Here is a 56,486-nt window from a genome sequence, read left to right as displayed (position 1 = left end):
GGCGATGCCGTCCCGATCGTCGACGGCCGGGCCGAAGGCGTGGCTGAGGCCCATGCAACCGAGACCGATCGCCGAGACCTCCGGACCGCCGGTACCGAGTTGGCGCGTGATCACAATGCGCTCCTTACGAGAAGTAGGTGGGCAGGCGTGGGGTGTAGGGGTCTTCGAGGGCGGCCACCTCGTCGTCGGTGAGCCGCAGATCGAGCGCGGCCACCGCGTCGGCAAGGTGATGCGCCTTCGTCGCACCGACGATCGGGGCGGACACCACCGGGTTGCGCAGCACCCACGCCAACGCCACCTGCGCCATCGACACCCCACGACGCTCGGCGATCGCCTGCACCGCGTCGACGATCGCCCGGTCACTGTCCAGGAACAACGGACGACCGAACATGTCCACGGTCGGGTTCGACTCCCCCCGCGTGGTGCCCCGCCCACCCCACGGACGGGTCACCAGACCCGCCGCCAACGGCGACCACGGCAGACTCCCCACCCCCTGATCGGCGAGCAGGCCGAACATCTCCCGCTCCTCCTCCCGCTGCACCAGGTTGTACTGATCCTGCATCGACACGAACCGCGTCCACCCGTGGGCGTCGGCGGCGTGCTGCATCTTCGCCAACCGCCACGCCCACATCGACGACGCACCCAGGTAACGGGCCTTGCCCGCCTTCACCACGTCGTGCAACGCCTCCATGGTCTCCTCGACCGGCGTGTCCGGGTCGAACCGGTGGATCTGCAACAGGTCCACGTAGTCGGTGCCCAGCCGGGCCAGGCTCGCGTCGACCTGCTCCAGCACCGCCCGGCGGGACAGGCCACCGCCACCGGGGCCACCGTGCATCGGCCAGAAGATCTTCGTCGCCAGCACCACGTCATCGCGGCTCGTGTACTTCCTGACCGCCCGCCCGACGATCTCCTCCGACGTACCCCGGCCGTAGACGTTGGCCGTGTCCCAGAACGTGATCCCCAACTCGACCGCCTGCCGGAACAGCGGCCCGGCGGCGTCGTCGTCGAGGGTCCAGTCCCGGCCGGTGCCGGGAGCGCCGAAACTCATACAGCCCAACACGATCCTGCTGATCTTCAGACCGGAGCTGCCCAGACGCGTGTATTCCACGATGCTTCCTTATGGTTGGTCGGCCCGGACGGCGTCCAGACCTTCGGGGGACGCGGCCCAGCTGGCGAGCAACCGGAGGCCGTCCTCGGCGGCGCTGCCCGGCGCGGCGCTGTACGCCACGAGCACCTGGTCGGTGTCGCCGGACAACGGCAGCACCTCGGCCGCCAGCTCGATGTCCCCGATCACGGGGTGCCGGAACCGCTTGACGACATTCCGGTGGACGTAGACGTCGTGCGCGCCCCACCAGACGCGGAACTGGTCGCTGCGGGTGGCCAGCTCTCCGATCAGGTTGGACAGCTCCCGGTCGTGCGGGTTGCGGCCCGCCTCCACGCGCAACGCACCCACCGAGTCCCGCGCCACCCGGTCCCAGTCCGCGTAGAAGTAGGGCGCCCGGGCGTCGAGGAAGACGAACCGGGCGGTGTTCGCCGGCGCGAACCCCGCGGCGAAGATCGGTGCGTACAGCGCGCGGCCGAGCGGGTTGGTCGCCAGGATGTCGAACCGGTTGTTGCGGACGAACGCCGGGACCATGGTCATCCCGGCGAGCAGGTGCCGCACGGCGGGCCGAACCGCGGCCGGTGCGGGCGACCGCTTCGCGCGGGTCGACGGCGACGCGTTGGCGGTACCCGCAAGAGCGCGCAGGTGGGCCCGCTCGGTGTCGTCGAGCCGCAGCGCCCGCGAGACCGCGTCGAGCACGCTCTCCGAGACGCCGCGCAGGTTTCCACGCTCCAGCCGGGTGTAGTACTCGACGCTGACCCCGGCCAGCGCCGCGACCTCGCCCCGGCGCAGCCCGGCCACCCGCCGGTCGCCGTAGGCCGGGATGCCGGCCTGCCCCGGGCTGATCCGGGCCCGGCGCGAGGTCAGGAACTCGCGGATCTCACTGCGGTTGTCCACCACCCCACCGTAGACACGCCCGCGGGCGGCTGGGGGTCACTGTCATTACCCGTCAGCACCGTCATTGGGCCACCTTGAACAGCTCGTTCAGTTGCTTGTTGAGCTTGGTCAGCGACGACACCGGCTCGCTGCCGATGTAGATGGCGTCCATCCGCGGGTTCATCAGCGCGACGATGTCGGCGGCGTTCGTCGTGACGGGGAACAGGAACGTGGTGCCGTCCTTCACCTGGTCGGTGAACGGGGTGACGTCGAGATTGCGCTTGGTCTTGTTGAACGCGACCGCGAGTTCCGTTCCGGACGGCCGGGCCGGGAACACCACGCCGGACTCGCCGATGATGTTCTGGCACCGCTCACCCGACATGAACCTGACCCACTTCGCCGCGTTGTCCGGTTGCTTGGAGAACTTCGTCACCGAGTCGGCGAGGCCGTTGAACATGGAGGCGCGCTTGCCGGTGGGGCCGATCGGCGTCGGCGCGATGCCGATCTCGAGCTTCTTGCCGGCGCCGTCGGTGAGGTTGCTGAACGTCGAGATCATCCACGAACCGCTCAGGCCCATCGCCGAGATCCCGGACTGGATCTGCTTGTCGGTGCCGACGGAGTTGGCGCCGCCGATCTCGGCGTAGGTGGGCATGAATCCCTTGCGTACCAACCCGAAGTACCAGCTCAGCGTCTCCTGGAACGGGCGCTGGTCGAGGTTGAACGTCGTTCCCCACGGGTTCCGGTCGGTCGCCTGCCAGCCGGCGCTGCCGGTGAACGCCGACCACTGCGTCTGCCCCCAGCCGGCGCCGCCGGAGCCCTCGGCCGCCAGGCCGTGCAGCTTCACCCGGTTCCTGTCGAACCCGGGTTGGTCGCCGCGCACGCCCTTCTCGTCGATCGTCAGGTGCGCGACCAGTTTCTCGAACGTGCCGCCGTCGCGCGGGTTCCAGGTGAGGTCCCGCAACGTCGCCGGGTCGACGCCGGCGGCGCGCAGGGCGGCGGCGTCGTAGAACAGGGCGATGGTGTCCCAGTCCTTCGGCGCGCCGTACCGCTTGCCGTCCTTGCCCTTCCACAGTTCCGCCAGCCCCTGCTGGTAGTCGCCGTCGCTGATGTCGCTGGTGGGCCCGAGGTCGTCGAGCGGTCGCAGCACCTTCAGGTCGACGTACTGCGCGAACTTCGACAGGTGGTCGGTGAACACGTCGGGCGCGGTGTCGGCGATGAAGCCGGCGGTGAGCTTGGACCAGTAGTCGTTCCACCCCACCTGGCTGATGTGCACCCGCAGGCCGGGATTCTCCTGCGCGAACGCGTCGGCGCACTTCTGGTAGCCGGGCTGCTGCGCCGAGTCCCACAGCCAGTACTCGATCGCGCCGTCCTCACCGCCCGGTCCGCTACCGCATCCGGTGAGCAGGCCGAGCCCGAGGATCGCGGCGGCCGTCAGCTGCTTGATCATGCCCGCCGCCCCTCACTTGATCCCGCTGAAGCCGATGGAGTTGACGATCCGTCTGGCGAACGCCATGAACAGCACCAGCATCGGCAGCGCGGCGACGAGCGTGGCGGCCATCAGCCCGGCCCAGTCGGGCCCGGTCTGCGGGGTCTGCGACTTGAAGACGCCCAGCGCCACGGTGAGCACCCGCGAGCTGTCGGTGTAGCTGACCATCAGCGGCCAGAAGTAGTCGTTCCAGGAGGTGATGTAGGTGAGGATCGCCAGGGTCGCCAGCGGTGCCGACGACATCGGCACGATGAGCGTGAAGAAGACCCGCACCTTCGACGAGCCGTCGACGAGCGCCGCCTCCTCGACCTCGCGCGAGATACCGAGGAAGAACTGCCGGAGGAAGAAGACGGCGAACGGTGTCATGAGCATGGTCGGCAACGCGATGCCCAGCAGCGAGTCGATGAGCCCGAGTTGCTTGATGAGCACGAAGTTCGGCAGCAGCGTGAAGATCGCCGGGATCATCAGGCCGGCGAGGAAGAACCGGAACACCGTCTCGCGGTGCCGCCACTTCAGCCGCGCGAACGCGTACGCCGCCATGGCCGAAAAGAACACCTGCCCGACGGTGATGAGCGTAGAGACGATGATGGAATTGAACAGGTAACGCCAGAAGTTGATGGGCTGTCCGGCGCCGCCGGCGTCGATCGCCTCCTGCCCGGTCTGCACGCCGAACACCCGCTCGAATCCACCCATCGAGGGCTGCACGGGCAGGAGGCTGTCGGAGTTGGCGTAGATTGCGTTGTTGCTCGACAACGCGGTGCGCAGCACCCAGTAGAACGGGAACAGGCTCGCGAGGATCACGGCGATCATGAAGGCCCACGCCAACGCGCGTCCGATATTGAGGTTCTTCATGTCGCCTCCTCAGTCCAGATCGGACGTGTCGGCCCGGGCGACCCGGTACTGGACGAACGTGATGACGACGAGCACGAGCAGCAGCGCCACCGACATCGCCGAGGCGTAGCCGAACTGGAAGCGCCCGAACGCGACGTCGTAGATGTAGTACTGCAGCACCCGCGACGAGTCGACCGGCCCGCCGCGCGTGGCGATCGCGACGGTGTCGAACACCTGGAACGACCCGACCACCGTGATGATGAGCACCAACGCCAGAATGGGGCGCAGCAACGGGACCGTGATGCTACGGAACATCCGCACCTCGCTGGCGCCGTCGATGCGGCCCGCCTCGTAGACGGTCTCCGGAATCGTCTGCAGGCCGGCGAAGATGAGCAGCGCGGTGTATCCGACGTGCCGCCACACGTTGATGACGGCGATCGTCGGGATGACCCACGTATCCGAGGACAGGAACGGGATCCGGTCGAAGCCGAGCGCCGCGATGACGTTGTTGCCGATGCCGAGCTGGTAGTCGAGGATCCACAGGAACACCATCGCCGCCACCACGTTCGACACAAGGTACGGCGTGAGCACGATGCCGCGCAGCCAGGTGCGCTTCGTCAGCCGCTGCATCATCACCGCGATCACGAGCGCCAGCGCGGTCTGCAGGCCGATGTTGATGACGACGTAGTACAGCGTCACCTTCAACGCGTTCCAGAACACCGGGTCCTGCACCATGCGGACGTAGTTGTCGAGCCCGGTGAACTCCGGCGGGGTCAACAGGTTGAACTTCGTGAAGCTCAGGTAGATGCCGCGCAGCGTCGGCCACACCATGAAGACGAGGAAGCCGACCAGGGCGGGCAGGATGAACGCGATCGCGAGGCGGGTGTCGTCCTTGGGTTTGCGGGACCGGTGTGCCGGGGGCACGGGCAACACCTTGGCGCGCTCGGTAGCGGTGACCATGGTTCCCCCTAAGGTCACTTATTTTCAAGCAGATTGAAAATAACCCGAGGGAACCGGTAAGACAAGGCGCTGCGTAGTCTTGTCGCGTGGTCCTGTCCGCCGCGGAACTGGCCGTCACCCGGTACCTCCTGGTTCACGGGCCGGCGACGCGCGCCGTGCTCGGCGACCATCTCCAACTGTCGTACGCGTCGATGTCGCGGTTGGCCCGGTCCCTGCTCGGTGGCGGCATCATCGCCGAGGACCTCGAACCGGAACCGGGCGTCGGCCGGCCCCGTCAGATCCTGTCGGCGGTGTCCGGCGCCCGGCACGTCGTCGGCTGCAAGCTCACCGGTGACACCGCCTACGGCGTCGTCTGCGACATGTTCGGCGAGATCCGGGCGACCGCGCGGGCCGCGTTACCGGCGCGCGACAGCGACGGCGCGGTCCCGGTCGCCGCGGCCGCGAAGACCGTCGCGCAACTCGCCGGCAAGCTCGCCCGCAAGGTGCCGTCGCTCGACGGGATCGCCGTGTCCGTCGGCGGCATCGTCACCGACCGGACGATCGTGCGGGAGGGCACGTTCCTCGGCTGGCACGACACCGACTTCGCCGCACCGCTGCGGCGGCGCACCGGACTGCCCGTGGTCGTCACCAACGACGTCACCGCGCTCGCCCGCGAGGAACTGTGGTTCGGGGCCGGCCGCACCCACGCGACGTTCGGTCTGATCACCATCGGCGCCGGCATCGGCTTCGGCGTGGTGCGCGAGGGCGTCGTCGTCGAGGAACTCATCGACAACGGCCACCTGCTGGCCCACGCGCCGCTCGACGGCCGCGGCCCGCGGTGCGGCATCGGTCATGCCGGGTGCGTGGCCGCCTACCTGAACCGCGAAGACCTCGAACACCGGCTCTCCCGGCCGGTCACCTTCACCACGCTGCTCGACGCGCGCGCCGCCGGCGACCGGGCCGCCGCCCGCGCGCTCGACGACGCGGGCCGGGCACTGGGCCACCTCGCCGCGACGTTCGCCGGCGCCCTGCAGACCACCCGCATCGTGCTCGCCGGCGAGGACGTGGCCGCGATCGCCAACTCCGACACCATGAACACCGCTGTCGCCGACCGGCTCCGCCCGGGCCCCGGCGAGTCTCAGCGGTGCGCCCTCGACATCACCACCGCCCCGCTGAGCTTCAACGACTGGGCCCGCGGCGCCGCCGTGGTCGGCATCCAGCACATCCTCGGCGCGCTCTGATACTGCAACCGGGTGCGCCCGTTCCCGCGGCGGCTCTGCCGGAGTGACTGACGTCGTCAGGTCGGCCGCTCAAGATCACCGTCCGAGGAACAAACCTGAAGTCCTACTGCGGGTTTCTTCCTGAAACGGCGATCTTGGCGACCGCGGACCCGCACGCCGCCCACGTCGTCCTCCGCCGCGGCGATCGACGAAGGGTCGACCGCGGGTGTGGCTGGAGTCTAGGTCCAGAGCGCGGCGACCGCGGCGTTGGTGAACGCGAGCACGCCGATCGCGGCGAACTGCGTCCGGTTGCCGGCGCCGCCGCGGCGGGTCGTCACCGAGTAGACGCCGAACAGGGCGGCGATCAGCACGGCGATGCCCAGCTTCACCGCGAGTTTGGCGTGGTTCAGTTCGATGTCGTCGGGGAACGGGATCGCCAGCAGCAGGCCGCTGCCGATCGCGGCGCCGAGCCCGATCCGCATGATCACGCTGAGCTCGTAGCGGCCCGCGACGAACTGCGCGAGGAAGCCGCCGAGCAGCATCGCGAAACCGACGAGGTGCACCAGCACCAGAATGGACCGCAGCAGGGTCATCACGTCTCCTCAGGTCACGTCATCTGCATGACGCGCCGCACCGGGCAAACGTGACCGGATTCAGGACCGCAGATACAAGAGGACGGCGAGGACCCGCCGGGACTGGCTGCTGGCCGTCGGGATGCCCAGTTTGTCGAAGACGGTCGACACGTACTTCTCCACCGCCCGCAGCGTGATGACGAGCCGGTCGGCGATGCCCTGGTTGGAGTGGCCGCTGGCCATCAGTTCGAGCACCTGCCGCTCGCGCGGGGTGAGGCGGCCGAGCGGGTCGTCGACGCGTCGCTTCGACAGCAGCGTCGACACGATCGACGGGTCGATGGCCGAACCGCCGCGCGCCACCCGGCGCACCGCCGTGAGGAACTCGTCGACGTCGCTGATGCGGTCCTTGAGCAGATAGCCGACGCCGTCGGCGGAGTCGGCCAGCAGCTTCATCGCCAGCCCCAGCTCCAGGTACTGCGAGAGGACCAGCACCGCCACCGACGGATGGCGCTGCCGGATCTCGACGGCGGCCCGCAGCCCCTCGTCCTGATGGGTCGGTGGCAGCCGGATGTCCAGGATCGCGACGTCGGGGAGCTCGACCGCCATTTCGCGGCGCAGTTCGTCGGCGCTCTCGCACCGGGCGATCACCTGGAACCCGCCGTCGGTCAGCAGTCGGGCCAGCCCCTCGCGGAGCAGCACACTGTCCTCGGCGATCGCCACCCGCATCACGGCTTCTCCTCGACGTCACAAGGGATCTCGGCGCGGACCCGGGTGCCCCGGCCGCGCGGCGTCCACACCCGCAGTTGGCCGCCGAGCGCCTCCACCCGGTCGGCCAGGCCGCGGAGACCCGTGCCGCGTTCGGTGTCGGCGCCGCCGACGCCGTCGTCGACGACCTCCACCACCAGCCGCCCGTCGCCGCGGTCGACGTCGACCGAGCACCGGGTGGCCTGTGCGTGCTTGCCGATGTTGGCGAGACTCTCGCAGACCACGTAGTACGCGGCGACCTCGACCGTCTCGGCGAGGCGGCCGTCGAGCCGCACCGTCAGCCGCACCGGGACGGCCGCCCGCGCGGCCAACGACTCCAGGGCCACGGCCAACCCGTGGCCGCTGAGCACGGCCGGGTGCAGACCGCGGGCGACGTCGCGCAGCTCGTCCAGCGACAGCGCGATCTCGCGTTTCGCCTGGGTCAGCGCGGCCCGCGCGGCGGGATCGGATCCGAGCTGCCGCTCCAGCACACCGAGGTCGAGCGACAACGCGATGAGCCGCTGCTGCGCCCCGTCGTGGAGGTCGCGTTCGAGGCGCTGCCGTTCCCGCTGGCCGGCCTCCAGCACGCGGGCGCGGGAGCCGCGCAGCTCCTCCAACCGGGCGTGCAGGTCCGACCGCAACCGGCCGTTCTCCAGCGCGATGGCCGCTCCCGCGCTGACCGCGTCGAGCAGGTCGCGCTCGTCGGAGAGGGACGGGTCGTGCACGAGCGCCGCGACCGGTTTGCCGTCGCGCTCGATGACGGTCGCGGCCCGGCCCCCGTCATCGGCGCCGTCGCCGTTCGGGAGCGTCACCGGGCGGCCGGCCTCGTCGGCCCAGGACGCGTACTGCGGAAGCCAGTACACCAGCGACAGCGACGGGTCGCGCAGCGCGCGGGCGAGTGCCGCCCGCAGATCGGTGGGGTCGTCCCGCAGTCGCACGAACAGCTCCGCCCCACCCACCCGGCCGAGATGGGCGTCGAGCACCCCGATCAGGAACGCCACCGGTGCCAGGCCGAGCACCAGCAGGCTGAGCTGCTGCACGACCGGGAACCCCGGTCCCGGGGCCAACCCCATCAACAGCAGGGCCGCGATCATGATCAGGCCGAGCGCGAACACGTCCAGGATCAGCGTCGCGGTGCGGCGCCGCGGCCGGCCGCCGGCCAGCCGACGCCGCACGATCACCACGAGACCCGCCAGCGCCGACCCGCTGAGGACGACGAGGATCCCCGCGTGCACCGCGTCGCCGACCGCGGGCAGGTCGACGACCGCGAACGCGTTGTCGGACCCGAACGACCCCAACGCCATGACCGCCACCTGACCGACGATCGTCACCACATACCCCGTCGCCACGAGGACGCGGTCGAGGCGACCGGTGAGCCGCCCGTCCGGAAACGCCAGGAAGACGTGCAGGAACAGGACCAACGGCAGCAGGTCCAGGACCTGCCCCACGGAGTGGACGACCACGTTGTCGGCGCGGCCGAGGGTGGTCAGCGCCATGCCGAACCCGGCCGCGACCATCAGCATGCCCAGCCGGCTGCCCGGTCGTCGCCACCACGCGAGCAGTCCACAGAGGACATAGATCGAGATCATCCAGGCGAACAGCAGCGCCGGCCCCCACGGCGCGTCGACGCGCCCGCTGGTGAACGCGAGCCACACCGAACCGAAGACGGCGAAGAGCGTGCAGACCGCGATCGACCCGGCCGTCGCCCGGCTCAGCGATGCGTACCCATCGGCGATCATGACTCTCCCAGCGTCCTGCACACGGTACCGCCGGGAAGAAGCACTCTCCACTATGCGGGCAGCGGTTGGCCGGGGCAGTACCGCGGCGTCGCGGGCAGGACGCCGTGCGCCAGGAACGCCGTGACGGTGTCGTTGCCGCACCGCGAGTCGGTGATCAGGTAGGCGCCGTGGCCGCCCTGGTCGATGCTGACCATCGCGGCGGCGGAACCGAGTGCCCGCAGCAGGCCGAGCGCGCCGATCCACGGCGTCGCCGGGTCGCGCAGGTTCTGCACGATGAGCACGTTGCGGCGACCGCCCGGGGTCACCCGCACGGGCGGCTCCGGCGGCGGGTACGGCCAGAACGCGCAGACGCCGACGTTGGCCGGTTGCCCGGCGGTCGCCGGGAACAACCGACGGTCTACCGCCACGTTGCGGCGGTAGACGTCGACGTCGCGGGGCCAGGCGACGTCGTTGCAGCCGATCGCGGCCATGATCGAACTCTGGTTGTCGGCCGGCACCTCCGGCCAGGCGGCGAGGTGTGGCTGAGCCGGCGGCGCGGCGAGGCGAGGCGCAGCCGGCCCCGCGCCGGCGGTGCCCGCCAGGTACTGCCACGTCGCCGCCAGGGTGGGGAAGTTGCTGTCGCGGTAGAGCTGGAAGTGGGTGTACCCGCGGAGCACGTTGCCGTTGACCACGGTGCCGTCCGGCAGGGTGACCGGGGTGACGTCGAAACGTGCGGCGAGGGCGTCGAACGTCGCCCGGACCGCAGCGGCCGTGGCGCCGAGGCCGTAGGTGGCGTCACGCGCCGCCGCCCAGCCGGTGAAGTCGGGCAGCCGCAGTTCCACGGCGGGTCCGAGCAGCAGCTTCTGCGCGTACCCGTACCGGGCGGGGTCGATGGCGCTGTCGAGCACGAACCGGTCGGCCCGGTCCGGGTACCTGGCCCGGTAGACCGTGCCGAGATAGGTGCCGTAGGAGTAGCCGAGGTAGGAGATCCGCCGCTCCCCCAGGGCCCCGCGGATGCGGTCCAGGTCCCGCGCGGTGTTGGCGGTGCTGATGTGCGGCAGCACGTCGCCGACGTGGACGGCGCATCCGGCGGCGGCCGCGCGCACCGCCGCGGCGGTGCGGTCGATGGATCCGTCGGGGTCCGGATAGTCGAACACGTCGGGCGGGATGTCGGTGGGGATGTGGCAGCTGATGGGTGCGCTGGACCCGACGCCGCGCGGGTCGAAGCCGATGAGGTCGTACCGGTCGAGGATCTCCGGCGACATCAGCGGTGCGTACATCGAGGGCAGCTCCAGGCTGATGTCACCGGGTCCGCCGGGGTTCAGCACGAGGACACCGCGACGCAGGCCCGGTTTCGCGGTGCGGATCGACGAGACGACGACGCCGATGCTCCGCCCGCGCGGTGCGCGGTAGTCCAGCGGCACCCGCACGGTGGCGCAGCGCATGCGCGGGTCGGGCTCCGCGCCCACCCGCGACGGCGGGCAGTCGCCCCACGCCAAGCCGGTTCCCCCGGTGGCGGCGGACGCCGGTGCCGGCAGCGGCAGCGCCGCGGACAGCAGCACGGCGGCCAGGAATCGCTGACCCTTCAACGGTTTCTCCTTGTCGCGGGTGCCGGGCTCAAGGGTCGAGATGCAGGTGGCCGTCGCTGGCCGCCTTGATCTGGCGGTCCAGCGTGGCGCGCGGGACGAAGCCGAGAACGCCGGAGATCTCCGCGCCGCGCAGGTCGGCGCCGGCGCCGGACAGGTCGAACCGCAGCGACGTGCAGGCGCCCGGCGAGACGTAGTAGATCCGGTCGGTGTAGCGGGTGGCGCTGGTTCCCGGCCGGTCGTAGCGGCGCATGCCGTCGAACCGGCTGGAGACCTCGCGGGCGGCGCCGAGGTCGCAGTCGGCGGCGAAGTCGAGGGTGGCGGTGTCGTCGTCGCGGCCGTAGCGGTGGGTGAACTCGATGCGGGCCTTGCCGTTCACCACCTCGAAGACGGTCATGAGCCAGTCGGTGACGTCGTCGTTCAGGCACGGGACCGCCGACGCGGTGGGCACCGACTGGGCCAGCAGCACCTGCATGCCGCTGGGCTCGTCCGGTGGCTGCTGGCACCGCAGTGGACGGGTGGCCGGATCGGGCCCGTCGGGTCCGATGTAGACGTCGCCGCAGCCGCCCGTCGCGAGCAGCAGCAGCGCCGTGATCAGTGCGAGACGTGTGTTCACAACGGACTGTCCAATAGCTCGATGACGACGATGGCGGTGATCAGCCCCACGAACAGGGCCCAGACGGTCAGCGCGATCCGCTGCATGCTCCAGCGTTGGATGCGGATCGGCTGCGGCTGGCGCGGGAGCAGCGCGCAGAACTCGGCGTGCAGGTCCTTGTGCCGGGCCCGCATCATCGCCCGGAGCTGCGACGGCATGGTGAGGCCGCGGGTGGCGGCGAACGCCTCGACGATCTCGTCCACCGTGAACTTGGCGGTGGCCCGCTCGTAGACGCGTTCGGCGTCGGTGCGCAGGGCGAGGACAAGCATCATGTTGCCGAGGTCGACGGCCTGCCGCCACGGGCTGGGCCGTACCTGCCCGAACGCCGAGTCGATGACGTGCAGCGTGCCGTCGCGCACCATGAGGTTGGCCGGTTTGATGTCGCGGTGGGCGAGGCCGGCCTCCCACAGCTGCCGGACGATGTCCAGTCCCTGGTCGATGATCGCATCGTCCACATCGGACTCACCGATCTCCGTGGCGCCGTCGAGCATCTCGGTGACGAGAAGGTACTCCCGTTCCGGGGTGATCTCGACGATGCCGTACGGGTGGGGCACGGGCAGGCCGCCGTCGCGCATGACGCGGAGCATGTAGTCCTCGTACTGCACCAGTCGCCGGACGGTGTTGAACGCCTTCTCGTCCTCCAGCCGCCCGTACATCAGCGTGCGGCCGAGCTTGTACCAGCGGTCGGAACGCATGTGATTGACGGCGTACAGCTTCGCGAACAGGTACGTCTCCGGCTCGCCCTTCACGGTGACCCGCATCGGCGTGGAGCCGCCGGAACCGGCCAGCCCGACCGGCTTGATCTCCACCGGGATCACCCCGAGCTGGTCGTTCAGCGCCCGCTCGATCGCCTGCAGCCGGCGGCCGGTCAGGTCGAGGTGCGCGGTGCGGCCGCGCCGGTAGGAGACCGGGTACACCGACGTCGGTGTGAACAACCGGAACGCGGCCAGCGGGATCGCGACCCCGAACACCACCCCGTTCAGGACGTCGGTCGGCGCGTCCTGGGCGAGGTACAGCCGGGACAGGGCGGTCACGGCGACGACCGCGCCGACGACGAGCTTTCCCCACTCCCGCGCGCGGCCGGCGGGAACCAGCGCGTACAACACGTTGACGCCCACCGCCGCCAGCACGGCCATCGGCCGCGACGGCATGGCGAAGCCCTCCCAGTCCCCCAGGATCTCCACCCCCACCGGGCGCGGACGTTGGATCAGGCCCGCCGCGACCTCGGTGACCGTGGTGACCGCGAGCACCGCGCCGATCCAGACGAACAGGTGCCGCCACCGCCGCCACACCAGCAGAATCACCAGCGCGACCCACCACGTCACCAGCAGCACGTGCGAGGTCGCGGGCTGGCCCGCCACCTTCATCGCGGTCGTCAGCCAGGGCGTGCGCACCGCGCTCAGCCACTCCAGCACCCGGTGGTCGAGCACGACGAGCCACAGCGCCGCGCGCGGCCACACGGCGACCACGAGCCAGTAGACGATGATCGCGGCGGCCACCAGCAGCCAGCCCCAGCCCGACGCGTTGAGCTGGTGCGGCAACGGCGGCGCCTCGCCGGACGGGCGGCGGCGTGGACTCTTGCGCGTCGGCGCGGGCCGCGTCACGTCTCCACCACCGTTCCCGAGTCCGACAAAGGTGGGGCGGAGTCGAGCCAGGAGCGCTTGCGCCGCCAGTACAGGTACGTGAGGCCGCCGATGGCGATCGGCAGCACGAACGTCAGCAGTCGGTGCAGGAGGACCGCGGCCACCACGGCGGCGTCGTCACCGCCGGCCCGGGTGAGCCCGGTGATCAGCGCCAGTTCCACCACGCCGACCCCGCCGGGCGTGATCGGGATCGCGGTCACCAGGCGGGCGAAGGCGAACACCACGAGGACCTCGGCCCAGCCGACCTGCCGGTCGGTCACCCCGGTCACGCGCAGCGCCACGAGCAGCACCAGGTACAGCGAGAGGTGGCTGACCAGTGTGCTCACCGTCAGCGCGTGCCACCGGTGCCGCACCAGACCGATCACCCGGCCGCGCCACTTCGTCACCGCGAGGTCCCACCCGTGCACCGGGCCGCGGCGGGCCAGCCGCAGCAGCGCCGACGCCCACCGTCCGGCGGTGATCCCGGCCCGCGCGGCGAACGTCTCGCTGCGCAGGATCAGCGCGAAGACGGCGACCGCCGCGATCAGCGCGACCAGGCCGATCGTCGCCGCCGTCGTCCGGCCGCCGCCGGGACGGCCCTGCAGCACGACGATCGCCAATGCCAGCACCGGCATGCCGAGCTTGATGAAGTTGTTCCAGATGCCGGTGACGACCACGAACAGCGTGCCGCGCGACCGGGAGAAGCCCCACGAGGACAGCATCGTGTAGGTGAGGCCGACCGCGACCGCTCCGCCGGCGGGCACCGCGTTCGACACCGCCGTGGTCGACTGGGTGAGCACCGCCGCCTGCGGCAGCCGCAGTCCCGGCGTCGCGACCACCACGACGAACCAGTACGTGAGCAGGTTCCAGGCGGCGGCCAGGAGCAGGATCGCGATCTCTGCCGGCGTCAGGTCGCGGATCACGGCCGTCACCTCGGAGAGGTTGGCGAACTGCCGGAAGACGAACCAGATGATGACGCCGACCAGGGCGACCGACACCGCCACCTGCGCCACTCGACGCGCGGCGGGCGAACGGATCACATTCCAGCGGCGTTCCATGCATCGACGGTCGCCGACGGACGCCGTTCGGGGAAGCCGGCCCACCGGTCGCCGGGAGTACGGGTTTCTGGTGTACGCCGCCAGAAACCCGTACCGGCCGGGCACCGGCCTGCCGGCTTCCGCCGGTCGCCCGGACCGGCGACGGTGGCTGGATGAAGAGCCGCGTCATCCAGGACGACCCCGACGACGACGCGTCGCCACCGGAACAGCGCCCGGCCGGACCGTCGCCGGGGCCGGCCCCGCGGAGCCGGCCCCGGCTGCTCGCCCGTATCCTCGCGTGGTTCCGCCGGGACCGGTGACCCGCGTCAGCGCGTCGACGTGGTGAACGTGTACGTGCCGGACGGGACCCGGTAGACGGCGTGGCCGCCGTCTACGTGGACGAAGTCGGCCCGGGTCGGGGTGGGGCCGGGTCGGCCGCCGAGCGTCGGCACCCGGACCTCGGCGGTGGTGTTCGTCGGAACGGTGACGGTGAGCCGGAACCCCGTGCTGCTCCGGGTCCATTCGGAGCGGGCGGTGCCCTGCGGGGTCCGGTAACTGCCCGTCACGTGGGTGAGGTCGCCGACGACCGTGGGTTGGATGACCAGCTGCCGGTAGGCGACGGAGGCCGCGCGGATGCCCGCGAGTCCACTGTGGAACCACTCCTCGATCTGGGCGAGGATCATGTGGTTCTTCGAGTCGCCGCGGTTCCACCGTTCGCCGACGGTCGTCATGCCGCCGGGGTTGGCGGTGGTCGGCTGCAGGAAGAACCCGTAGCTGGGCTGGTCGTCCTGCTGCAGAAGGTCCCAGAGGACGTCGTCGCGGCCGCCGGCCGCCAGCGCCCGCACCGTCGGCGCCATGCCGATGGTGCCGCCGCTGAAGTGCGGGCCGGTTCCGTTGGGGTGGAAGGCGTATACGAGTTCGACCAGGGCGTCGAGCACGGCGCCGCGTTCGCCGTCGGGCACGAGGCCGGCGTCGAGGGCGAGCGCCTGCGCGGTCTGGGTGGCGCCGGTGGTGCCGGCGTTCCCGTCGGTGGTGTAGCGGCGCAGGGTCGTGTTGTAGAAGGCCGCGTTGAACGCCGCCCGGATGTCGGCCGCCCGCGCCGTGTACCTGGCCGCGTCGGCGTCGTGACCGGTCAGCGCCGCCATCGTGGCGAGCCTGGTGGTCATCACGTAGTAGCCCCACGTGCCGGTGATCCGGCCCGAGGTCTGGTCGGCGGCGACCCAGTCGGCCAGTGCCGCGTCGACGATGTGTCCGACGGCCTTCTGCCGCTCGATGTAGTCGGCGAACCTGACCATGTTGTCGTAGTACCGGGTCATCGTGCCGGTGTCGCCGTACAACTCGTAGAGCATCGACGGCACCAGGATGATCGCGTTGCCCCAGTTGATCTCGTCGCCGAACCGGCCCGCGTAGCCCCAGTCGTAGACGGGTGTCTTCAGCGCGACGTTGCCGGCCATCGGAGTGTCCGCAATGGACTGTCCCTCGACCAGGTGCCGCATCGTGGTGCGCAGGTACGCGTCCAGTTGGTGGTTGCGGTGGATCGCGCCCATCGGCATCGTGTAGTCGGCCGGGTACGACAGCTTCTCCCGGCCGGGGCAGTCGGTGAACACCGACATGACGTTGCCGGCGAAGGAGTACCGGGCCATCGTGTGGATCCGGTTCACCCGCGCGTTCGACGTCGTCACCTCCCCCGCCACCGGCGTGGCCGCCTGCAGCCGCAGCCCGGTGATCGTCTCCGCCGTCGGCACGTAGCCCGCGGGCAGGCCGGTCACCTGGACCCACTGCATGCCGAAGTAGTTGAACTCCGGGTGCCACGTCTCCCCGCCGGGCGTCCCCGCGGTCGTGTACGTGTTGAACAGGTCGCGGCCGCGGCCGCCGCCACCACCCATCAACGACGCCTGATCCACGGTCCCGTCGGGAGCGAGGGACTCCGCCGGCGACATGCGCACGACCGTGCCGGCCGGAACCCCGCCGCGCAGGCGCAACCGCGGCCAGCCGACGATGTTCTGCCCGAAGTCGAACACCCACGTGCCCGGCACCGGGTTGGTCACCGAGACGGGGGTGAACGTCTCGACGACCTTCACCGGTTCGGCCGTGCGGGCGACCAGCCTCGTCGCGAGGTTCGGTGCCGGCGCGATGCCGGCGTCGATCCACCCGGTGGCGGTGCCGTCGCGGCGTTTCGCCGTCGCCGACAGGTCCGCGTCCGGCCGGTCCCAGCCGGGTTGTTCGCGGCGGGCGTCGTGGTCGGCGCCGGAGTACCAGGCGTCGGTCACCAGCGCGCCGAGGGCCGTGCGCCACCGGCGGTCGGAGACGACGACCTCGCTCCGCCCGTCGGCGTAGGCGATCTCCAGCCGGGCGATCAGCCGCGGCGTCACCGCCGCGCCCGCGCTGGGGTCGCTCGCGGCGATGTTGTTTCCGGACGCGGTGACCGACGCGCCCGCCGGGTGCGGCTTGGACAGCGCGGGCGTGACCGTGATGTCGGTGGCGCCGATCGCGGTGATGACCCGGGACTCCAGGTTGTCGCCGCCACCGCCGGTGTCGACGTTGATGGTTCCGCCCACGTGGTAGTTGGCGACGGTGTCGAGCGTCACGACGGTGGCGCCCGGCGGGGTGTCGGCGGCCAGCACACCGGCGCCCTTGAGCTGGCTCTGCCACCACGAGTACGGCGCCGTACGCCCGACCGCCGGGTTCGTGACGCTGCGCCGCACGTACGCCGGCCCGTTGCCCAGCCGCACGCCGACGGTGTTCGCGCCGCGCCGCAGGACGTCGGTGACGTCGTACGTGCGGTACTCGCTGGACAACTGGTAGTTCGAGTTGCCCGGTGCGAGGACCTCGTCCGTCAGGACCCGCCCGTTGACCGTCGGCGCGTGCAACCCCACGCCGGACAGGTACAGGCGGGCGCCGCGGACGCGTCTGTCCACAGTGAACTGACGCGCGAAGACCGGCATCGGCTGGCTCTCCGCGCGTCCGGGGTACTCGATCCAGCGCGCGTCACCCCAGTCCTCCGGGCGCAGCAGGCCCATCTCCCACGACGACGGCCGGCTCCAGTCGGAGACGCGGCGGCCGGCGTCCCAGACCCGCACCTGCCACGCCACCCGCTGGCGGGAGGCCAGCGCCTTTCCGGCGTACCGGATGCCGGCCTGCGCCGACGAGGCGACCCGGCCGGTGTCCCACAGGTGCCGGCCGGTCGTCCGATCCGTCACCCGGATCTGGTACGCCGTCTGCCGGTCGCCCGGACACACCGGCCGCGATCCGCACCCGGTCTGTACGATCTGCCAGCCCAGAACCGGGGTGGTGTTGTCGATGCCCGGCGGTACGTCGGTGCGGCCGTCGACGCTGAGGTCGACGACCTCGACGTCCGGTCGCGATCCGGCGGACGCGGGCGATGGTGGTGCGGTCACGATCAACGTCAGCGACAGTCCCAGTGCCGCGAGCAGGCGCATCGGGTCACGCTCCGGCCTTGTAGTCGGCGTCCATCGCGGCGAGGACCTTGTCCGGGGTGGACTGTCCACTGAAGATCTCCTGCAGACCCGAGAGCATGGTCTGCTGCACCTTCGCGTTGGGCCACAACTGGTCCATGAAGGGCACCGTGCGGTTGCCGGTGATGAACGTCGACACCTCGGCGAGGGCCGGGTCCACCGTGGAACCGCTGTCGGGCAGGGACGGCAGGCTGCCCTGCTTCTGGTTGAACAGGCTCATGCCCGCCGGCGACATGATGTAGGTGATGAACTTCAGCGCCAGGGCCTTGTTCTTCGCCTTGGCGTTGACGCCGTAGCCGGCGCCGGCGGCGGCCGGCATGATGACCCGTGCCGGGTCGTCGATCGCCGGCAGCGCCTTGAGGGTGAAGGTGCCGGCCGGGTTCTTCTTCTTCAACAGGGCGACGATCCAGTTGCCCTGCACGATTCCGAGCGTCTTCCCGGTGGCGGCCAGGTCCTGGCTCGCCTCGTAACTGGTGCCGAGCGGGTTCTTCTGGAAGCAGCCGGTGCGGTCCATCTCGAGGTACTTGGCCATCGCGGTCTTCCACGCGGAGTTGGCGAACGTGGCCTGGCCGGCCTGCATCTTCTTGTCGAAGTCCTTGTCGTCGGCGTAGACGGTGGTGGCGACGAGGGCGTAGAGGACGATCTGGGTCACCCAGTTGTCCTGCAGCCCCAACGCGAACGCCGGTGTTCCCTTCGCGGCGGCGTTGCGGCAGAACGTCAGCAGGTCGGTGTACGTCGCCGGCGGGGTGAGGCCGGCCTTGGTCATGGCCTCCTGGTTGTAGACCGCGCCGATCCCGTTGAGCCCGAAGACCGCGTTGTAGGTCTTCCCGTCGTACTGCGCGACGCTCTTCACCGCCGCCGGGTACCGGCCCGCCCACGGCTGGTCGGAGAGGTCGAGCAGGTATCCCGGCTTGGCCACCACGTAGGTCGCGCCGGGATTGCCGTTGCCCGGCCACACCGACATGACGTCGGGCGCCGTGCCGGACGACAGCTGGGTGCGGATCTGTTGCTGGTACTGGTCGGCGCCGCTCGTCGTGAAGTTGACCTTGACGCCCGGGTTGGCCGCCTCGAACGCCTTGACGACGTCTTCGATCGAGCCCTGGTCGACCGACGCGAGGGTCAGGGTCTTGTCGTCCGAATCGGAGCCGGCGTTGGTGCCGCCGCTGCAGGCGGCCATGAGGCTGGCGGCCGCGAGCAGTAACGGCAGGACGGATTTCTTCATGGTGTCTCCCGCGGGGTGGGTGGTGGGTGGGTCATCCGCGCAGCCCTCCGGCGAAGCCGTTGATGATGCTGCGTTGGAGCGCGAAGTAGACGGCCAGCACCGGGATGATGCTGATGACGAGGGCAGCGAAGATGAGGTTCCACTCCGACACGTACTGGCCGACGAACCCGGCCAGCGCGACGGGAACCGTCTGCTGCGCGCTGCCGCTGAGGTACAGCAGCGGGGTGAAGAAGTCGTTCCACACCGCGACGGTGTTGAGCACCAGCGCGGTGACCGTGACGGGTTTGAGCATCGGCACGACGACGTACCGGAACGCCTGCAACGGGGTGCAGCCGTCGATGAGGGCGGCGTCCTCGAAGTCGCGCGGCAAAGCGCGCAGGAAACCCGTGTACAGGAACGTGGTGAACGGCACCTGCAGCCCGGAGTAGAACAGGATCAGCGCGTACGGGGTGCCGAGCAGGCCGAGGTCGCGCATCGTCTGGTACAGCGGCAGCGCGGCGAGCTGGAACGGCAGGATCAGGCCCAGCATGATGAGCAGGAACATGCCGCGCGACCACCGCGCGGTCACCCGGGCCAGCGGATAGGCCGCGAGCGAGGAGACGACGAGCACGACGAACACGCTGCCGACGGTCACCAGGGTGCTGTTGACGAGCGCGCCGCCGAGCGCGCCCTGCTCCCAGGCCTGGGTGAAATTCTCAAATGTCGGCGACGTCGTGGGCCGGATCGGTGACGACGTGTCCGACGGCGCCCGCACGGCGAGGTTCACCAGGACGTACACCGGGAACCCGATGACCGCCGCGACGGCGACCATCACCAGTTCCAGCCCGAAGGTGCGCCAGCGGTAGCGGTTCATGACACCCGCCGTTCGCCGCGCGCCAGCACCAGGTACTGCCCCGACGACACCACCGCGACGATGATCGTGAGGACCACCGCGAGCGCGATGCTGTACCCGAACTCGCCGAGCGTGAACGCGTCCTTGTAGATCAGCGTCGACAGCGTGTCGGTCGCGTGTCCCGGGCCGCCGCCGGTGAGCGCGTACACCTGGTCGAACAGCTTGATGCCGCCGATGATCGACAGCATCAGGTTGATCGTGAACGCGGGCGCGAGCAGTGGCCGCGTCACCGACCAGAAGAGCCTTGTCGGACCGGCACCGTCGATCGCCGCGGCCTCGTACACCTCGCGCGGGATCGACTGCAGGCCGGCCAGGAAGATGACCATCGAGTAGCCGGCGAACTGCCACACGATCACGGCGACGATCGACCACAACGCCAGTTGCGGGTCGCCGAGCCAGTCCTGCTTCCACGACTCCGGCCCGATCGCACCGATCAGGCTGTTCACCGCCCCGTCCGGGCCGAGCAGGTTCCGCCACAGGTACGCGGTGACGATCGGCGTGATCACCGCCGGCGCGAACAGGAACACCCGCAGCACGTTGCGCGATTTGATGGCGGAGTTGACGCCCAGCGCCAGCAGCAGCCCGATCCCGTTCTGGACGACCGTGATGGCCACGGCGATCAGCAGCGTGTGCCAGATCGCGGCCTTCGCGTCGGGATCGCGGGTCATCTCGACGAAGTTGTCGAGCCCGACGAACGAGAAGTTGGGGTCCAGGCCGTCCCAGTCGGTGACGGCGTACCAGACGCCGCGGGCGCTCGGCACCAGCACCACGAACGCGAAGAGCAGCATGGCCGGCAGCAGGAACCACCACGGCGGGTTCGGGCGGGCCCCGCGCTTGGCCGGATGAAACGTTTCATCCGTATCGTCTGTGGGTAACGTTTTCCAAAGCATTGCGGCGACCCTAGGAGGTCAGCGACGACGCCGTCAAGGGCGACGTCCACGCGAAGGCGGTGTTCACTGTCAACGTTGCCTACGAGCTAAGATCGCGGGGAACGTTTCCCATCACCACTGAGGACCCATGGATCGCTCGGCACCGCCCCGGCGGGTCACCATCGTCGACGTCGCGCGGCACGCCAACGTGTCGACGACCACCGTGTCCAAGGTGCTGCGCAACGCCTACGGCGCCAGCCCCGCCATGCACCAGAAGGTCCGCAAGGCGATCGCCGAACTGGGGTACCGGCCGCACGCCGCCGCACGCGGCATGCGCGGCCAGACCTACACCATCGGCGTCATGCTGCCCGACATCCGCAACCCGTTCTTCGCCGACATCCTCGACGGCGTCAACGAGCAGCTGACCGACACCGAGTACCAGGTGCTGCTCGGGCGCGGCTACAACGGCGAGGCGGCCGAGGAGCGCGTCACCGACACGATGCTCGACCACCAGATGGACGGCGTCATCCTCATCGCCCCGGTGTCGTCACGGGCCCGCCTCGACCACATCGCGGCCACCGTGCCGATGGTCGTCGTCGGCCGGCACGCGCGGTCGGCCGCGTACGACTCGGTTGCCGACAACGACACCGCGGGCGCCGCGCTCGTGGTCGAGCACCTGGCCGGCCTCGGCCACCGCCGCATCGCCCACATCGAACACCACGAGACCGACCGCGACCGCCTCGCCGAGATGCCCAACGCGATCCGCGCGCAGGGCTACCGGCAGGCGATGCACGCCCACGGCCTGGCCGACGAGGTCGACATCGCGTCGACCACCTACACGCAGCAGGGCGGCTACCTCGGTGCGCGGCAGCTGCTCGCCCGGCCGGTTCGCCCCACCGCGATCTTCGCCGGCGCCGACATCGTGGCGATGGGCGCCATCCAGGCGATCGCCGAGGCCGGCCTCTCCGTACCCGACGACATCTCCGTCGCCGGCTACGACAACACCATGTTCGCCGCGTTCGACCCGATCTCGCTGACCACCGTGGACCAGGCGGGCCGCCAGATCGGCGCGAACGCCGCCCAGCTCCTGGTGTCGCGGATCGTCGACCGCGGGCGCCGCTCGACCCAGGTGACCCTCTCCCCCACGCTGGTGGTGCGCCGCACCACGGCCGCACCCCGGGAGGAGTAGCCCGCGCCCTCGCCGGGCGCCGGGCCGGTCGACGGCCTAGGATCCGGCTCGTGACAACTGACCCGCCCCCGCTCCAGGTTCTCGTCGTCGAGGACGACCTCGGTGACGTCGCACTGGTGGAGGGCGCCTTCGCCGAGCACAGCGTCGCCAGCGACCTGCACCATGTCGCCGACGGCGCCGAGGCCCTGGCGTTCCTGCGCCGTGAGGCGCCCTACGGCGACGCGCCGAGGCCCGACCTGATCCTGCTCGACCTCAACATGCCCCGCGTCGACGGCCGCCAGACGCTGGCCAACATCAAGTCGGACGACGACCTGAAGTCGATCCCGACGATCGTGTTCACCACGTCGGCGGCGGAGAACGACGTCTCGTCGAGCTACGACGCCCAGGCCAACGCCTACGTGACCAAGCCAATCAACCTCGACGACTACGAGCGGGTCGTGAGCGAGATCCGCAACTTCTTCGGCCACACCGTCGCGCTGCCACGACGGGTGGCCTGACCTCTTTCCGCCTCAGGATCCGGGCCTGGCGCGCTCCTCCGCGCCGGCGGCCGGCTCGACGTCGAACGGGTGGCGCAGCCGCCGCATGGCCTCCGTGCTGCCGTCGACGGCCGGCTGGTCGGGCTCTTCGGCGGCCGCGCCGCCGGGGGAGATGAAGATACGAGCCCGTTCGTCCGATTCACTCATGTGGCACCTTTCCGGTGACTGGTGTGCGCCTGAGCGCGCGGCCGGGCCCCCATGGCACACCACGGGTGCCGACCCGAAAACGTGGTAGCCCTTCGCACGGGCGGGATGTCATCGCTTGGACGGCGACTGCGGCTCAGTTGCCCGGACAAGCGGGATGAGGGGTTCCGCCATCGCACCTCAGACTACCGGACCGGGACGACAGTCTTCGGTAACCGGGCGGACCGGGCGACCTTTGGTGCCTGGTTACATTGATTTGTCCTGTACCGGCCGTACGGATTTGCACCCCGGGACAGCGGCGGCCGACGGCGTCAGGTAAGGCTATGCACATGACGGTACTGAGCAAGGGCGCGAACACGCCCGTCCGGACCGCGGCCGTGCGGGCGGTTCTGAGCTGGAGCCCCGGGCCGAGCGTGCCCGACGTCGACGCGTCCGCGCTGCTGCTCGCCGCCGGCGGCAAGGTCCGCAACGACGCCGACTTCGTGTTCTACAACCAGGCCCGGCACGCCTCCGGCGCGGTCACGCACCTCGGCAAGGAGTCCAACGGCGGCCGGCAGGTCGACGCCGTGCGGATCGACCTCGACCGGGTCGAGCCGCAGATCGAGAAGGTGATCATCGCCGCGTCCTCCGACGGCGGGACGTTCGGGCAGATCACCGACCTGAGCCTGGCGATCGTCGACGCCGCGTCCGGTGCGGAGCTGGCCCGGTTCGCCGACATGAAGGCGTCGACCGAGACCGCGTTCGTCGCCGGCGAGCTGTACCGCCGGGGCGGCGAATGGAAGTTCCGGGCCGTCGGGCAGGGTTGGGACTCCGGCCTGTCCGGTCTGGCCACCGCCTACGGCATCAGCGTCGACGACGACCCGGCGCCGGCCGCCGCCACGCCGCCGGCCCCGCCCGTTGCGCCGGTCGCACCGGTCGCGCCGCCGGCCCCGCCCGCACCGCCGGTCGCACCGCCAGCGCCGCCAGCCCCGCCGGTCGCACCACCAGCTCCACCGGCCCCGCCCGTGGCACCGCCCGCACCGCCGGTCGCGCCCGTGGCACCCCCACAGCCGGCCCCGCAGCCGGCGGCGCCCCAGCCCGCGGCCAAGGTGACCCTGACCAAGTCGGCGTCCACCGTCTCGCTGACCAAGGGCGGCGCCACCTCCGGCCTGTTGCGGGTCAACCTGAACTGGAACGCCCGGCCCAAGCGGGGCCTCTTCGGCCGCGGCGGCGCGATCGACCTCGACCTGGCCTGCCTCTACGAGCTCATCAACGGGGCCAAGGGCATCGTCCAGGCGATGGGCAACGCGTTCAAGGGCCAGCATCTGGTCGGCGACGATCCGATCTGCTGGCTCGACGGCGACGACCGGTCCGGTACCAACACCGCCGGCGAGAACCTGTTCATCAACCTGAAGTACGCGCCGCTGATCAAGCGGATCCTGGTCTTCACGTTCATCTACGAGGGTGCGCCGAACTGGAGCGCCGCCGACGGTGTGGTCACCCTGTTCCCGGTCGCCGGGCCGCAGGTGGAGGTGCGCCTCGACGAGGCCGACAACACGGCGCCCACGTGCGCCATCGCCCTGATCACGTCGAACAACGGCGAGGTGACGGTGCAGCGCGAGGTGCGCTACCTCCGCGGCTACCAGGACGTGGTGGCCCAGGCGTACGGCTGGGACCTCGACTTCAAGGCGGGGCGCAAGTAACGACTGCGGCTTGACGCGTCACCGGCGGCCGCCGCCCATGCGGTTGCCGCCGGCCGCGGCCTGGCCGGCCGTCACGGTGGCGGCCACGGTGGCCGAACCGAGGGTGCCGCCCTCGGCGAGGCCGCCCACGCTGGCACCGGTCGCGGTTCCCCCGGTGCAGACGGTGTACTGGGTGCCCGTGGTGATGCCCGGGCCCGAGTAGACGATGTTCTGGATCGTCTTCGCGGTGACGAACGTGGCCAGCACGGTGCCGTCGGCGGTGGTGACCTGCACGGTGGTGCCGGCGGGCACGGCGCTGGTGAGCGTCGCCGAGATCCAGCCCTGCGCGGAGTCGGCGGCGGGGCTCACGACCATGCCGGCGCTGCCGGCCGCGACCAGGACGCCGCCGCTGATCGTGAAGCTGCCGTTGACGTCCAGCGCGCCGTTGCCGCTGCGGGTGGGGCCGTTGACCACGACGGTGCCGCCGGTGATCTCGGCGGTGCCGTTGGAGTCGAAGCCGTCGCCCTCGGCGTTGATGACGAGGGTGCCGCCGGTGATGCTCGCCTTGTACGGGCCGACCTGCTCACCGCCGCCACCGCCCCCACCGGTGGTGCTCTCACCGGACGCGTTGAGCCCGTCGTCGCTGGACACGATGCCGACCCGTCCGCCGTTCACGACGATCGCCGCCGACTCGATGCCCTCCACCGACCTCGTGATGTCGACGGTGCCGGCGTCGACGACGAGCGCGGTCTCGGCGTGCACGCCGTCGTCGCCGGCCGCCAGGGTGAGCGCCGCGCCGTTGAGGTGGACGGCGCCGTCGCCGTGCACCGCGTCGTCGGTCGACTCGACGGTGATCGTGCCGCCCTCGAGGACGGTGATCACCCCCGATTTCACACCCTTCGTGGACGCGTCTGAGCCCGCCGCCGTACCGCTGCCCGCGTCGACGTGGATCGTGCCGCCGGTGGTCACCAGGTCGGTCGCGGCGGCGATGCCGTCGCCGCCCGCGGTGATGTCGAGGGTGCCGCCGCTCACCGCGACGTACCCGGCGCCGGCGTCGTCGGCGTTGTCGGCCGTGAGCCCGTCGCCGCCGGCGGTCACCGTGATCGTCCCGCCGGTGACGACGAGCGAGTCCTTGCCCCGGATGCCGTCGTCGGCGGCGGTGACGGTGATCGTGCCGGCGGTGATCGTCAGGTCGTCCTTGCCGGTGATGCCGTCGTTGCCGTTGCCGTGCACGGTGAGCGCGCCATTGCCCCCGATCGTCAGGTCGGCGGCGCTGTAGAGGGCGGCGTTGATGTCGGCGTCCGCGGCGTAGGAGGTCGTATCCGAAAGAGTGTTGGTGCTGCCGTCGGCGAGGATGACGGACACGTTGCCGGCCGCGGTGACGGCGATCGCGGCGCTCGTCGAACTGGTGACGGAGGCGTTGTCGAGGACGAGCTTCACGTCCGCGTCGCCGGCGTCGACGACGATCTGGCCGTCGGTGAGCGTGCCGGTGACGCGGTAGGTGCCGGCGGCGGTGACGGTGACCGTGCCGCCCTTCACCGTGGCGCCGGTGCCGCTGACGGTCGCCGAGGTGCCGGACAGGGTCACCGTGGTGGCGCCGTCGGCGGTCCACGTGGTGTCCGCGGCGTCGGCGCCCTCGTTCGCGGCGAGGACCGCGGCGGCGTTCTGCGTGGCGTCGGCGGCGGCCGCCACCGCGGCGGCGGTCGTGCCGGTGGGGGCACCGGCGTCGGTGGTCGTGGAGCCGCAGCCGGCGAGGGCCGCGGTGGCGAGCACCACCGAGGTGACGGCGGCGAGGACGCGGGTACGGATGCTCTTCATCGATGCTCCTGATCGGTGACGCGGGCAGAGGCGCGGGCAGGGGTGCCGGCGGGGTGCGGGAAGTGGCGGCGCAGGACGGGCAGCCAGCGGTTGGCCGGCAGATCGCCGCGCAGGGCGGCCATGCCGGTGCCGTACTTCGACATGGGGCACGGCCGGTGGCCCAGCCGCCAAAGGATCCGGTCGACCTCGCCGGCCGCTGAGCCGGCCGCTGAGCCGGCCGCTGAGCCGGCCGCTGAGCCGGCCGCTGAGCCGGCCGCTGAGCCGGCCCCGAGCGCGGTCTTGGTCTCCATCACGACCCGACCCGGCAGCTCGATCCCGGGACCGTCCGGCAGCGACCAGGACAGCTCGGTGTCGATCGTCACGCGGGTGCCCGAGTCGGGCAGGAAGAGGGTCGAGCGGTCGTACCGGGTCGACAGGGCTGGGCCGAGCAGCGCGCCGCACGTGGCCACGCCCGCCGCGGTGAGGGCCAGGTCGACGTAGCGACGGGCGCCGGCGTCGAAAGACCGGACGGGCGTGCGGTCCTTGACCGTGACGCCGCGCGGCCCGCGCGTCTTGACCTCGGCGAAGCGGTCGCCGTTGTCGAGGTAGGTGCGCACGCGGACCTTGAAGCGGCGGCGCCGGCGGCGGGTGGCGCCCAGGTAGGCGTCCAGGCCCGGGGTGTCGAGGTAATCGGACCGGTAGCCGAACCGGCGGCGGCCGGCGATCTCCAGCACGCGGGTGCCGGTCGGCAGCTGCCGCAGCACGTGCGGCAGGACGTCGGCGGGCAGCACGTACTTGCGGTCGACGCGCGTCATCAGCGCGCCGCCTGACTGCAGTTCCGCCAGGCCGATGGGGCGGAAGTCGTCGAAAACCGGGGACGCTGCGGGCGTCACATACATCGGCGCGATCACGCCGCACCGACGGTTTCACGCCGGGCCGACGAAGCCGCCGTCGGCAGCACGAAGCGGACCTCGACCAGCGTGGTGTCGTTGACGCCGTCGACGTGCCGGACGATCAGGTTGACCACGCGGGCGCCCAGGGTGCCCTCCAGGTGGGCGCGCAACGCGGTCTCGTCGGTGAACGCGCGGTCGAGCAGCATCGTCTGGTTGCGGTGCCGGCCGAAGAGCCACGGGTGGTCGCCGACGAACAGCGCCGCGACGATCAGGACCATCAGGCCGGCGGTGAGCCCGCCGAGGGTGTCGCTCAGCCCGGCGAGCAGGCCGAGGGCGAGGGCGGCGAAGTAGTAGGCGATCTCGTGCTGGGCGATCTCGCTCGACCGTAGCCGGATGATCGACAGCACGCCGAACAGGCCCAGGCCCAGCCCGGCGCCGACCGACGACGAGCCGAGCACCATCGCGGTGGCCAGCACGCCGACGTTGATGCCCAGGAACGCGGCCACGAGGTCGCGCCGGTGGTGCCGGGGGAAGTACACCCCGAACGTCAGGACGGCGATGGCGACCAGGTCGACACCGATGATTTCCAGCTTGCCCACGGCACATCCTTCAGTCGCTGTTCAGGTCGTGTTCATCTGACCGGCCGTGGCTGTGCGCCGGCTGTCAACGGGCTGTCCGCTCGTGAAGACAAAGAGCCGTTGAATGCGGAAACTGACCACGAAAAGCACGACGTCGGTGACGAGCTTCGCCGCGGGTAGCGGGAGGCTCACGGCGGTGAGGGCGGCGAGCAGTCCGTAGTTGGCGAGGGCCAGGATCGCGACGAGCGCCCAGTAGCGCATCACATGGCCACGATGTGTCGTGAACACCAGGCGGCGGTTGACGGTGAAGTTCACCGTCGAGCTCACCGCGCGGGCGGCCAGCACCGACGGCAGCAGCGCGCCGGTCAGCGCGTGCAGCATGAACAGCAGCGTCGCGTCGAGGGCGGCGGCCAGCAGCGACGAGGCGGCGAAGCGCACCAGCGGCGCGTACACCCGCGCCGAGTCGACCAGCGGCCGGAAATGCGACGACGCGTTGCCGTGCAGGTAGACGGTGGCGATCGGCACCTGCTCGACCGGATGGCCCGCGCGGGCGGCCAGCAGCAGGGCGCGCATCTCGTACTCGAACCGCTCCCCCGGCACGTTCTGCAGCCACCCGAGCAGGTCGGGCGGATAGCCGCGGAGGCCGGTCTGGGTGTCGGGGACGCTCTCGCCGGTCACGGCCGTATAGAGGACGCGGGTGAGCGCGTTGCCCAGCCGGCTGCGCACCGGCACCGGGCCGGTGAATCGGCGCACGCCGAGCACGGTGTGCCCGGTGTGCGCGACGCGGTCGGCGACGGCGAGGATGTCGGCCGGCCGGTGCTGGCCGTCGGCGTCGGCGCACACCACCGCCTGCCCGGGGTATGCCTGTGACGCATGACGGAAGCCGGTCTTCAGCGCCGCGCCCTTGCCCCGGTTCACCGGGTGGGTGAGCACGGTGCAGCCCAGCATCCGCGCGGCGGCGAAGACCTTTTCGTACGCGGGTCCGCTGCCGTCGTCGACGACGACGACCGCGGTGCCCGGGGCGGCCCGGCTCAGGTCGACCACCAGGCGGAGGAGGCGCGCGTCCGGCTCGTAGGCCGGGATCAGGACCATCACCTGGCGATGTAGAGGATGTCGGAGGTGCCGCGCTCGTCGCCCTTGCCCAGCGGGTTGTTGACGAGGTCGCCGTCGAACACCATCGTCGAGGAGCCGCCGCCGTCGAGGTTGTAGGCGGTCGTCGCTCCCAGGCTCCGCATCAGTTCGGCGAGGCCGGTCATGGTCAGGCCGGCGCTGTAGCCGGGGCTGCGCCCGTCGACGACCACGAACACGAGATGGTTGGTGTCGACGACGCCGATCGCGGTGCGCGGCTGGGCGCCCTGGATGGAGTGGTTGCCGACGTTGGTGTCGACCTCGACGTCGTCGATGCCGTCGACGATCTCGCCGTTCTCCAGCAGGGCCGGCCCGAACGAGAGCGTGTTCCAGACGCCGTCGGCGACCAGTTGCTCGGCGGTGGTGGCCGTCTCGTCGTAGACCTGCACGGTGCCGTCGCGGTAGAACGCCAGTCCCTGCCGGGCGCCCTCGTCGCGGTACACCACGCCGTTGCGGATGACGATGCCGGTGTCGCGGAAGCCGTAGTAGTCGCCGTTGATCGCGAACACGGCGTCGTTGTCGGCCGCGATGGCGGAGGTGTTCGCGACGATGTTCGTGCCGAACTCGTTGTCGGCGAACGCCGATCGCAGCCGGGTGGCGTCGGTGAGCACGACGTCGGCGACGTAGTAGGTGACCGTCGACGAGCCGCTGCCGGTCGTGTGCGTCGACACGGTGACGGTGGCGTCTTTCGACGTATAGGTCGCACCGGTGACGGTGCCGTCGCCGGGGCTGGCGGCACCGCCGGCCGATTGGGCCGCCTCGTACGCGGCGACGTCGGCGATCTGCACGTGGTCGACGACGTAGCGGTTGACCGCCCACGCCGTGCCGCCGCCGGCGGTGAGGACGAGCGCCGTGACACCGGCGACGACAGACCGGCCGATGCGGCCCTTCGGGAACCAGGAACGGGTCATCCATCGTGGATACGGGCCGGACTTGTGCGCCGGGTGTGCGAATGCTGTGCTTTTCAGCTGCGCAGCGCGCGGTCCACCCGGTCGACGGCGTCGCCGAACGGCCGCGACGCGACCACCGGGACGCCGGCGTGCGCGGCCAGTGCCACCAGCCGGGCGTTGAAGAGCGCGCTGACCCGGGCCCGGATCCGCTGTTCGCCGGCGGCGGGCTCGCGCCGGCGGAAGTTGTCGACGATGCGGTCCTCGTCGGATTCGTCCATGACGACGGCCCGCGCGCCGTCGAGCCCGGTGACGAGGTCGGGCGTGAGGTAGTCGCCCTCGATGACCGCCGGTGCCCGGAACTCGAGGTGATCGGCGACGACCGCCCGGAACCCGGGCGCGAGCTCCGCGGCCACGGCGAGGGTGTGCTCGACGATCCGCTCCGGTTCCCAGGTGCGCGCGGTGGGGTCGGTGTGCCAGCGGTGCAGCACGGGGTGCGTGGCGGGGGTGGTGAGCGCGGTCAACGCGGTCACGATGTCGTCGGCCTCGATCAGTGGCACTCCGAACCGGGCCGCCAGCGGACGGGCGACGCTGGACTTGCCGACCCCCGACGCGCCGCAGACCACCGTGATCGTCCACATCATGCGGCGACCCGTGACCAGTCGAGCATGCGGGCGCCGAGCACCGCCGTCTCCAGGGTGTAGCGGTGGTCGGGGTCGGTCGGGTCGTGACCGGTGAGCCGGTGGATGCGCGCCAGCCGGTAGGTGAGCGCGCGCACGCTCAGGTGCAGGTCGCGGGCCGCCGCCGTGGCGTTGCCGGCCCGGAAGTAGGCGGTGAGCGTGTCGAGCAGCGGCTGGGGGCCGCCGCGCGCGTCGCGCAACGGCGACAGCACCGTGTCGACGAGGTCGACCATCGCCGCGCGGTCGCGGCCCAGCACCTGGTACACGAGCAGGTCGGCGCCGAGCAGGTGCCGCGCGGACACCCCGAGGCGGCCGGCGAGTTCCAGTGCCGTGCGCGCCTCGTCGTACGACCGCGCGACCCCGCCGGGCCCCGGTTGCGGCCGGCCGATCCCGATCGTTCCCGGCCGTTCCCGGCCAACGGCGGCGAGGATGTGCCCGTACAACCCGGTGCCGTCGGTGCTCTGCACGACGCACACCAGCAGCCCCTCCTTGGTGGCCACCAGGACACCGGTTCCGCCCAGCCGGGCGCGCACCGCCTCGGCCAGGCCGTGCGTGTGCTCGGCGGCGTCGGTGAACGGCGGATCGCCCCGCACCACGGCGACGACGTGATGGGCGACCAGGTGCAGCCCGAACCGCCCGGCCCGTTCGGCCAGCCGGCCGGGGTCGGCGCCGTGCAGCAGGTCGTCGACGAACTCCCGGCGCTGCGCCTCCTCCGCCCGGATGGCCGACCGCTGCGCGTCTTCGTAGCCGTCGGCGAGCGCGACGACCGCCTCGTTCGCCGCCCGCAGGACGGCCGCGGTGACGTCGTGCCGGCGCGGCGTGTCGCCGCCCGGAAGGTCGGTCCACGCCAACCGGGTGGCGCCGAGGTAGACGTCGACGAGCGTGCGGAGCGGAACGTCGTTCTCCGCCGCGCGACGCCCGAGGAGCCGCCGGTCGTCGTGTTCCTTGCGGGTGAGGCCGCGCCCGGTGCGCCGGACCTCGCGCAGGATCTCCAGATAGCCGTCGAGGAGACCGGGATCGGTGCCGCTCGCCGCGGCCGCCCGCCGGACGATCGACGCGATGGTCTCTCGGCGACTCGGCATCCTCGCCCCCTTCGTTGCCGGAACTCGGCAATGAATCGACCCCAACCGTAGCCGACCCGGAGCCTACCGACCGCATCCACCGTCGGCGATTCTGAACGCGACAGAGACGGGAGGTGAGAAACGTGACCAGTCTTCTGAACGTGATGCGGCGCCTGCGGCCGCAGCACCCGCCACCGTCCAGAGTGGACTTCGTCGGCCGGTCCTGCGTGGTGTGCACCGGCGAGGTGAGTCCCGAATTCGGCCAGGCCGAGGTGACCGACGACGACGGCTCCGTCACGACCATCCAGGTGCGGCTCACCGGGTACGCGGTCGGCACCGGTTGGGTCGGCCTCATCTACGACTACGACACCGAACGCGGGGCGTTCTGGATCACGCCGGCCCAACCGGCGTTCTGATCACTCTGTCCACATTGGACCCACCGACGGGCTCGGCCGGTCGATGGTACGGGCAGTCTTTTCGGCCGGGGTAGGCACCGTTGCCGGCGACGCCGTCGCCGGTGCGGTTTGATGAGATCATGACGACTTCGATGGCGCCCTCGCGCGCGACGGTCGGCAGCGACTTCGCCGTTCTGTCGCGCCGGATCACCAGCGCCGGGCTGATGCGGCGCCGGCCCATCTACTACGCCGCACGGCTGTGCGTCGTCGCTTTCATGTTCTTCGGCGGGTGGGCGGCGTTCTTCCTGATCGGCCCGTCCTGGTGGCAACTGGCCACGGCGGCGTTCCTGGCCGTCACGTTCACACAGGCGGGGCTGGTGGGGCACGATCTGGCCCACCGTCAGGTGTTCCGCACCAGGAAGCCCGGCGAGTTCGCCGGTCGACTGATCGGCAACCTCGGCATCGGGATGAGCTTCGGCTGGTGGACCGACAAGCACACGCGTCACCACAACAATCCCAACCACGACGACCTCGACCCCGACGTGGCGCCCGCGGTGCTCATCTGGGCCACCGAGTCCGCTGTCGGCCGCCGTGGCCTGAAAGGGTTCATCACCCGGCACCAGGCCGGGCTGTTCTTTCCGCTCCTCACGCTGCTCGCCCTCGACCTGAAGGTGGAGAGCATCAAGGCGGTGCGCAACGGCACGGTGAAGCGTCGGCAGTTGGAGGGCATTCTCCTGCTCCTGCACGCCCTCTTCTACCTGTCGGCGGTGCTGCTGGTCCTCTCGCCGTTGCAGGGGGTCGCGTTCGTCGTCGTGCACCAGGCGCTGTTCGGCGTCTACCTCGGCATGACGTTCGCGCCCAACCACAAGGGGATGCCGCACCCGACCGGCGACGAGGATTTCCTGCGCAAGCAGGTGCTGACATCGCGCAACGTCGACGGCAACTGGCTCACCGACGCGGCGCTCGGCGGCCTGAACTACCAGATCGAGCACCACCTGTTCCCCGGCATGCCGACGCCCAACCTGCGCAAGGCCCAGCCGATCGTGCGCGCCTTCTGCGACGAGGTCGGTGTCTCCTACGAGCAGACCGGTCTCATCAGGTCCTACCGGCAGGCGCTGCGGTACCTGCACCACGTCGGCGCGCCGGCCCGCGCCGAGCACGAAGCGAGGCGCTAACCGGTCGCGCTCAGGGCGTCGAGGAACTCCCGTGCCCACCGGTCGACCGTGTGCGCGCGGACGGTGGCTCGCATCGCGCGCATGCGCGTCGCCTGCTGGTCCGGTGAGGCGTCCAGCGCGGCGCAGATCCCCCGCTTGGCGTCCTCGACGTCGTGCGGGTTGACCAGGAACGCCTCGCCCAGTTCGGCGGCGGCGCCGGTGAACTCGCTGAGCACCAGCGTGCCCCGCTCGTCGATGCGGGCGGCGACGTACTCCTTGGCCACCAGGTTCATGCCGTCGCGCAACGGCGAGACCACCATGACGTCGGCGGCCAGGTACATCGCGACCAGTTCGGCCCGGCTGCGGGACTGGAACAGGTAGTGCACCGGCGCCTTGCCGACCTCGCCGAACTCGCCGTTGATGCGACCGACCTCGCGCTCGACCCGCTCGCGCAGCTGCTGGTACTGCGTCACCCGCAGCCGGCTCGGCGTGGCGACCTGCACCAGCACCACGTCGTCGTTCGACAGGCTGCCCTCGGCCAGCAGTTCGCCGTACGCCGCGAGCCGCTGCTCGATGCCCTTGGTGTAGTCGAGGCGGTCGACGCCGAGCAGCACCCGCCGGTCACCCAGTTCCTGCCGCAGCCGCCGGGCCTGCGCCTGCACCTCGGTGTCGGCGGCCTCCGCCTCGATCTCCGCGACGTCGATCGAGATCGGGAACGCCCCCGCGGTGACGGTGCGGCCGTCGACCTCGACGCGGTCCTCCTTCGGGTCCAGGCCCAGCAGCAGGCGGGTCAGCTGCAGGAAGTTCTGCGCGGCCAGGGGACGCTGGAAGCCGACCAGGTCGGCGCCGAGCAGCCCGCGCAGCAGGTCGGCGCGGCCGGGCAGCTGCATGAACAGCTCGACGGGCGGGAACGGGATGTGCAGGAAGTACCCGATCCGCAGGTCCGGACGCCGCTCCCGCAACATGGCCGGAACCAGCATCAACTGGTAGTCGTGCACCCATACCGTCGCGTCCGGCGCCGCGAATTCGGCCGTCGCGTCGGCGAACCGGCGGTTGACCGTGTGGTACGCCTCCCGCCACTCGCGCTGGTGCACCGGTTGCTCCACGGCGTCGTGGAACAGCGGCCAGATCGTCGCGTTCGACTGGCCCTCGTAGTAGCGATCGACCTCGTCGTCGCTCAGCCCCACCGGGCGCAGGAACATGCCGTCGAACCCGAACGGCTCGGGCACCTCACCGGGCGCACCGGTCCAGCCCACCCAGGCGCCCTTGTGCTGCCGCACGATCGGATGAACGGCGGTGACGAGCCCACCCGGGCTGCGCCGCCACTCGCCGTCCTCGGCCGCGTCGACCGGCAGCCGGTTGGCCACGACAATGAACTCGTACTCACCACTCACGCACGGGCTACTACCCAGAACGGCGGTCCGCAACGCCGGTGGGCTGACGCGGTCTCCTCGAGTCGCCGCCCCCGGCCACCGCCGGTACGGTGAGGTCTCAAGCCTTCGGGTCCCCGGCTCAAGAAGGCAGAATGATGGCTCCGAACCGCGATCTGAAGGTCACGATCTCCGCCGACGGCACCGAGGTGCGCGTGGCGCTCGACGGAGATCTCGACTTCCAGACGCACGGCCAGTTGACCGAGGCCCTCGAGCCGCACACGGGCCGGGCGAAGACGGTCGTGCTCGACCTGTCCCGGCTCATCTTCTGCGACTCCGCCGGCCTCGCCGCGATCATCAAGATCTTCAAGGCCACCGGGTCGAACGGCGGCCTCGTGCTGCGCGACCCGACCCTGCGGGTCATGCGCCTGTTCGAGGTGACCGGCCTGGACCGGGTGTTCACCATCGCCTGGTCGTGATCCCCCGCCCGGTCACGCCGCGGCGTGGACCGGCACCTGGAACACCGGCTCGGCGGTCGGCCGGCCGAAGTAGTAGCCCTGCGCGTACCGGTACCCCATGCGGTACAGCTCGTTCGCCTGTTCGGCGGTCTCGACGCCCTCCGCGACGGCGGTCAGCCCGAGCCCGGTACTGACGCCGATCAGCGCCCGGGCGATGACCGACTCGCGGCCGGCCACGGCGATGCCGTCGACGAACGACTTGTCGACCTTGAGGATGTCGACCGGCACGGTCTGCAGCAGGCCCAGCGACGAGTAGCCGGTCCCGAAGTCGTCCAGCGCGATCCGCACGCCGTGCCGGTGCAGGTCGTGCAGCGCGTCGATGGCCTTCCCGCCGGTGAACACGGCGGTCTCGGTCACCTCGACGGCCAGGCACCCCGCGGGCAGTCCGGTCTCGGCCAGCGTCGCGATCACCATGTCGGCGAAGCCGGGCTCGGTGAGCTGCCGCGGCGACACGTTCACGCTGATCCGCTGCGGCGCGTGCCCGCCCAGCGTCGTCCGCCAGAGCTGTGCCTGTGCGCACGCCGTACGCAGCACCCAGGCGCCGAGCTCGACGATCAGCCCGCTGCGCTCGGTGAACGGGATGAACGTCGCCGGACCCACCTCGCCCAGCTCGGGATGGTCCCACCGCACCAGCGTCTCGACGGCGACGGTCCGGCCCTCCGGAAGCTCCACGATGGGCTGGTACACCAGCCGCAGCTGACCGGTGTCCAGCGCGATCCGCAGCTGCGCGCCCAGCCGGGCGTCCTCGGCGGCGCGCTCGTCGAGGTCCGGCCGGTACCGCAGCGCCCGGCCCCGGCGCTCCTTCGCCGCGTACATCGCCACGTCGGCCCGGCGCATGATCTCCGCCGGGTCGGTGCCGCCGGTGCTGTCGGCGACGCCGATGCTGGCGCCGACGAGCAGGTCGTTGCCGGCCACCGACACGGGCTCCTGGAGCGCCTCGGCGACGCGGTCGACGACCCGGTCGGCGGTCGCCGCGTCGGCACCGGGCATCAGGACGGCGAACTCGTCCCCGCCCATCCGGGCGACGGTGTCGGTGGGCCGCACCAGCGCGTTCAGCCGCTGCCCCACGACGGCGAGGAGCTGGTCGCCGACCGGATGCCCGAGCCGGTCGTTGACGGTCTTGAACCCGTCCAGGTCGATCAACGCCAGCTGGACACCCTGATGCGCGGCGATGCCCAGCCGCTTCTCCAGCAGCCGCCGGTTCGCCAGGCCGGTCAGGTCGTCGTGCATCGCGAGGCGGCTCAGCTCGTCGGACTGACACCGGACCTGCCTGACGAAGCCGCCCAGCCGCACCAGCAACAGGCCGAACAGCACCACCGCGGCGGTGCCGATCGCCAGCCAGTCCACCTTCGTCCCCAGCGCGCCCTGGATGAACAGCAGCCCGGGGGTGAGCAGGAGGCTCGCGGCGAGGAGCACCAGCCGGCCGGGGCCGACCGCGGTCGCGTCGGCGGGTCCGCCCCCGGCGATCCGGGACATGGACGGGTGCAGGGCGGCGGTCGTCCACAGCACGTAGGAGAGCAGCCAGCCGGCGTCCAGGAGGCCACCCTCGTAGGACGAGTGCAGCGACATTACGGAGTAACCGACGTCGGAGCCGAGCAGCAGCGTCCCCGCCCAGCCGAGGAGCCGGAAGGCCGCGGTGCGGATCCCGCTACCGGCGAAGGCGCGCAGCAGCATGACCAGGATGACCACGTCGGCGGCCGGGTACGACCAGCCGATGAGCCGCTCGGCCATCGACGTCGACGTGTCCTCGGCGATCGGCCGGATCACGAGCACCCAGAACACCAGGCCCAGCCCGGTCGCCACGATCGCGGCGTCGACCAGCGAGGCGACGTCGCGGCCGGTGCCTCTCCCGGACCGGTGCCGCACGAGCAGGACGAGCCCGGCGAGCAGCATCGGGTACGCGCTCAGGTAGAAGGCGTCGGCCACCGAGGGGTACGGCTCCTCGTGCAGCCCGTAGACGTAGTAGGTCCAGATGATGTCGCCGACGACCCAGGTGCCCTGCCCGGCCGCGAACCAGTACCAGATCCACGGGCGGGCGGGCCGGTTCAGCCGCACCCCGACGAGGATCCCGACCGCCGAGGCGGCACCGATGACCTCGTACAGGACGCTGGCCGTGAGCCCGTCCGGCAGCTGCAGGTAGACCGCGACCGAGGTGATCCCGCACAGGAGCCACCCCAGCCACACCCGTTCACCTGTCCAGCTCCGCACGCCGGACCGATCGGCGGCGACCGCTCGACGTTGAGGAGTTTCACCGTGGGTCAGGTCACACGGGTCACCGCGTCCAGTGCGTTCTCCGCCTGGGCGGCCAGCCGCGCCACGAGCTCCGTGGCCGAGGGCGCGTCGGTGATGAGGTCGACACCCTCGCCCGCCCAGCGGGGCAGCGCGGGAATGGCGCCGCGGGCCAGGTCGTCCGCGTAGTCCCGCCGGGCCCGCTCGTCGGCGGCGATGTCGGCCTCGCGGCCGCGCCACCGGTCGAGGTACGGGTGGCCGAGGGTGCGGGCGGTGTACGCCGACGGCCACCGGGAGCCGCGGGCGATGTCGAGCACGCTGTTACGTTCGGTGTCCGCCCCACGCGCGTCCACGATCGCTTTGACGGTCGCGGCGTCGACCAGCGCCTCGGTGGTCGCCTGGAAGCGGGTCCCGATCACGGCGCCGGCGGCACCCAGCGCCAGCGCGGCGGCCACCCCACGGCCGTCGGCGATCCCGCCGGCGGCCAGCACCGGGACGGGCGCGGCGAGGTCGACCACGACGGGCACGAACGGCAGCGTCGACCGCCCGCGCCGGGCGCCGTGGCCGCCGGCCTCGGTGCCCTGCGCCACGATGACGTCGGCGCCCAGGTCGACGGCCCGCCGCGCCTCCTCGTCGTCGGTCACCTGGATGATCAGGACCGCGCCCGCGGCGCGGACCAGGCCGACGTACGGGCCGGGATCGCCGAACGAGAGCATGACCGCCCGCGGCCGGTGCGCCAGCGCGCGCTCCACCGCACCGGCGTCGATCGCCCAGGTGAGGAACCCGATGCCCCAGGGCCGGTCGGTGCCGGCCGCCACGATCGCCAGTTCCCGGGCCATCCACTCCGGATCGCCGTTCGCGGCGCCGAGCATCCCGAGCCCGCCACCGCGCGAGACGGCCGCGGCGAGCGCGCCACCGGCCGACCCGCCCATCGGCGCCAGCATGATCGGATGCGGAATGCCGAACAGGTCGGTGAAGGGCGTCGGGAGCATGCATCATCATCGCCCGGGAGATCGGCGAGATAGAGTCGGTATCAATCCCCAGACGACAGGTGGTGTGGAAACTCGTGTCCGGAACGGCGACGACAGCCCCGGTGGTGACGGTGGCGGGCCAGGCGGCACGGCGACGCACGTTCGCCGTGATCAGCCATCCCGACGCCGGTAAGTCGACGCTCACCGAGGCGCTGGCGTTGCACGCCCGTGCGATCGGGGAGGCCGGCGCCGTCCACGGCAAGGCGGGACGCAACGCGACGGTGTCCGACTGGATGGCCATCGAACGCCAGCGCGGCATCTCGATCAGCTCGACGGCGCTGCAGTTCGCCTACCGCGACGCGGTCATCAACCTGCTCGACACGCCGGGGCACGCCGACTTCTCCGAGGACACCTACCGCGTCCTCACCGCGGTCGACTGCGCGGTGATGCTGCTCGACGCCGCGAAGGGCCTCGAACCGCAGACGCTGAAGCTGTTCGAGGTGTGCCGGCACCGGCGGGTTCCGGTGATCACGTTCATCAACAAGTGGGACCGGCCCGGTCACGAGCCGCTCGCCCTGCTCGACGAGATCGAGCGGCGGATCGGGCTGAAGTGCACGCCGTTGACCTGGCCGGTCGGGATCGCCGGGCAGTTCCACGGCGTCGTCGACCGGCGCACCGGCGGGATGGTCCGGTTCGAGCGGAGCCCGGGCGGTGCGACCGCCGCGATCGAGGAGCACCTCGCGCCCGCCGGAGCGGCCGAGAGGTTCGGCCCCGACTGGCACCGCGCCGTCGAGGAACTCGACCTGCTCACGCTCACCGGCGCCGACCACGACGAGGCCGCGTTCAACGCCGCCACCACCACGCCGGTGCTGTTCGGCGCGGCGGTGGCCAACGCCGGCGTCCGGCAGCTTCTCGACGTCCTCGTCGAGCACGCCCCGCCGCCGCGCCCGCGCCCCGACACCGACGGGCAGGCCCGGGCGATCGACGCCCCGTTCTCCGGGTTCGTTTTCAAGATCCAGGCGAACATGAACCCGTCGCACCGCGACCAGATCGCGTTCGTCCGGGTCTGTTCGGGACGCTTCGAGCGCGGCATGGTCGTGACCCACGCCACCACCGGCCGGCCGTTCGCCACCAAGTACGCCCAGCAGGTGTTCGGCCGCGACCGGGAGACCCTCGACGAGGCGTACCCGGGCGACGTGGTCGGCCTCGTCAACGCGACCGCGCTGGCCATCGGCGACACGCTGCACGCCGGTCCCGTGGTCAGCTATCCGCCGCTGCCGTCGTTCGCGCCGGAGCACTTCGCGGTTCTGCGGGCCACCGACTCGTCGAAGTTCAAGCGCTTCCGCCGCGGCATCGAGCAACTCGACGCCGAGGGCATCGTGCAGGTGCTGCGGTCGAACGCCCGCGGCGACCAGGCGCCGGTGCTGGCCGCGGTCGGCCCGATGCAGTTCGAGGTCGCCACGTACCGCCTCACCGTCGAGTTCGGCGTGCCCACCGAACTGGAGCACCTGCCCTACCGCATGGCCCGCCGCACCGACCCGGCCGGCCGCGACACGCTGCAGACCGAACGCGGGGTGGAGGTCCTCACCCGCGACCGCGACAACGCCCTGCTGGCCCTGGTGCTGGACAAGTGGCGGCTCCGGGCGCTCGTCTCCGAGTACCCTCGCCTGGTGCTCGAACCGCTGCTGGCCGACGCGTCCTACGAGGCCGTCGCCACGTAGACGGTGTTGGCCGACTCCCCGCCCTGAACCGGATTCGCGAACGTCACCACGTGCGCGACGCTGGTGGCGAACACCTCATCGAGGGTGGCGGTGAACTCCGGGTCGGGCGGATCGTTTGACCACAACGCGAACACCCCACCCGGATACAGGTGCCGGGTCAGTGCCGTCAGCCCGTCGACGGTGTAGAACGCGGCGTGGCCCGGGTGCAGCAGATGCCGCGGCGAGTGGTCGATGTCGACCGCGACGACGTGGAAGCGACGCCCCGGCGCGTCCGGGTCGAAGCCCGCACCGGCCGCCATGGCGAAGAAGTCCCCGTGCACCAACCGGCTCCGGTCGTCGGCGGTCAGCGCCGCGGCGAAAGGCAGCAGCCCGTCCCGGTGCCATCCGATGACCTCTGCCACCGCGTCGACCACCGTCAACGACGCCACCCGCGGGTCATCCAGCACGGTGCGCCCGGTGAACCCCAGTCCCAGCCCGCCGACCACCACGTCGATCGCGGCGCCCGGATGCGCCGCGAGCGCCAACCGGGCCAACTCCACCTCGGCGACGGTGAACAGGCTCGACATCAGGTACTCGTCGCCGAGCTTGACCTCGTACACGTCGGTGTGTGAGACCGGATCGACCCGCCGCCACAGGCTGATGTCACCCATTCGGGTCCGGTGCCAGGCAAGCTCCTCGAACCGCACACCCATAACGCCCCACCCTACGCACCTGGGGCGGCCTGGCGTCCGCCGGTCGGCGTGTGGCATGATCCCGCGGGGGGCAAATCGACATCCGTCACTTGGATTGGAGTTCGATGCGTCCCCTACGCCTCTTGGCCGCTGCCGCCCTGTCGACGCTGGCCACCGCCGTCGTTCTGGCGGCGCCGCCCGCGTCGGCCGCGGTGGCCGACGGCGCGGTGTTCAACAACCCGCTCATCGCCGCCGAACAGTACAAAATCCGTGACCACGTGCGGTCGCTCATCAACGGTGCGCCGGCCGGGTCGACGATCACGATCGCGATGTACCACTTCCGCGACACCGCCGTCGCCGCCGACCTGGTCGCGGCGAAGAACCGCGGTGCCAACGTGCGGCTCGTGGTCGACTACTCCGACGCCGCGCAGGCCGCGGTGACCACGCTCATCTCGGCTCTGGGCAGCGACCGTACCAAGCCGTCGTTCCTCGTGCTCTGCACCCAGAACGCCGCCTGCATCGGCAACGCCGGCACGCCCATCATGCACAACAAGTTCTTCCTGTTCTCCAGCACGTCGGGCTCCGCCAACGTCGTGGTGCAGTCGTCGGCGAACCTCACCACGGAGAACGCCACGAAGTTCTGGAACAACGCGGTGACCCTCGTGGGCAACACCGGGCTGTACAACGCCTACGCGTCCTACTTCACCGACCTCGCCGCCAAGGCGAAGACCTCCAACTACTACCGGACCGTCGGCAGCGGCAACGCGAAGGTCTACTTCTTCCCGCGGTCGGGCTCGGACGAGTCGACCGACACGGTCTACAACATGCTGAACGAGAACATCACCTGCGAAGGCAACACCACGGTCGGCACGCAGGACACGCACCGCACGATCATCCGCATCGGCATGTGGTACTTCAGCCGCGACGACATCGCCCGCCGGCTCCGTGAACTCGCCGACCAGAAGTGCTGGGTCGACGTCATCTACACCACCATCGACGCCGGTTCGCTCGGCCATCTCACCAACCACTCGCGGATCGCGTTGTACCAGTTCCCGGACAACGCCGGCAACCCGTACGTCATCCACTCCAAGTACCTGCTCATCGAGGGCACCTACGTCGGTGAGAAGGACACCAAGTGGGTCGTCACCGGCAGCCACAACTACAGCACCGCCGCGCTGCGCGAGAACGACGAGGCGATGGTGCGCATCAAGTCGAACCCGATCCACGACCAGTACCGGGCGAACTTCCGCACCGCCCGCGACGCGGCCAACGTCGTGGAGCCCTCCGCCGCTGGCTAGACCTTGCGGTGCATCCGGTAGTGCAACACGAGGAACGGCAGGCCGAACACGGAAAAGGCGTGTTCGGCCCGCAGTTCCCCGTCGGTGACGTGGACGTCGAGTTGTTCGGCGAAGCCGTGCACGGCAACGGCGGTGAGGTCGCGGCTCTCCGGGTCGACGTAGGTAAGGTAGTGGCCGGGGTGCTCCAGGTTGCTGCGACTGGTGAGGACCAGCCCGCCGCCGGGCCGGTGCCGCGGTTGCAGCGTCGCGGTGAAACTGCCCTGTGGCACCGGGAATCCGACGCTGACGTAGCCGCGCCCGTCGTGCCGGTACGTGGTGTAGATGCCGACGTAGATGGGTTCGTCGGTGTCGGTGAACGAGCGGATCCAGCCGCGCACGGCCACGTCGGACCGGTCGGGCAGCGTGATGGTGTCGATGCGGCTGCGGATGCCGCGCTGGGTCTCCCGCTGGTTCGTCGGCACGTTCGCCTGGCCGAGCGGACGGGCGACCAGCGTCCGGTAGAGCAGGTAGCCGGGACGCACCCACAGCCGCCACTCCGGCACGATGTCGAGCCGGAACCGGGTGGTGTGTTCGTAGAACTCGCGCACCCGTGTGTCCACAATGGACGGATCGAAGTCGGGACCGCGCAGCTCGTCGAGCGAGGCGACGATGCCCACGTCCGGTGCGTCGGCCACGTACCGGCCACCGATGACGTCGGCGAGCTGCCTGACGTACCCCGTGCCCACGTACCGCGACCGGGCCTCAAGTGGCACGACGAACGGCAGGTCCTCGGCGCGCACCCGGTCGGCGAGCAGGGTGACCTGCGCGTCCCGGAACACCAACGACGACGCGACCCGGTAGGCCAGCATCGTGGCGCTGGCGACGACGGCCGCCGGCACGGGGCGACGGTTGGCGGCCAGCGCCCGCCCGACCGCCGCGCCGAACACGGGACCCAGTAAGACCTTTTGTGGACGCACACCCAGCAGCCCGCCGAGCGCGCCCGTCGCCGCACCGACCGCCACCGGGCCGGCACCGGTCACCCGGCCGGCCGCCCAGCCGAGCGGGGCGACCAGCGCGGCGCTCGTCGCGATCCGTTGCCACAACGGGGGAATCTCACCGGGTTTCTGCCGCGCTCGGGCGATCCGCTCCGAGACCGCCAGCCCGGCCGCGCCGGCGAGCGCGCCGATGCCGGCCGCCCGCGCGCCCCGGTGGGCCGCGAGCGCCGCACCGGCCACCCCACCGATGACGGCCGCGGCGGCGACCGAACCGTTCCGCTGCCCGCTTCCCGCTGTCACCGGCCCAACGTACGTGGACCACCGGTTCCGCTCAACATCACCGCGCGGCCGCCGATCGGGCCCACGGGGACTCCCCGGAGAGGGGCACCACGATGACGTCCGCAGATCTGCAGCACACGCCCAGGCACAGCGCCGACCACACCGGTTACCACGGTGCGCACGCGGCGCACGGTTCCGACCACGAGCCCAACGTGCACCACGGCCAACGCTGGTTGATCCTGGGCGTCCTGGGCCTGGCCCAGTTGATGGTGGTGCTCGACGCGACCATCGTGAACATCGCGCTGCCGTCGGCGCAGGCGGATCTGGGCTTCTCCAACGAGAGCCGGCAGTGGATCGTCACCGCCTACGCGCTCGCCTTCGGCGCCCTGCTTCCGCTCGGCGGCCGCATCGGCGACCTCGTCGGCCGCAAGACCACGCTGCTCATCGGCCTCACCGGTTTCGCGGTCGCCTCGGCCGTCGGCGGGGCGGCCGGTGGCTTCGGGCTGCTGGTCACCGCGCGGGCCGCGCAGGGCGTGTTCGGCGCGCTGCTCGCTCCGGCCGTCCTCTCGCTGCTCACCACGACGTTCACCGACGCGAAGGAGCGCGCCAAGGCGTTCGGCATCTACGGCGCGATCGCCGGCGCGGGCGGCGCCATCGGCCTGCTGCTCGGCGGGATGCTGACCGAGTACCTGAACTGGCGCTGGTGCATGTACGTCAACATCGTCTTCGCCGTCGCCGCCGGGATCGGCGCCACGATGCTGCTGCACAACCAGCACGCCGACGGTCCCCGGCACCGCCTCGACATCCCGGGGACGCTCACCGTCTCCGGCGGCCTGTTCTCCCTCGTCTACGGCTTCGCCGAGGCCGAGACCCACGACTTCGACGACGTCCACGTGTGGGGGTGGCTGGTCGCCGCCGCCGTGCTGCTGGTGGCGTTCGTCGTCATCGAGACCCGGGTGGCCCATCCGCTCGTGCCCATGCGCGTCCTCGTCGACCGCAACCGGGGCGGCGCCCTGCTCTCCGTGCTGACCGTCGGCGTCGGCATGTTCGCCGTCTTCCTGTTCCTCACCTACTACCTGCAGCAGAACCTCGACTTCACCCCGATCGGCAGCGGCGTCGCCTTCCTGCCGATGATCGGCGCGCTGGCCGCCACCGCGACGACCGCCACCAGCCTGGTCGTGCCGCGGCTCGGGCCCCGCCCGCTCGTCCCGACGGGGTTCCTCGTCGCCGCCGCCGGTCTGCTCTGGCTCACCCGCCTCGACGTCGACTCGACCTACCGGTCGAGCGTCCTCGGGCCGCTGATCGTCGTCGGGGTCGGCATCGGCCTGGCCATGGCGCCGGCGATGACGGCGGGGACGGCGGGCGTGCACGCGTCGGACGCCGGGGTGGCCTCCGCGCTCGTCAACACCGCCCAGCAGGTGGGCGGATCGGTGGGTACGGCCGTGCTCAGCACCATCGCCGCCGGCGCGCTGGCGGACAACCTCGCCGGCCGGGCGCCGACGCCGGACGTCGTCGCGGCGGCCACCGTCGACAGCTACACCACAACGTTCGGCTGGGTCGCCGGGTTCTTCGTCGTCGGCGCGGTCGTCAGCGGCGTGCTGCTCCGCTCCGGACCACCGTCGACCGACCCCCACGCCGCACCCGGCGGCGTCCACATGTGACCGCTCGACATTCCCGCACCGGCGGGATCCAATGGATTCCATGCCCGTCGAACTGATCAATCCCGAAGGTCTACCGACACCCGGCAACTACGCCCAGATCGGCCTCGCCACCGGCACCCGCACGGCATACATCTCCGGCCAGGTCGCCCGCGACGCCGACGACAACACGGTCGGCACCGGCGATCTCGCCGCGCAGGTGGAGCAGGCGCTCACCAACCTCAACATCGCGGTCACCGCGGTCGGCGGCACGTTCGCCGACATCGCGAAGGTCACCGTCTACGTCGTCGACTGGACGCCCGACAAGATGGACGCGATCAACGCCGGCGCCCTGCGGGCCGCGGAGCGGCTGGGCATCGACCCGGTGCGGCCCGCCACCCTCGTCGGCGTGCCGGCCCTCGCCGAGCCCGACCTCCTCGTCGAGATCGAGGCCGTCGCCGTCCTCGCGTAATCGACGCGCTGCGCGAACACCTCGACCTCACCGGCGCCAAGAAGGGCTGCGACCACGCTGCGGGGCCTACCCGAACATCGTCGCGGCGATCCGGGCCGTCTCATTGAATCCGACCAAAGCGGACACCCGCACCCAACCGGATCAGTGGACGGCGACGGTGAGCAGCACGACGGAGTCCTCCACCGCTTCCAGGGCGTGCCGCGTGTCCGGCACCTCGATGAGGTCGCCGGCGGAGCCGTCGCAGGCAGACTCGGCGGTGACGAGCTGGACCCGTCCCTCGAGCACGTGCACCGTGGCTTCGCCGTTACTCTCGTGTTCGTCGAGGCGCCGGCCGGCGACGATGGCGATGAGCGTCTGCCGGAGCGACCGGTCGTGGCCGCCCGCGATGGTGTGCGCGCTGCGACCGCTGGACGCGTTACGGGCCAGGCCGAGGTGCTCGACCCGCAATTCGGTAAGCGATGTCCGATTCACGGCCACGTGCCTACCCGGCGCCCGCGGCGGCAAACCGTCACTCCGCCGGTAGCAGGCCGGCGGCGCGGAACGCGCGGTCGTAGATCTCCCGGATCACCTGTTGCTTGCGGGCGTTGTACTGCATGACGTGCTCGCCCGCCGCGTTGGCTGCCGCCGCCGCCTCGCGCTTGGTGTCGCGGTAGAGCGCGAGATCGTCGGGGTGGGTGAGCAGCCAGTCGCGGAACATGCGTTGCCGCACCGGTTCGGCCGCGTCGGGCCCGAAGACGTGCAGGTTGCACTTCGGGTCGTCGTGCGCCAGGCACCGGTGCTCCTGCCACCACGGCTCGCGGACCACCAGCGTGAAGCCTTCCCGCTCCAGGTCCGGCAGGTACGCCTCCTCGTCGGCGGAGTCGGCGACGATCAGGCCGACGTCGATGATCGGCTTGGCCGGCAGCCCGGCCACCGACGTGGAGCCGATGTGCTCGACCACGAGTGCCCGGTCTCCCAGCGCGGTGCGGATGCGGGCCGCCAGCGTGGCGAAGCGTTCCGGCCAGGCCGGGTCGGGGTCGACGACGCGGATGTCGGTGCGGGGGCGGTACTCACCGACCCACGGGGACAGCCCGTCGGGCGGCGGCGAGTCGTCGTGGCGGGTGATCTGCTCAGGTGTGGGCATTCGAAGCAGCCTAAGCCATCCGCGCCGGCGACGGCGCGGATGGCCTGACTTACGACAGCAGACTTCCTACGAGACCGGAGCGCCGAGGCGCTTGGCGTTCAGCGCGCCGTTGCCGTGACTGGTCGGCAGCAGGTTCGCCGCGAACGCCGCCTCCAGCCGCTGCTGGGTGGCGACGTCGTAGCGGCCGAGCTTCATCCAGCCGTCGGTGTACCAGCCGACGTCCTCGGTACCGGTTCCGTCGAGCCACGCGGCGTAGCGGTTCGCCGCGGGCCACACGGCCCGGTTGAACGTGACGACCAGAGCCTCGACGTCGAGCTGGCTCCAGTCGGCCAGGCCGAGGTCACGCGCCTCGACGATGAAGGCCACCACGTTGTTGCCGTGCGACACGTCGGAACCGGGCCGGGAGAAGTCGTTCCAGTCCCAGTTCCAGAAGTACGCCCCGTCGATCGTCGGGTGCTCGACGAACTGGCCGTGCAGCGAGGCCCCGCCGTAGTTCGGCAGGCTGTAGTTGATCGCCTCGAGCACCTCGCGCTCGCGGGCGAGGCGGGTCGCGTTGGTCGTCATGAGCGACAGGTTCATCGCGATGTACGCCCAGTGCGCGGCCATGTGCGTGTTCGACCGGTAGATGTAGTCCTCGACGCCGCGGGTGTACCACTTGTCGAAGATGTTCACCTCGGCGAAGGCGAGCAGCTTGTTGTACTGGTTGCGGTAGGTGGTGTTGTTGTACAGCGCCGGCGTCTGCTTGATGACCAGCAGCAGCCGGGTGATGTAGCGCCAGGCGTAGCTCTCGTAGAGCGGCTCCTCGGTGCCGGACGTGTCGTTCTTCCACGACACCCAGCCCAGGTAGGAGTCCCCGAACGCCGCCGGCCCGAGCGTGCTCGACTTCTTGGCCGTGGCCATCACGTTGTTGGAGCGTTGCAGGGCCTGGTCGAGGTAGCGGGTCTTGCCGGTCGCCCGGTACAGGGCGGTCGGGTCGTCGATCCCGTACGCCAGTTCGTAGTGGTCCCACGAGTCGGCCGACCGGCTGCGCGGGAGGTAGTACTCGTTGTCGAAGTCGAGCGCGTCCAGATACAGGTTCTCCCACCAGGTGATGGACTTCAGCGTGGCGGCCGCCGCGGGCTGCGCGGTGAGCGTCGCCAGGCCGCTGACGGCGAGAACGACAGTAAGGAGCCCGGCCACCGCCGTGACGGCGGACCGGGCTCTTGGACGCACGACATCGATGATCCCCGTTATCATGCGTGCACCGTACCAAGCCGTCGAGCCAACCGAAATCATGGAACATCATCAATATGTTCGGCCCCAGTTCCGGCTGCTCTACACCGCCCTCGTGGTGAGCATGGTCGGCGACTCGTCGATGATGCTGGTTCCACCGATCGCGATGAAGGACCTCACCGGCTCGGCGGGCGCGGCCGGCCTGACGGTGATGTTCTTCATGCTGCCGATCTGCGCGGCGCCCGCGTTCGGCTGGGTCATCGACCGGTTCCCCCGCCGGACCGTCCTCGTCGTCGCGTGCGTGCTCTCCGGTACCGCGCTCGTACCGCTGCTGACCGTCGACGACGCCGGTGACTGGTGGATCGTCTACGCCGTCTCGGCCGCGATGGGCGCCTCGTACGTGTGCGTGTTCGGCTCGGTGACCGCGCTCGTCAAGGACCTCGTGCCCGAGCACCGGCTCGCCGCGGCGAACAGCGCCATCCAGACCGTGCGGCAGGGACTGCGCCTCGGCGGTCCGCTCCTCGGCGCCGCCCTGTACACCGTCGCGGGCATCGGAGCGGTCGCGCTGCTGAACCTGGCCAGCTTTCTGGTGGCGGCGCTGCTGTTCGGCCTGCTGCGGCCCGAGGCGCCGGGCCCGCCGCGGTCGCGGTTCGTGCTGTGGACCGAACTCACCGCCGGGGTGCGGGTCATCGCCGGCAGCGCCGCGATCCGCCGCAGCGTCGTGGCCATCTGCACGATGTTCGTCGCCGGTGGCGTCACCGAGTCGGCCATCTTCGTCGTCAGCGACGGCCTGGACCGCCCGCCGGCGTTCGTCGGCGTCCTGGCCGCCATCACCGGCATCGGCGCCGTCCTCGGCGGCCTCGCCGCCACCAGGCTGATCAGCCGGCACGGCGAACTGGGCGCGATCGGCGCCGGAACGGCGGTGCACGGGCTGGCCGTCGCCGGCCTGTCGATTCCCGCGCTGCCGGCCGTGGTCGTGGCGGCCGCGGGCACCGGTGTCGGGCTGACCATCCCGTTCATCGCCCGCGTCACGCTGCTGCAACGGTCGACGCCGGCATCCCTGATCGGCCGCGCCACCACCGCGTACGACGGCATCGGCGGCATCAGCCAGGTCGTCGCGATCACGGGCGGCGCCGTGCTGGTCGGCGTCGTCAGCTACCGGATCCTGCTGCCGGCGCTCGGCGCGCTGGTGCTGGCCGCCGCGGCCTACACGTGGCGCGGCCGCGGCTGAATCACCGCGCCGGCGCGGCCGCGGCTGAGACTCACCACGCCTTCGCAGGCGCTACCGACCTACCACGCCGGCACGGGCATGGCGATCGTCGACGGCTGCACGGGTCGCGCCAGGACGCCGCGCACCGCACCGTGCCGCTCCGCGTCCGGGCGGGCCTCGCGGGCGACCCGCACGAGTTCCCGCCGCGCCCGCGCCGGCCGCCACCGCAGGTACGGATCGCGGCGGAGCAGCCCGGCGAGGACCGCGGCCAGGTCGTCGGCGCACCGGGGCGGATCGGGAGCCGAGTCGCGCAGGGCCGCCAGCGTGTCCTCGACGGAGTCGCGGTCGAACGGGCCGCGACCCTCCACCGCCGTGTACAGCGTGGCGCCCAGCGAGTAGAGGTCGCCCTCGGGCAGCGACAGGTTGGCGCTCGCGCGCTCCGGCGGGACGTACTGCGGCGTGCCGAGCGCCGGTGCGTCATCGGCGGGCTGCCCGTCGCGCAGCGCGATACCGAAGTCCGCGAGCACGACCCGCCCGTCGTGTCCGATGAGGACGTTGCCGGGCGTCACGTCGCGGTGCAGGACACCGGCCCGGTGCGTCGCGGTGAGCGCGTCCAGGACCGCGATGCCCACCGCGGCCACGTACCCCGGCGGCAGCGGACCGTTCCTGGTGAGCAGTTCCCGTAGCGACCAGGACGGGACGTGCTCCATGACGATCCACGGCCGCCGCGACGCGTCGACGACGTCGAGGACGCGGACCACGTTCGGGTGGTTGATCCGGGCCGCCGCGCGGGCCTCGCGGAGCACCCGGTCGCGCAGTCCGGACAGGTCGCCGGCCGCGGCCGTCTCCTTGAGGGCGACCTCGCGGCGCAGGGCGCGGTCGTAGGCGAGCCACACGCAGCCCATCCCGCCGCGCCCGATCACCGCGCGCAACTCGAACCGGTCGCTCACCACGACGTCGATCCCGCACATGTCAGTCACCCCACCGGCTGTTGTCCTGATATACGGGCGATGGCGCGGGGTGGTTCGCTCGATCACCCGATCAGTGCGTCTCGGTCCGGTCTCAGCCCAGCCCGGCCCGCAGGGCCGCGACCCGGTCGACCGCCGCCTGGAAGGCGACGCGGTCGAGGCTGCCGGCGGTCAGCGCGTCGGCGAGGGCGACGGTGGCCGACTCGCCCTGTGACACGTCCCGGGCCGAGCACAGGATCAGGTCCACCCCGGCCGCCGCGGCCAGCACCGCGCGTTGCGCCGTGGTGCCGTACGGCTTCAGCGCACCGGCCTCCAGCGCGTCGGTGATCGTGACGCCGCCGAACTTCAGCCGTCCGCGCAGTTCCGAGCCGACGACCACCGGCGACAGCCCCGCCGGGCGGCTCGCGTCGAGGGCCGGGTACACCGCCCAGGACAGCATCACCAGCTTGACGCCGGCGGCGATCGCGGCCGGGTAGGGCACTTCGTCGCGGCCGCGCAGGGTGGACAGGCCCACGGTCAGCGTGACCGGCCCGGCGTCGGTGTTCTTTCCGCGCGCGGCCGAGCCGAGACCGGGAAAGTGCTTCGCGGTGGCCGCCACGCCGGCCTTCTGCTGGGCGGCGGTGAAGTCGACGCCGAGCGTGGCGACCCGCTGCGCGTCGTTGCTGTAGGACCGCTGGGCGCCGTCGATGAAGTTGCCGGCCGTGTCGTAGACGTCGAGCACCGGGGCGAGGTTCACGTTCATGCCGGCGGCGGTCAGCGTCGAGGCCGCGGCCGCACCGGCACGCGCGGCGGCGGCCCGCGCGTCCGACGACCGCCCGATCTGCTTGGCGGAGTCGACCGGTTGACCCGGCAGCCGGCGGACCTGCCCGCCCTCCTGGTCGGTCATCAGCAGCAGTGGGGCGGCGACCGGGCTCTGCCGCTGCGCCGCCCGCAACTGGCCGACCACGCCGGCGATCTGCGCGGTACCGGAGATGTTCTCGGCGAAGAAGATCACGCCGGCGGCCTCGCCGGTGCGGATGTGCTCGAACAGGCTGGCCGGCGGGGTCAGGCCGGGGTACGAGTAGACGATCCGCCGGCCGGCGGCCTGCCGCGGGGTCAGCGCCGGTGCGGCGGAGGAAGGGGACGCGACGGGAGGGGACCCGGGAGGGGACGCTGACAGGGTGCCGCGGGCGCCCGTCCCCGTCTCCTTCGAAAGGACGCGGACCGCGACCACCGCGACCACACCGGCCACGACCACCGCCGTGCCCAGCGCGACCAGCGTCCACCAGCGGGAGAGGGCCATCCCGACCAGCGTAGGCCGCTACCCGCTCAGGGGCGGCGGCCCCACGCCGTGGCCAGGGCCGTGGACAGCCACCGGGACGCCGGCTCGGACGTGAACGCCAGCGCGTCGGCGACGTCCCCTGGGGACAGCAGGCCGGCCGCGATCAGCCGGTCGCCGACCTCGCGCAGCGTCAACTCGTAGAACGCGGCCTCCGGGCTGCCGCCGCGGACGAACCGCGCGGTCAGCTCACCGTCGACGTCGCGGAGCCCCGCCGCTTCCAGCGCGTCCGGCAGGTCCAGGCCGAACGCGGAGTCCGCGCCGACCGCGCCCAGCCCGGCGGCCACGGCCATCAGCGCCCGCACGTACGCCGCGGCGTTGGCGTGCGGCTCGGCGACCCGCGCCGTCGCCACGCGCGTCACCTCGCCGAACACGACGTCCTCGAGGACGAGCAGGCCGCCCGGCCGCAACGCCGGGACAAGCCGCGCCACGACGTCGCGCCGGTCGGCCAGGTGCTCGATGACCGCACGGGCGTGCACCAGGTCGAACCCGCCGTCGGGCAGCGGGTCCGTGACGATGTTGTGCCGCCGCACCTCGACCGGCGCCGGCAGGTCGGTGAGGAACCGGGTGTCCAGGTCGGTGGCGACCACGCGGCCGGTGGGTCCGACCGTGGTCGCCAGCCATCGGGCGATGCTGCCCGCGCCGGCGCCGATCTCCAGGCAGTGCCAGCCCGGCGCCACGCCGAGCGCGGTGAGGTGACGGATCGACACCGCGTCGAACTGGGCGGACAGGCCGCCGAGCCGGGCCCGCTCCCGCTCCGACGCCTGGTCGAAGATGTAGGTGTTCTGTGCGGCGGTCATCGCTCGACGGTGGTCCCGCCGGGGTCGCGGCCGCAACGCAGGCGTCGTCAATGTGACCGCCGGGAGCGCTCAGGGTGCGAGCCGCGCCGCGTGGGTGGTGTGCTGGTCGGTGGCGAAGCGCAGAAAGTCGAGGATCTGCCGGAGCGCGGCGTCGTCGAGCCCGGCCAGGTACGCGCCGCCCTCGGTGACGACCGGGCCGTAGAGCTCGCCGATCAGCCGGGTGGCCTCGGTGGTGGCGTGCACGGTGACCCGGCGGCGGTCGGTGGCGTCGCGTTCCCGGGTGACGTATCCGGCCCGTTCCAGGCGGTCGATCGCGGTGGTGACGCCGCCCGTCGTCAGGCCGGCGGCGGTGGCCAGTTCGCCCGGGCTGAGCGGCGCGTCGGTGAACACGAGTTCCAGGCAGCGCATGTCGGTGCGGTTGAGCCGGAGCCGTTCGGCGGCCCGCTGGTCGACCAGGTCGACGGCCCGTTGGTAGGCCTGCATGGCGGCGCCGATCTCGGCGATGAGCTGCTCATCGGGCATGGCTAGAAATTCTAGCTAATCCGAGATAGCTTGGGATTCTAGTCGCTAGAAGTTCGAGAGGTTCCTCATGTCCCCTCATGTCATCGTCATCGGCGCCGGAACCGGCGGCATGTGCCTCGCCCACGGCCTGCGCCGCGCCGGCATCCGGGTCAGCGTCTACGAACGCGACCGCACCCGCCGCGACGGGCTGCACGGCTACCGCGTCGGCATCGACCCGCACGGCAGCCGGGCCCTGAAGGAGTGCCTGCCGCCCGACCTCTACCGGACGTTCGTCGCCACCTGCGCCCGCGAACCGGAGACGTTCGCGTTCCTGGACGAGCGGCTGCGTCCGGTGCTGACGCTGCCGCTCCGGCTCGGGCTCGACGACGTGAACGGCGAGAAGTCGGTCAGCCGGATGACGCTGCGGCAGGTCCTGTTCACCGGGATGGAGGACGTCATCCACTTCGACCGGACCTTCACCCACTACGAGACCCGTCCCGACGGCCGGGTCACCGCCCACTTCACCGACGGCCCGCCGGCCACCGGCGACCTGCTGGTGGCCGCCGACGGCACCAACTCCGCCGTGCGCCGGCAGTACCTGCCGCACGCCCGCGTCGAGGACGCCGGCATCCTGGCCATCTCGGCGAAGGTCCCCATCACCCCCGAAACCACCGAGCTCGTCCCGGCGAACCTGCGCCCGGGAATCGGCATGGTCCTGGCCCCGCACGGAATGACCTGCATCCTGCACTGGATGCGGTTCCCGTGGGACCGCGACGGCTCGGTCACCAACGACGCCGAACTCCTGGCCGGCTGGCCCGGTCTCCTGTTCGACAACACCCGCGACTACATCAACTGGGGCCTGGCCGCTGCCACCCGCCGCTTCCCCGCCGACGTCATGACCCGCTCCGGCGCCGACCTGATCGACCTCGCCCTCGCGATGACCCCGACGTGGAGCCCGCGGCTGCGGCAGCTGTTCCGGCTCGGCGATCCGACCACCACGTTCGTCGTCACCGTGCGCACGTCGGTGCCGGTCGACCCGTGGCCGAGCACCGCGGTCACCCTGCTGGGCGACGCCATCCATACGATGACGCCCGGGCTCGGCGTCGGCGCCAACACCGCCCTGCGCGACGCCGCCCGGCTGGTCCGCCAGCTCACCGCCGTCCGCGACGGCGCGAAGCCACTGCTGGCGGCGGTCGCCGACTACGAGCGCCGCATGATCGAGTACGGGTTCGCGGCCGTCGAGGCGTCGAAGGAACGCATCGGTGGCGACCAGCTCGTCCACAAGCCGGTGCTGGGCCGGGTCGCGCTGGCCGGGCAGCGCACGTTCCTGCGGATCGCCGACCGCGTCCCCGCGATCAAACGCAAGATGACCGACGACCTGTACCGCAGCCGCGGCGCCGACGACGACACGGACCTCCTCAGCTGACCGTCGGCGATGCGTTGCCCGCCGAGGGAGGATGAGGGGGTGTGTACCGTCCTCCTGAGGTTCGAGCCCGGCGCGCCGTGGCCGTTGCTGGTCGCCGCCGTTCGTGACGAGTTCGTCGGCCGGCCGTGGCGTCCGCCCGCTCCGCACTGGCCCGGCACGACGTACGTCGGCGGCATCGACCTCATCGGCGGCGGCACCTGGCTGGCCGTCGACCCCGGCGCTCCGGCGTTCGCCGCGCTGCTGAACGGGCCGCCGCTGCCCGCCACCGCCGCCGCCCGCCCGACCCGCGGCACGCTGGTGCTCTCGGCGCTGGAGACCGGTCGCGCGCCGGCGGACGCCTCGGCCTACGACGCGTTCCATCTCCTGCTGGGGACGCTGGACCGTTGCGACCTGTGGTCGTGGACCGGCGACGAGTACACGCACCGGGAGGTGCCGCCCGGCGCCCACATCGTGGTGAACCTCGGCCTCGACACGACGGCCGACCCGCTGATCGCCCACTTCGCGCCGCTGCTGGCCGCCGCCGGCGACCCGGACCCGAAGCCCGGCCGCCCCACCGCCGACGCCTGGGAAGCCTGGATCCCCCTGCTCGACGGCGACGGCCTGGACCCGGCCGACGACCGCGCCCTGATCGTGGCCCGCGAGGACCGCGGCGCCCCGTACGGCTCGACGTCGGCGACCCTGCTCGCCCTCCGCGACGGCGCTGTCCGCTACGACTTCACCGGCAACCCGGGCCCCGACGCGGTGTGGCGGGAGATACCGGTCTAGGGCCTCGCCAGCCACCAGATGTCGTGCGTCGTGTCCGCCGCCGCCTGCCCGTCGATCTCGAGCTTTCCGGCGTCCTCGAACTCGACCACCAGGCCGGCACCCGACCGCGCCGCGCTGGCCACGGTTCTGCTCAGCACCCGGCAGAGCGTGAGCAACCCCGATTCCGGTTCGTCGGCGTCGAGGTCGAAGCGGGTCGCGCCGAGCGTCCAGCTCGTGTCGAGGAACAGGCGGACATACTCCGGCGGTGTCGGCTCGTTGTCGCAGAAGGTGAGGAACAACCCCGTCTGGCTGAGACCGACCTCCGTGACGAAGGAACCGGCCCGTGGCAGTTCGACCGGTTCCCTCGTCACGTGTTCAGCTCCTGCCTAATCCAGTTCGACGTGCGTGAGCCCGCGGCGGACCTGTTTCCAGTTCCCGCTGAAACCCTTTGGCGGCTGGGGTTGCTTGCCGGTAAACGGGCTGATCGCGTTTCCGTGCGAGTCTTCGAACGAGGCGCGCAATCCGGCCGGACCCGACGGCTGCATGATGCGGATGGTCTCGCCGTTCGGCAGATTGTAGCCAATGCCCGGTGAGTTGGTCTGGAAGGAGCTGAATCCCGGCTCCCCGGCGTCGACCGCGTCCTGCAGGCCGCGCTGCAGTCGGGCCGCGTTGGTCGGGACGGTGGTGCCGTCCGCGCTCGCGATCATCGTCGCGCGGCGCGGTGTGGACGGCTGCGCGGCGGGCTGGCCGCCTCCGCTTCCGACGCCCGTCGGGCAGTTGTGGACGAGCACCGGTGTCGCGCCGGCGACCACGTAGTACGTGTGGATCTCGTTGACCGTGAGGTCGTGCATCTCCCGGTCGCCGGTGTAGTTGACGACCGACTCGACGACCGGTGTGGTCGGCGCGGCGGTTGCCCGGTCGGGCGTTGCGGCCTGTGCCCCGAAGAGGGCGGCGCCGACGAGCGCGCCGGCGGCGACGAACTGCTTCGCCTTCTCGTTCCAGAACGGGTGGTGCTGCGTCGTCTCGACGGTGTTCTTCTTGCCGTCGGCGGTGCGGACCGTCAGGTTCGTCAGGTCGCGGTCGCGGTTGATGTGGTGCCAGGTGACCGTGCGGGCCACGGTCTTCCCGGTCGCCGGGTCGGTCGCGACGACCTTGTCACCCACCCGGATCTCGCTGATGGCCTTCGTCTTGCCGTTGGCCATCAGGACCTTCGTGTCGGGCGAGAAACTGTGCCCGCTGCAGCCCCGGGTACGGCCGGCGCTGGCGGCGCCGATCGCGGTGCTCATCGCGACGCCGCGGAGGTCGACCCGGCCCGTGGTGGCGAACTGGGTGACGGCGTCGCCGACACCACCCGACACGCCGCCCGCGAGCATGCGGCCGCCGAGCGACGCGGCCATCGGACCGAGCTTGCCGGCCACGGCACTGGCGAGCCGGCCGCCGATGGCGCCACCGAACGCACCCGCCGCACCTTGCAGCGCACCGGTTCCGAGCGAGCCGAACGCGTCGCCCCAGTTGTGGATGTTGCCCTGCGCGGCGTCCTTGGCCAGGTTGATGATCGCGGCCGCACCGACCATGCAGGCCACCGCACCGGCACCGGCCGTGGCGGCGGTGCAGGCGATACCGGCGACGATGCCACCGGCGATCGCGGCCACCTCGATGATGACGTTCTTGTGGTCCTTCACCCACTTCTCGGTGGCGTGGTAGGCGTCGCCGACCTTGGACGCCGCCTTCTTCACGGCTCTCACGGTCTTCGCGACGATCTTCTTACCGGCCTGCTTGATCCGGTTGTACGCGGACTTCAGCTTCTTCTTCGCCGAGGCGACCTTCTTCGCCACCCACTTCTTCGCCGCCTTGACGAACTTCTTCACCTTGCGTTTGACGGCGTTGTACTTCTTCTTCACCCACTTCTTGGCCTTGTGGTAGACGTGTTTCACGAACCGTTTGGCCTTGGAAACGACCTTCTTGATGGCCTTCTTGACCTTCTTGACGACCTTCTTCACCTTCGCCTTGGCCGCCTTGTACGTCTTCTTCACGGTCGTCACCGCCCGCGAGACGTACGACGTCGTGGCGTGGTAGACCGCGGTCGCCTTCTTC

The 56,486-nt window shown here is 71.3% G+C and carries 54 protein-coding genes (1 of these 54 running past the window's edge); 15 read left to right on the top strand and 39 right to left on the bottom strand.

The window, feature by feature from the left end; translation table 11 throughout:
• From Vau01_RS33450 to Vau01_RS33425, 6 genes are all read right to left on the bottom strand, one after another.
• A protein-coding gene (locus Vau01_RS33450; protein ID WP_239152051.1) for an aldo/keto reductase crosses the window boundary here: on the bottom strand, positions 1 to 114 show its start. Its footprint begins 873 nt before the window's first position; the window shows 114 of its 987 coding nt (coding positions 1-114); its start codon is at positions 112 to 114; its stop codon lies off the left edge, out of view.
• Positions 115 to 124: 10 nt separating this feature from the next.
• The gene (locus Vau01_RS33445) at positions 125 to 1,108 is read right to left on the bottom strand and encodes an aldo/keto reductase (RefSeq protein ID WP_204001008.1); all 984 of its coding nucleotides are present in this window, start codon (positions 1,106 to 1,108) and stop codon (positions 125 to 127) included.
• A gap of 9 nt (positions 1,109 to 1,117) precedes the next feature.
• Positions 1,118 to 1,999, bottom strand: a complete 882-nt coding sequence (locus tag Vau01_RS33440; protein WP_204001005.1) for a helix-turn-helix transcriptional regulator — start codon at positions 1,997 to 1,999, stop codon at positions 1,118 to 1,120.
• 61 nt (positions 2,000 to 2,060) lie between these two features.
• Positions 2,061 to 3,425, bottom strand: a complete 1,365-nt coding sequence (locus Vau01_RS33435; RefSeq protein ID WP_239152050.1) for an ABC transporter substrate-binding protein — start codon at positions 3,423 to 3,425, stop codon at positions 2,061 to 2,063.
• A 12-nt stretch (positions 3,426 to 3,437) separates the two neighbouring features.
• A complete protein-coding gene (locus tag Vau01_RS33430) occupies positions 3,438 to 4,316 on the bottom strand; it encodes a carbohydrate ABC transporter permease (RefSeq protein ID WP_239152049.1) in 879 nt (292 codons plus the stop codon).
• Positions 4,317 to 4,325: 9 nt separating this feature from the next.
• On the bottom strand, positions 4,326 to 5,255 hold the full coding sequence (locus tag Vau01_RS33425; RefSeq protein ID WP_204001003.1) for a carbohydrate ABC transporter permease: 930 nt from the start codon (positions 5,253 to 5,255) through the stop codon (positions 4,326 to 4,328).
• Between the two features lie 86 nt (positions 5,256 to 5,341).
• Between Vau01_RS33425 and Vau01_RS33420 the strand changes: the two genes are divergently transcribed.
• On the top strand, positions 5,342 to 6,475 hold the full coding sequence (locus tag Vau01_RS33420) for an ROK family protein (protein WP_204001001.1): 1,134 nt from the start codon (positions 5,342 to 5,344) through the stop codon (positions 6,473 to 6,475).
• 218 nt (positions 6,476 to 6,693) lie between these two features.
• Here Vau01_RS33420 and Vau01_RS33415 read toward each other — a convergent pair whose 3' ends face one another.
• The 7 genes from Vau01_RS33415 to Vau01_RS33385 are packed head-to-tail and all read right to left on the bottom strand — an operon-like array spanning position 6,694 to position 14,409.
• A complete protein-coding gene (locus Vau01_RS33415) occupies positions 6,694 to 7,047 on the bottom strand; it encodes a hypothetical protein (protein WP_204000999.1) in 354 nt (117 codons plus the stop codon).
• A 60-nt stretch (positions 7,048 to 7,107) separates the two neighbouring features.
• Positions 7,108 to 7,752 (bottom strand): response regulator transcription factor, encoded by a 645-nt coding sequence (locus Vau01_RS33410; RefSeq protein ID WP_204001492.1) that lies wholly within the window; start codon positions 7,750 to 7,752, stop codon positions 7,108 to 7,110.
• Positions 7,752 to 9,509, bottom strand: coding sequence for a sensor histidine kinase (locus tag Vau01_RS33405; protein ID WP_204000997.1), 1,758 nt, complete (start codon positions 9,507 to 9,509; stop codon positions 7,752 to 7,754). The genes Vau01_RS33410 and Vau01_RS33405 overlap by 1 nt, the downstream gene beginning before the upstream one ends.
• A gap of 50 nt (positions 9,510 to 9,559) precedes the next feature.
• The gene (locus Vau01_RS33400; protein ID WP_204000995.1) at positions 9,560 to 11,077 is read right to left on the bottom strand and encodes an alpha/beta fold hydrolase; all 1,518 of its coding nucleotides are present in this window, start codon (positions 11,075 to 11,077) and stop codon (positions 9,560 to 9,562) included.
• 28 nt (positions 11,078 to 11,105) lie between these two features.
• Positions 11,106 to 11,690 (bottom strand): hypothetical protein, encoded by a 585-nt coding sequence (locus Vau01_RS33395; RefSeq protein ID WP_204000993.1) that lies wholly within the window; start codon positions 11,688 to 11,690, stop codon positions 11,106 to 11,108.
• Positions 11,687 to 13,333, bottom strand: a complete 1,647-nt coding sequence (locus Vau01_RS33390) for a hypothetical protein (RefSeq protein WP_204000990.1) — start codon at positions 13,331 to 13,333, stop codon at positions 11,687 to 11,689. Before Vau01_RS33390 ends, Vau01_RS33395 begins: the two co-directional genes overlap by 4 nt.
• Entirely contained in the window at positions 13,330 to 14,409 is a 1,080-nt protein-coding gene (locus Vau01_RS33385) for a lysylphosphatidylglycerol synthase transmembrane domain-containing protein (protein WP_204000988.1), read from the bottom strand. Before Vau01_RS33385 ends, Vau01_RS33390 begins: the two co-directional genes overlap by 4 nt.
• A gap of 152 nt (positions 14,410 to 14,561) precedes the next feature.
• On the opposite strand from Vau01_RS33385, the gene Vau01_RS33380 reads away from it, so the two are divergent.
• Entirely contained in the window at positions 14,562 to 14,708 is a 147-nt protein-coding gene (locus tag Vau01_RS33380) for a hypothetical protein (RefSeq protein ID WP_204000986.1), read from the top strand.
• Between the two features lie 6 nt (positions 14,709 to 14,714).
• Here the strand turns inward: Vau01_RS33380 and Vau01_RS33375 are convergent, their stop codons facing one another.
• Genes Vau01_RS33375 through Vau01_RS33360 form a run of 4 tightly spaced genes read right to left on the bottom strand, consistent with a single transcriptional unit; the run spans position 14,715 to position 20,766 of the window.
• Positions 14,715 to 17,828, bottom strand: coding sequence for an alpha-L-rhamnosidase (locus Vau01_RS33375; protein WP_204000984.1), 3,114 nt, complete (start codon positions 17,826 to 17,828; stop codon positions 14,715 to 14,717).
• A 4-nt stretch (positions 17,829 to 17,832) separates the two neighbouring features.
• Positions 17,833 to 19,086: an ABC transporter substrate-binding protein gene (locus Vau01_RS33370; RefSeq protein ID WP_204000983.1), complete on the bottom strand. Its 1,254-nt coding sequence runs from the start codon at positions 19,084 to 19,086 to the stop codon at positions 17,833 to 17,835.
• Between the two features lie 31 nt (positions 19,087 to 19,117).
• A complete protein-coding gene (locus tag Vau01_RS33365) occupies positions 19,118 to 19,939 on the bottom strand; it encodes a carbohydrate ABC transporter permease (RefSeq protein ID WP_204000981.1) in 822 nt (273 codons plus the stop codon).
• Positions 19,936 to 20,766, bottom strand: coding sequence for a carbohydrate ABC transporter permease (locus tag Vau01_RS33360; RefSeq protein WP_239152048.1), 831 nt, complete (start codon positions 20,764 to 20,766; stop codon positions 19,936 to 19,938). Before Vau01_RS33360 ends, Vau01_RS33365 begins: the two co-directional genes overlap by 4 nt.
• Positions 20,767 to 20,995: 229 nt before the next feature.
• Here Vau01_RS33360 and Vau01_RS33355 point away from each other — a divergent pair, with 229 nt between their 5' ends.
• Positions 20,996 to 22,036, top strand: a complete 1,041-nt coding sequence (locus Vau01_RS33355; protein WP_204000977.1) for a LacI family DNA-binding transcriptional regulator — start codon at positions 20,996 to 20,998, stop codon at positions 22,034 to 22,036.
• A 50-nt stretch (positions 22,037 to 22,086) separates the two neighbouring features.
• Positions 22,087 to 22,533, top strand: coding sequence for a response regulator (locus Vau01_RS33350; protein WP_204000975.1), 447 nt, complete (start codon positions 22,087 to 22,089; stop codon positions 22,531 to 22,533).
• 12 nt (positions 22,534 to 22,545) lie between these two features.
• On the opposite strand, the gene Vau01_RS33345 is transcribed toward Vau01_RS33350, so the two are convergent.
• Positions 22,546 to 22,719: a hypothetical protein gene (locus tag Vau01_RS33345; RefSeq protein WP_204000973.1), complete on the bottom strand. Its 174-nt coding sequence runs from the start codon at positions 22,717 to 22,719 to the stop codon at positions 22,546 to 22,548.
• 326 nt (positions 22,720 to 23,045) lie between these two features.
• Here Vau01_RS33345 and Vau01_RS33340 point away from each other — a divergent pair, with 326 nt between their 5' ends.
• A complete protein-coding gene (locus Vau01_RS33340) occupies positions 23,046 to 24,398 on the top strand; it encodes a TerD family protein (RefSeq protein ID WP_204000970.1) in 1,353 nt (450 codons plus the stop codon).
• Between the two features lie 18 nt (positions 24,399 to 24,416).
• Here the strand turns inward: Vau01_RS33340 and Vau01_RS33335 are convergent, their stop codons facing one another.
• From Vau01_RS33335 to Vau01_RS33305, 7 genes are read right to left on the bottom strand one after another with little or no spacing between them, the layout of a single operon-like run.
• On the bottom strand, positions 24,417 to 26,195 hold the full coding sequence (locus Vau01_RS33335; protein ID WP_204000968.1) for a carbohydrate-binding domain-containing protein: 1,779 nt from the start codon (positions 26,193 to 26,195) through the stop codon (positions 24,417 to 24,419).
• Positions 26,192 to 27,085: a polyphosphate polymerase domain-containing protein gene (locus Vau01_RS33330; RefSeq protein ID WP_239152047.1), complete on the bottom strand. Its 894-nt coding sequence runs from the start codon at positions 27,083 to 27,085 to the stop codon at positions 26,192 to 26,194. The genes Vau01_RS33335 and Vau01_RS33330 overlap by 4 nt, the downstream gene beginning before the upstream one ends.
• Positions 27,082 to 27,666: a DUF4956 domain-containing protein gene (locus Vau01_RS33325; RefSeq protein ID WP_204000965.1), complete on the bottom strand. Its 585-nt coding sequence runs from the start codon at positions 27,664 to 27,666 to the stop codon at positions 27,082 to 27,084. Before Vau01_RS33325 ends, Vau01_RS33330 begins: the two co-directional genes overlap by 4 nt.
• A 21-nt stretch (positions 27,667 to 27,687) precedes the next feature.
• Positions 27,688 to 28,737, bottom strand: coding sequence for a bifunctional glycosyltransferase family 2/GtrA family protein (locus Vau01_RS33320; RefSeq protein ID WP_239152071.1), 1,050 nt, complete (start codon positions 28,735 to 28,737; stop codon positions 27,688 to 27,690).
• Positions 28,737 to 29,684 (bottom strand): phosphodiester glycosidase family protein, encoded by a 948-nt coding sequence (locus Vau01_RS33315; RefSeq protein WP_204000959.1) that lies wholly within the window; start codon positions 29,682 to 29,684, stop codon positions 28,737 to 28,739. Before Vau01_RS33315 ends, Vau01_RS33320 begins: the two co-directional genes overlap by 1 nt.
• Before the next feature lie 53 nt (positions 29,685 to 29,737).
• Positions 29,738 to 30,304 carry an AAA family ATPase gene (locus tag Vau01_RS33310; RefSeq protein ID WP_204000957.1) on the bottom strand — a complete coding sequence of 189 codons (567 nt, stop codon included), beginning with the start codon at positions 30,302 to 30,304 and terminating at the stop codon, positions 29,738 to 29,740.
• A complete protein-coding gene (locus Vau01_RS33305; RefSeq protein WP_204000955.1) occupies positions 30,301 to 31,422 on the bottom strand; it encodes a PucR family transcriptional regulator in 1,122 nt (373 codons plus the stop codon). The genes Vau01_RS33310 and Vau01_RS33305 overlap by 4 nt, the downstream gene beginning before the upstream one ends.
• Positions 31,423 to 31,544: 122 nt before the next feature.
• Between Vau01_RS33305 and Vau01_RS33300 the strand changes: the two genes are divergently transcribed.
• Together Vau01_RS33300 and Vau01_RS33295 are read left to right on the top strand one after the other, a co-directional pair.
• Positions 31,545 to 31,817 (top strand): hypothetical protein, encoded by a 273-nt coding sequence (locus Vau01_RS33300; protein WP_204000953.1) that lies wholly within the window; start codon positions 31,545 to 31,547, stop codon positions 31,815 to 31,817.
• A 119-nt stretch (positions 31,818 to 31,936) separates the two neighbouring features.
• Positions 31,937 to 32,971 (top strand): fatty acid desaturase family protein, encoded by a 1,035-nt coding sequence (locus Vau01_RS33295; protein ID WP_204000952.1) that lies wholly within the window; start codon positions 31,937 to 31,939, stop codon positions 32,969 to 32,971.
• Here the strand turns inward: Vau01_RS33295 and Vau01_RS33290 are convergent.
• Positions 32,968 to 34,344, bottom strand: a complete 1,377-nt coding sequence (locus Vau01_RS33290) for an alpha,alpha-trehalose-phosphate synthase (UDP-forming) (RefSeq protein ID WP_239152046.1) — start codon at positions 34,342 to 34,344, stop codon at positions 32,968 to 32,970. The genes Vau01_RS33295 and Vau01_RS33290 overlap by 4 nt on opposite strands.
• A gap of 131 nt (positions 34,345 to 34,475) precedes the next feature.
• Between Vau01_RS33290 and Vau01_RS33285 the strand changes: the two genes are divergently transcribed.
• Complete coding sequence (locus Vau01_RS33285; protein WP_204000946.1) at positions 34,476 to 34,799, top strand: STAS domain-containing protein; 324 nt, start codon at positions 34,476 to 34,478, stop codon at positions 34,797 to 34,799.
• A 12-nt stretch (positions 34,800 to 34,811) separates the two neighbouring features.
• On the opposite strand, the gene Vau01_RS33280 is transcribed toward Vau01_RS33285, so the two are convergent.
• Both Vau01_RS33280 and Vau01_RS33275 read right to left on the bottom strand, forming a co-directional pair.
• A complete protein-coding gene (locus Vau01_RS33280; RefSeq protein ID WP_239152045.1) occupies positions 34,812 to 37,022 on the bottom strand; it encodes a putative bifunctional diguanylate cyclase/phosphodiesterase in 2,211 nt (736 codons plus the stop codon).
• 74 nt (positions 37,023 to 37,096) lie between these two features.
• Entirely contained in the window at positions 37,097 to 38,059 is a 963-nt protein-coding gene (locus tag Vau01_RS33275) for an NAD(P)H-dependent flavin oxidoreductase (protein WP_204000942.1), read from the bottom strand.
• Positions 38,060 to 38,121: 62 nt separating this feature from the next.
• Here Vau01_RS33275 and Vau01_RS33270 point away from each other — a divergent pair, with 62 nt between their 5' ends.
• Positions 38,122 to 39,759, top strand: coding sequence for a peptide chain release factor 3 (locus tag Vau01_RS33270; protein ID WP_239152044.1), 1,638 nt, complete (start codon positions 38,122 to 38,124; stop codon positions 39,757 to 39,759).
• On the opposite strand, the gene Vau01_RS33265 is transcribed toward Vau01_RS33270, so the two are convergent.
• Positions 39,738 to 40,451, bottom strand: coding sequence for a polyamine aminopropyltransferase (locus Vau01_RS33265; RefSeq protein ID WP_204000940.1), 714 nt, complete (start codon positions 40,449 to 40,451; stop codon positions 39,738 to 39,740). The two genes, Vau01_RS33270 and Vau01_RS33265, sit on opposite strands and share 22 nt — an antisense overlap.
• A 122-nt stretch (positions 40,452 to 40,573) precedes the next feature.
• Between Vau01_RS33265 and Vau01_RS33260 the strand changes: the two genes are divergently transcribed.
• Complete coding sequence (locus Vau01_RS33260) at positions 40,574 to 41,728, top strand: phospholipase D-like domain-containing protein (RefSeq protein ID WP_204000938.1); 1,155 nt, start codon at positions 40,574 to 40,576, stop codon at positions 41,726 to 41,728.
• On the opposite strand, the gene Vau01_RS33255 is transcribed toward Vau01_RS33260, so the two are convergent.
• A complete protein-coding gene (locus Vau01_RS33255; protein ID WP_204000936.1) occupies positions 41,725 to 43,002 on the bottom strand; it encodes a hypothetical protein in 1,278 nt (425 codons plus the stop codon). The two genes, Vau01_RS33260 and Vau01_RS33255, sit on opposite strands and share 4 nt — an antisense overlap.
• 92 nt (positions 43,003 to 43,094) lie before the next feature.
• Between Vau01_RS33255 and Vau01_RS33250 the strand changes: the two genes are divergently transcribed.
• Together Vau01_RS33250 and Vau01_RS33245 are read left to right on the top strand one after the other, a co-directional pair.
• A complete protein-coding gene (locus Vau01_RS33250; protein ID WP_204000933.1) occupies positions 43,095 to 44,642 on the top strand; it encodes an MFS transporter in 1,548 nt (515 codons plus the stop codon).
• 40 nt (positions 44,643 to 44,682) lie between these two features.
• Positions 44,683 to 45,090, top strand: a complete 408-nt coding sequence (locus Vau01_RS33245; RefSeq protein ID WP_204000931.1) for a RidA family protein — start codon at positions 44,683 to 44,685, stop codon at positions 45,088 to 45,090.
• 141 nt (positions 45,091 to 45,231) lie between these two features.
• Here the strand turns inward: Vau01_RS33245 and Vau01_RS33240 are convergent, their stop codons facing one another.
• The 3 genes from Vau01_RS33240 to Vau01_RS33230 form a co-directional block, all read right to left on the bottom strand.
• Positions 45,232 to 45,561, bottom strand: coding sequence for a cupin domain-containing protein (locus Vau01_RS33240; protein ID WP_204000928.1), 330 nt, complete (start codon positions 45,559 to 45,561; stop codon positions 45,232 to 45,234).
• 37 nt (positions 45,562 to 45,598) lie between these two features.
• Positions 45,599 to 46,213, bottom strand: a complete 615-nt coding sequence (locus tag Vau01_RS33235; RefSeq protein WP_204000926.1) for a GrpB family protein — start codon at positions 46,211 to 46,213, stop codon at positions 45,599 to 45,601.
• A 66-nt stretch (positions 46,214 to 46,279) separates the two neighbouring features.
• Positions 46,280 to 47,449: a hypothetical protein gene (locus tag Vau01_RS33230; RefSeq protein WP_204000924.1), complete on the bottom strand. Its 1,170-nt coding sequence runs from the start codon at positions 47,447 to 47,449 to the stop codon at positions 46,280 to 46,282.
• Positions 47,450 to 47,486: 37 nt separating this feature from the next.
• Here Vau01_RS33230 and Vau01_RS33225 point away from each other — a divergent pair, with 37 nt between their 5' ends.
• Entirely contained in the window at positions 47,487 to 48,656 is a 1,170-nt protein-coding gene (locus tag Vau01_RS33225; protein ID WP_204000922.1) for an MFS transporter, read from the top strand.
• 59 nt (positions 48,657 to 48,715) lie between these two features.
• Here the strand turns inward: Vau01_RS33225 and Vau01_RS33220 are convergent, their stop codons facing one another.
• The 4 genes from Vau01_RS33220 to Vau01_RS33205 form a co-directional block, all read right to left on the bottom strand.
• Positions 48,716 to 49,606: a serine/threonine-protein kinase gene (locus tag Vau01_RS33220; protein ID WP_204000921.1), complete on the bottom strand. Its 891-nt coding sequence runs from the start codon at positions 49,604 to 49,606 to the stop codon at positions 48,716 to 48,718.
• 91 nt (positions 49,607 to 49,697) lie between these two features.
• On the bottom strand, positions 49,698 to 50,885 hold the full coding sequence (locus Vau01_RS33215) for a glycoside hydrolase family 3 N-terminal domain-containing protein (RefSeq protein WP_204000918.1): 1,188 nt from the start codon (positions 50,883 to 50,885) through the stop codon (positions 49,698 to 49,700).
• Between the two features lie 26 nt (positions 50,886 to 50,911).
• Entirely contained in the window at positions 50,912 to 51,721 is an 810-nt protein-coding gene (locus Vau01_RS33210; protein ID WP_204000915.1) for a class I SAM-dependent methyltransferase, read from the bottom strand.
• A 69-nt stretch (positions 51,722 to 51,790) separates the two neighbouring features.
• Complete coding sequence (locus tag Vau01_RS33205) at positions 51,791 to 52,243, bottom strand: MarR family winged helix-turn-helix transcriptional regulator (protein WP_204000912.1); 453 nt, start codon at positions 52,241 to 52,243, stop codon at positions 51,791 to 51,793.
• 67 nt (positions 52,244 to 52,310) lie between these two features.
• Between Vau01_RS33205 and Vau01_RS33200 the strand changes: the two genes are divergently transcribed.
• Together Vau01_RS33200 and Vau01_RS33195 are read left to right on the top strand one after the other, a co-directional pair.
• Positions 52,311 to 53,648, top strand: a complete 1,338-nt coding sequence (locus tag Vau01_RS33200; RefSeq protein WP_204000909.1) for an FAD-dependent oxidoreductase — start codon at positions 52,311 to 52,313, stop codon at positions 53,646 to 53,648.
• Positions 53,649 to 53,687: 39 nt separating this feature from the next.
• Positions 53,688 to 54,413: an NRDE family protein gene (locus tag Vau01_RS33195; protein ID WP_204000907.1), complete on the top strand. Its 726-nt coding sequence runs from the start codon at positions 53,688 to 53,690 to the stop codon at positions 54,411 to 54,413.
• On the opposite strand, the gene Vau01_RS33190 is transcribed toward Vau01_RS33195, so the two are convergent.
• The gene (locus Vau01_RS33190) at positions 54,410 to 54,763 is read right to left on the bottom strand and encodes a hypothetical protein (RefSeq protein ID WP_204000904.1); all 354 of its coding nucleotides are present in this window, start codon (positions 54,761 to 54,763) and stop codon (positions 54,410 to 54,412) included. The genes Vau01_RS33195 and Vau01_RS33190 overlap by 4 nt on opposite strands.
• Positions 54,764 to 54,778: 15 nt before the next feature.
• Positions 54,779 to 56,486 (bottom strand): polymorphic toxin-type HINT domain-containing protein (locus tag Vau01_RS33185; RefSeq protein WP_275423981.1); only part of this gene is annotated, 1,708 nt, incomplete at its 5' end.

Source organism: Virgisporangium aurantiacum, assembly GCF_016863635.1.
GTDB classification, from domain to species: domain Bacteria; phylum Actinomycetota; class Actinomycetes; order Mycobacteriales; family Micromonosporaceae; genus Virgisporangium; species Virgisporangium aurantiacum.
The sequence above is the reverse complement of the archived record's forward strand: the minus strand, read 5'-3'. Positions and strand labels throughout refer to the sequence as shown.

What these genes read in the sequence shown, in the direction of transcription:
- Vau01_RS33205 (WP_204000912.1), bottom strand. Translation starts at nt 52,243, where the DNA reads ATGCCCGATGAGCAGCTCATCGCCGAGATCGGCGCCGCCATGCAGGCC.
- Vau01_RS33230 (WP_204000924.1), bottom strand. Translation starts at nt 47,449, where the DNA reads ATGATAACGGGGATCATCGATGTCGTGCGTCCAAGAGCCCGGTCCGCC.
- Vau01_RS33285 (WP_204000946.1), top strand. Translation starts at nt 34,476, where the DNA reads ATGATGGCTCCGAACCGCGATCTGAAGGTCACGATCTCCGCCGACGGC.
- Vau01_RS33315 (WP_204000959.1), bottom strand. Translation starts at nt 29,684, where the DNA reads ATGACCCGTTCCTGGTTCCCGAAGGGCCGCATCGGCCGGTCTGTCGTC.
- Vau01_RS33415 (WP_204000999.1), bottom strand. Translation starts at nt 7,047, where the DNA reads ATGACCCTGCTGCGGTCCATTCTGGTGCTGGTGCACCTCGTCGGTTTC.
- Vau01_RS33210 (WP_204000915.1), bottom strand. Translation starts at nt 51,721, where the DNA reads ATGACCGCCGCACAGAACACCTACATCTTCGACCAGGCGTCGGAGCGG.
- Vau01_RS33245 (WP_204000931.1), top strand. Translation starts at nt 44,683, where the DNA reads ATGCCCGTCGAACTGATCAATCCCGAAGGTCTACCGACACCCGGCAAC.
- Vau01_RS33405 (WP_204000997.1), bottom strand. Translation starts at nt 9,509, where the DNA reads ATGATCGCCGATGGGTACGCATCGCTGAGCCGGGCGACGGCCGGGTCG.
- Vau01_RS33320 (WP_239152071.1), bottom strand. Translation starts at nt 28,737, where the DNA reads ATGGTCCTGATCCCGGCCTACGAGCCGGACGCGCGCCTCCTCCGCCTG.
- Vau01_RS33435 (WP_239152050.1), bottom strand. Translation starts at nt 3,425, where the DNA reads ATGATCAAGCAGCTGACGGCCGCCGCGATCCTCGGGCTCGGCCTGCTC.
- Vau01_RS33380 (WP_204000986.1), top strand. Translation starts at nt 14,562, where the DNA reads ATGAAGAGCCGCGTCATCCAGGACGACCCCGACGACGACGCGTCGCCA.
- Vau01_RS33250 (WP_204000933.1), top strand. Translation starts at nt 43,095, where the DNA reads ATGACGTCCGCAGATCTGCAGCACACGCCCAGGCACAGCGCCGACCAC.
- Vau01_RS33335 (WP_204000968.1), bottom strand. Translation starts at nt 26,195, where the DNA reads ATGAAGAGCATCCGTACCCGCGTCCTCGCCGCCGTCACCTCGGTGGTG.
- Vau01_RS33295 (WP_204000952.1), top strand. Translation starts at nt 31,937, where the DNA reads ATGACGACTTCGATGGCGCCCTCGCGCGCGACGGTCGGCAGCGACTTC.
- Vau01_RS33410 (WP_204001492.1), bottom strand. Translation starts at nt 7,752, where the DNA reads ATGCGGGTGGCGATCGCCGAGGACAGTGTGCTGCTCCGCGAGGGGCTG.
- Vau01_RS33265 (WP_204000940.1), bottom strand. Translation starts at nt 40,451, where the DNA reads ATGGGTGTGCGGTTCGAGGAGCTTGCCTGGCACCGGACCCGAATGGGT.
- Vau01_RS33375 (WP_204000984.1), bottom strand. Translation starts at nt 17,828, where the DNA reads ATGCGCCTGCTCGCGGCACTGGGACTGTCGCTGACGTTGATCGTGACC.
- Vau01_RS33430 (WP_239152049.1), bottom strand. Translation starts at nt 4,316, where the DNA reads ATGAAGAACCTCAATATCGGACGCGCGTTGGCGTGGGCCTTCATGATC.
- Vau01_RS33340 (WP_204000970.1), top strand. Translation starts at nt 23,046, where the DNA reads ATGACGGTACTGAGCAAGGGCGCGAACACGCCCGTCCGGACCGCGGCC.
- Vau01_RS33345 (WP_204000973.1), bottom strand. Translation starts at nt 22,719, where the DNA reads ATGAGTGAATCGGACGAACGGGCTCGTATCTTCATCTCCCCCGGCGGC.
- Vau01_RS33225 (WP_204000922.1), top strand. Translation starts at nt 47,487, where the DNA reads ATGGAACATCATCAATATGTTCGGCCCCAGTTCCGGCTGCTCTACACC.
- Vau01_RS33215 (WP_204000918.1), bottom strand. Translation starts at nt 50,885, where the DNA reads ATGGCCCTCTCCCGCTGGTGGACGCTGGTCGCGCTGGGCACGGCGGTG.
- Vau01_RS33385 (WP_204000988.1), bottom strand. Translation starts at nt 14,409, where the DNA reads ATGGAACGCCGCTGGAATGTGATCCGTTCGCCCGCCGCGCGTCGAGTG.
- Vau01_RS33200 (WP_204000909.1), top strand. Translation starts at nt 52,311, where the DNA reads ATGTCCCCTCATGTCATCGTCATCGGCGCCGGAACCGGCGGCATGTGC.
- Vau01_RS33365 (WP_204000981.1), bottom strand. Translation starts at nt 19,939, where the DNA reads ATGAACCGCTACCGCTGGCGCACCTTCGGGCTGGAACTGGTGATGGTC.
- Vau01_RS33220 (WP_204000921.1), bottom strand. Translation starts at nt 49,606, where the DNA reads ATGTGCGGGATCGACGTCGTGGTGAGCGACCGGTTCGAGTTGCGCGCG.
- Vau01_RS33355 (WP_204000977.1), top strand. Translation starts at nt 20,996, where the DNA reads ATGGATCGCTCGGCACCGCCCCGGCGGGTCACCATCGTCGACGTCGCG.
- Vau01_RS33425 (WP_204001003.1), bottom strand. Translation starts at nt 5,255, where the DNA reads ATGGTCACCGCTACCGAGCGCGCCAAGGTGTTGCCCGTGCCCCCGGCA.
- Vau01_RS33310 (WP_204000957.1), bottom strand. Translation starts at nt 30,304, where the DNA reads ATGATGTGGACGATCACGGTGGTCTGCGGCGCGTCGGGGGTCGGCAAG.
- Vau01_RS33360 (WP_239152048.1), bottom strand. Translation starts at nt 20,766, where the DNA reads ATGCTGCTCTTCGCGTTCGTGGTGCTGGTGCCGAGCGCCCGCGGCGTC.
- Vau01_RS33275 (WP_204000942.1), bottom strand. Translation starts at nt 38,059, where the DNA reads ATGCTCCCGACGCCCTTCACCGACCTGTTCGGCATTCCGCATCCGATC.
- Vau01_RS33305 (WP_204000955.1), bottom strand. Translation starts at nt 31,422, where the DNA reads ATGCCGAGTCGCCGAGAGACCATCGCGTCGATCGTCCGGCGGGCGGCC.
- Vau01_RS33235 (WP_204000926.1), bottom strand. Translation starts at nt 46,213, where the DNA reads ATGCCCACACCTGAGCAGATCACCCGCCACGACGACTCGCCGCCGCCC.
- Vau01_RS33370 (WP_204000983.1), bottom strand. Translation starts at nt 19,086, where the DNA reads ATGAAGAAATCCGTCCTGCCGTTACTGCTCGCGGCCGCCAGCCTCATG.